We start from the raw sequence: 43,868 nt of genomic DNA, 5'->3' as shown, positions 1-43,868 counted from the left end.
CTATATTCCGTTATATTGTTGTATAATATCTATGAAAGCGCTTATTATTTCAATATACATAATTCGAATCAACTTTTATCAAAACATTCCAATGATTATACTTATATTTACATGTAACAATTCTAGTTTTCAATGTAGGTATACCAAATATATCCACCCCATTTTTCTGTAAAATTACTTTATAAAGTGAAAGATTAACTTGGGTGATAAGTTATTGTGAATGTTTTTTTACAAAACAGATAAGTAATAGTGTTTGGTATTATGTAAATTATTGTAATAACATAAGAGTAAAGAAAACATTTACATTGATTATTGGTTCATCAATTATTGAAAAGAGCAAAATGCACCTTTTGTATGGAAAAGGATTATATGCATTGGGAGGTTTAAACAAATGACGAGGAAGAATACAACGACAAACCCTTGGGCCAAGTTCCACGGTCCGAACCTTGGTTATGTGATTGAACAGTATGATCTTTACGTAACTGGAGCAGGTTCTGTTGATCCGGAATTACAAGAGCTTTTTGAAATTTTTGGAGCTCCTTCGTTTCAAGATGATGTCGTAACAGGGGACAACACAGCAACACATTTTTCTCCTCAAAACACAGGTAACATTGAAAAAATTCTTAAAGTCGTTCAACTTGTTGAGCAGATTCGTTCTTTCGGGCACACGTTGGCTCACATCAACCCGATGGAAGATGCTGCAAATGGACAATCTCTTCTTGAGAAAGCAATGAACGAACTGAGCGATGCTGACTTGAAAGCGATTCCAGCGAAAACAGTATGGCAAGATGCACCAGAAGGTATTCACACTGCACTTGATGTAATTCATAGATTAAAAGACGTTTATACAAAATCTTTAGCTTATGAATTTTCTCATATACAAGATAGTGAAGAACGCACGTGGTTGCATCAAATGGTGGAATCAAATTCATTGCGTCAACCACTATCAAATAAAAAACGAACTGCTCTTTTAAAACGTTTAACAGCTGTTGAAGGTTTCGAGCAATTCTTGCATAAAACATTCGTTGGGCAAAAACGTTTCTCTATCGAGGGCGTTGATATGCTTGTGCCTGTTTTAGATGAAATTGTTCTAGAAGGTGCTAAGAACGGTGTAGAGGATGTCATGATTGGTATGGCTCACCGCGGTCGTCTAAGCGTACTTGCTCACGTATTAGAAAAACCATATAGTCACATGTTTGCTGAGTTCAAACATGCAAAAATAGAAGGCGCAGTAGCCAATTCTGGCTGGACTGGCGACGTAAAATACCACCTAGGTAGAGAACAAGTCGTTAGTAACGAAGAAGTTAGCACTCGCGTGACATTAGCAAATAACCCGAGTCATCTTGAGTTCGTGAATCCTGTAGTAGAAGGTTTCGCACGTGCTGCTCAAGAGAATCGTAAAAAATCTGGTCTTCCAGATCAAGATATTTCAAAATCATTCGTAATTTTAGTTCATGGTGATGCTGCATTCCCTGGTCAAGGTATTGTATCTGAAACGCTCAACTTAAGCAGATTGAACGCGTATCAAACAGGCGGAACGATTCATGTTATCGCAAACAATGCAGTTGGTTTTACAACTGATAGCTATGATTCTCGTTCTACGAAATATTCAAGTGACCTTGCAAAAGGTTTCGATATTCCGATTGTTCACGTGAACGCTGATGATCCAGAAGCTTGTCTTGCAGCTGCTAACCTTGCGATTCAATATCGCATGTTGTTCAAAAAAGACTTCTTAATCGATTTAATCGGTTACCGTCGATATGGTCATAACGAAATGGATGACCCAGCGGTTACGCAACCACAAGTGTACAAAAAAATTAAAAATCACCCAACTGTAAGAGCAATTTATGCAGATCAATTACAAGCTGCTGGTGTTCTAAATGCAGATGAGGTTGAAACAATTACTCAGTTTACGCAAGAACAATTAAAATCCGATTATGCACAAGTACCGCCAGCTGATACGAGCGATGCAACAATTCACGTTAAAGTGCCAGATGTTGTTGCAAAAGGCATTCAACCAATTGATACTGGTGTTGAGATTGACTCACTTCGTGCAATTAATGAAGGTCTACTATCTTGGCCAGAAGGCTTTAACGTATATCCGAAAGTGAAGAAAATTCTTGAGCGCCGTAAAGATGCTTTAGAAGAGAACGGTAAAATTGAATGGGCACTTGCTGAGTCATTAGCATTCGCTTCTATTTTACAAGAAGGTACGCCAATTCGTTTAACTGGTCAAGATTCACAGCGTGGTACATTTGCGCACCGTCATATCGTATTACACGATACTGATACAAATGAAACATATTCACCATTACATCGCTTACCAAACATTAATGCATCATTCTCTGTTCATAACAGTCCGTTATCAGAGGCTGCTGTTGTTGGTTACGAATATGGTTATAACGTATTCGCTCCAGAAACTCTTGTTATGTGGGAAGCGCAATATGGTGACTTTTCAAATACTGCGCAAGCATTATTTGATCAATATGTTTCAGCTGGAAGAGCAAAATGGGGTCAAAAATCTGGTTTAGTTCTTCTATTACCACACGGTTATGAAGGTCAAGGACCAGAGCACTCTAGTGCACGTCCAGAGCGTTTCTTACAGTTAGCTGCTGAGAATAACTGGACAGTTGCAAACTTAACGAGCGCGGCACAGTACTTCCATATCCTGCGTCGTCAAGCATCTATCTTAGGAACAGAAGCTGTTCGACCATTAGTACTGATGACGCCGAAGAGTTTATTACGTCACCCACTTACGCTTTCAACTGCTAGTCAGTTAAGCGAAGGACGTTTCCAACCTGCTTTAGAACAAGAAAACCTTGGCACGAAACCAAATAAAGTAAAACGTCTTGTTTTAAGCACAGGTAAAATGGCGATTGACTTAGCAGCAGAAATCGAGTCTGGTAAACATGAGTACAACTTAGACGAAGTTCATGTCGTTCGTATCGAGCAATTGTACCCATTCCCTGCTGAGAAAGTTCAATCTATTATTAAACGATTTAAAAACTTAGAAGAAATCATTTGGGTTCAAGAAGAACCTCGTAATATGGGCGCATGGCATTACATGGCTCCAATTCTGTTCGAACTTGCTGGAGATAAAGTGAAAACAGGTTACATTGGACGTCCTGATCGCTCTAGTCCATCTGGCGGCGATCCATTCGCTCACAAAGCTGAGCAAGAACTAATTGTTGCACACGCTTTAGATGTGAAGTATAACTTCCGTCAAGATAAACAAGAAATTGAAGTTTTCAGCAACTAAAAAGTAATAATGAAGGTTTCTAGCTTGTTCCCTGGGCAGATATTCTGCCCAAGGCCAGGCTAACAAATGGAGATTACCGAAGACAAAAGAAGAAAAAACACACCGTTAGGCAAATAAGGGGAGGACATTTAAAATGATCGAAATTAAAGTACCTGAGCTTGCAGAATCTATTACCGAAGGAACTATTTCACAATGGCTTATCAACGTAGGCGACAAAGTTGAGAAAGGCGGCAGCGTTGTTGAGCTTGAAACTGATAAAGTCAATGTAGAAATCATTGCAGAAGATTCAGGTATTGTATCGAAGTTACTAGGCGAACCTGGGGATACAGTTGAAGTTGGCGCAACTATCGCAATTTTAGATGCTAATGGAGCACCAGTTGCAGTAAGTACACCTGCACCACCTGCTGAGCAAGCAAAACAAGAAACAGCTGAAGCACCGAAAGCTGCGGCTCCAAATGCTGAACAAACTACGAGTCTACAAGGCTTACCAAATACGAACCGTCCTATCGCATCACCAGCTGCTAGAAAAATGGCTCGTGAATTAGGAATCGACTTAAACGACGTACGTAGCACAGATCCACTTGGACGCGTGAGACCACATGATGTACAAGCTCATGCTGCAGCACCAAAAGAAGCACCAGCTGCTCCAAAGAGCCCAGCTCCTGCTCCAGTTGCAAAAACGGAATTCGAAAAACCAGTTGAGCGCGTGAAAATGTCCCGCCGCCGTCAAACAATTGCAAAACGTCTTGTAGAAGTTCAACAAACATCTGCAATGTTAACAACATTTAACGAAGTTGATATGAGTGCGATCATGGAATTACGTAAAGAGCGTAAAGACGCTTTCGAGAAAAAACATGATGTACGTCTTGGCTTCATGTCATTCTTCACAAAAGCAGTTGTTGCAGCATTAAAACAATTCCCATTATTAAATGCTGAAATTCAAGGTGACGAGCTTATCATCAAAAAATTCTATGATATCGGTATTGCAGTAGCAGCTCCAGATGGATTAGTTGTTCCAGTTGTACGCGATGCTAACCAATTAAACTTCGCTGAAATCGAAAGTGAAATTCGTAATTTAGGTATGAAAGCACGCGATAACAAACTTTCATTAAAAGAACTACAAGGTGGTACATTTACAATTACAAACGGTGGTGTATTCGGTTCTCTAATGTCAACACCAATCCTAAATAGCCCTCAAGTTGGTATTTTAGGAATGCATAAAATCCAAGTACGCCCAGTTGCAATTGATAACGAGCGTATGGAAAACCGCCCAATGATGTACATTGCTTTATCTTACGATCACCGTATTGTTGATGGTAAAGAAGCAGTTAGCTTCCTTGTTGCTGTTAAAGATATGCTTGAAGATCCAAAATCATTATTATTAGAAGGTTGATAGATTAATAATCTAATATATAAAGGCTGTAGAATACATCATTCTACAGCCTTTTTTTGCGTTCATACGGGACAAATTTCATGACATAAGATAATAATGTATGCCTAAACGTAAGGAGGATTAAAATGAATAACCTTCCAATTCATGCAAAACTTAAAGTAAATAAGGATACTTTCTTCCTGCCCGATTCAAACGGGGGTGTCTATTTTCGAAATAACGCCAGTTCATTTCGCATGGACGGTGATGGAATTTATGACTGGATTGAAAAATTAATGCCAATGTTTAACGGTAATCATTCTTTAGCAGAAATAACTGATGGTCTCCCTCTCCCCTATCAAAATCGTGTATTTGAAATTGGAGAGGTTTTATATGAAAATGGTTTCGTTCGCGATGCAAATCAAGATGCACCTCATGAATTAAACAGTACATTACTCGACAGATATGCTTCACAAATTGAATTTTTAGAAGCTGATTCTCATTCAGGTGCTTTAAAATTTGAAACGTACCGCGGAGCAAATGTCCTTGTACTTGGCTCCGGAGATATGCTTACTTCTTTAGTTTCTTCTTTATTAGAATCTGGTTTACCTACATTTCATTACCTCGTTACAGATCGAGATGAAACAAACTATGACAGAATACATGAGCTAATAGAACGTGCATATGAAGTTGATAACGGTGTACTCATTCAAGAAATCGATACTACAATTGACCGTCCCTTGCATGAAGTATTCGAACCTTTTGATTGGATTTTATATGTTTCTCAAAATGGAGACATTGACGGTTTAAAAACAGTTCACACTATTTGTAGAGAAACGAAAAAGAATTTTATACCAGCTATTTGTTTATCAACACTCGGTATAGCTGGACCTGTCGTAACGGAAAATCGTGATGAATGCTGGGAATCCGCATGGCATCGGCTACATGAAACGACTTTGCAAAATGAAAATTCATCAGATTCCTTCTCACCAATTACATCTGCAATGTTAGCAAATGTAATCGTTTTTGAATTGTTTAAACATGTCGCGGATGATTTATATCGTGAAAAAAAATTACAATTCTTTTTATTAAACTATGAAACACTTGAAGGAACGTGGCATCCTTTTATAAAACACCCTCTTGCAACTGATGAAAGTTTTACAATTGATACGATAGAAAATCTTTCTGAAAAACTTGAGCATCGGTCCAACCAACATACTTCAACTGATGTATTCCGCTTTTTCGACTCATTAACTTCTAAAGAAGCCGGTATATTCCATGTATGGGATGAACAAGATTCATATCAATTACCGTTATCACAATGCTATATTCAAGTAGCCAATCCATTATCAGATGGCCCAGCTCCCCTTCTGCCTCTTATGACTCGCAGTGGATTAACTCATAATGAAGCACGCCGAGAAGCTGGTTTAACAGGAATTGAAACATATGTAGCAGAAATCATTCACCGCCTTATTCCTGAACATAACGATATCGGTATTGGCGCTGGAGAAACGATGACAGAAGGATTTTACCGGGCACTACAACAACATTTAAATAATAAATTGTATGAACGGCAGTCACATATGCTAGAAGAACTTACAACGATTGATTTAACTGATATTCACGATAAACATTGTAGATTTTATTACGATGCCCTTGCTACAATTCATGAAACACCTAAAATCGCAATGAGTGAAGAGATTCTCAGTTTTCCAGTCGTTTGGGTTGGTATAAATGATAAATGGTACGGTGCATCTAATATTAATATGACGTTAGCGTTACGGAGCGCACTACAACTATCACTGCTCCACATTCAAAGTGAAGAGACTCCTTACAGAGCTAATATCTTGCCTGAATCATCTATTATTTTATATGACACGGATTCTTTTAGGGTGGAAATACAAGCGGAAGAAGAAATTCCAAGTGTGCAATCTTTACAGCTTGCCTTACAGCATTTAGAAGAACATAATTTTTATCCCTTCGTGTTTGATTTAGCAATCGAACCATTTTTGAAAGAAAACTTAGACGGTGTGTATGGGGTATTAATTGCAAAGGAGGACGGTCTATGACTCAAAATATATTGCTTATAGGGGATGGCCTTCTTGCAGACTATGTACATGATCAATTATGCAAACAATATTCCATCATTCGTCAGCATACCCTTACAGAAGAACTTCCTGAAAATATTTATCTCGCTCTCGTATTACATGATGGATCTCCTTCTACTATTCATCATGATGCTGAGCTAATTTTTCGCTCAAATCATATTCCGTGGCTTCGTGGTTTCACTTCATTTGGCGAAGGTATTATCGGTCCTTACATTCATCCTCTTACGCCCGGATGTTCCCATTGTTCTGATGGACGCCGTTTTATCGCTGGCTTTGATCAAAAAGAAATGTGGGAACTACAGCGGAAATATGCCTTTAAAGCCGAAAATGGAACGAGGCGTGATGTACGTGCCACCCAAAATGGCATGTTACAAATGTGCCATCTTATTTGCGCAGAAACAGAAAAAATATTAACTCATAACCATTCTTCTTTAGAAAATGAACTTATTTTACTAAACTTACAAACATTACAATGTACGCGGCATTCTTTTCTTCCAGATCCTCTCTGTCCTGTATGTAGTAGTTTACCTGATGATACTGCGGATGCGGCGGAAGTTTCTTTACAACCGAATTTAAAAGTAAGCACCGAAACGTATCGCTGCCGTTCCATTCATGAATTAAACACATTTTTAACGAAAGACTATTTAGATTATCGGATCGGTATGTTGAACGGCAAAATGCAGCATTCTTTATTGCCATTCGCTGACGTCATTATAAACATGCCATTAATGTTTGGAAATGAAGGTGTTGCAGGCCGAACTCATTCATTTGCAGTGAGTGAAGCAACTGCTATTTTAGAAGGTTTAGAACGATATTGCGGTATGTCGCCTCGCGGGAAAAAGACAAATGTGCATGGTAGTTTTCATGATTTAGAGGAACATGCACTAAATCCCCTTACACTCGGTGTGCATACAAATGAACACTACAATCGTGATAATTTTCCATTTAAGCCGTTTGATCCTGATTATGAGCAAAACTGGGTATGGGGATATTCTTTATCACAAAACAGACCGCTTTTAGTTCCTGAATCAATTGCTTATTATAGCCTTGGTCATCGAGATGCTTTCGTGTATGAAACATCAAATGGATGTGCAATTGGCGGTAGTTTAGAAGAAGCGATTTTTCACGGCATTTTAGAAATTGTAGAGCGTGATGCCTTCTTACTCACTTGGTATGCCGAATTACCTCTTCCCCGCCTTGATCTTAGTTCAGCAAATGATACAGAATTACAATTAATGATCCAGCGGTTACGTACGATTACTGGATATGAATTACACGCTTTTAACGCGACGATGGAACACGGCATCCCGAGCTTATGGGTAATTGCAAAGAATACACGTGAAAATGGAATGAACGTTGTTTGTGCGGGAGGCGCTCATTTAGATTCTATTCGAGCTTTAAAAAGTGCCATTCAAGAAATAGCAGGCATGTTACTTATAACAGACGATGAGCTCGAGCACAAAAGAGAATACTACGAAAAATGCTTACAAGATCCTTATTTCGTTAATAAAATGGAAGACCATAGTATGCTGTACGGATTGAAAGAAACGGAAGAACGTCTTCACTTCCTTTTACGAGAAGATGCACCGGTGCAAACGTTCCAAGAAATGAATGTATCACAATCATTTGATATGGATTTAACATCCGATCTCCGCCAACTTTTAAATCGTTTGCATCAATCTAATCTTGAAATAATCGTTGTAGATCAAACCGCTCCCCTTATAGAAAAGAACGGACTACACTGTGTAAAAGTTATTATTCCAGGCATGTTACCGATGACTTTCGGACACCATCTTACTCGGATTACAGGACTGGACCGGGTATATACCGTACCGATGACACTTGGATATACAGACGAACCTTTAACGAATGAAAGATTAAATCCACATCCACATCCGTTTCCATAGTAAAGGAGGGATTTCATGCAGCTAGATACTTTTTTACATCATCTCCATTTCTCTATCGATGAAATTATGCCGAATCATGAGGTGGACTGGAAAGACGCACCGCTTCCTTATAAATTATATCGAAATGTACCTACCATCCCGCTCTCCTTAGAAATCCCATTATCTTTACCGAACTCTTCTACTACACCTACTTTAGATGAAATTGGTCACTACCTTTGGTATTCATTTGGTGTAACACAATTATGTCAGCTAAATAGCGAGAGAAATGTATTACGAAGATCTATTCCTTCAGGCGGCGCTTTATATCCGAATGAATTGTATATCTATTTAAAGATTGACGATTATCCAGACGGCATTTACCATTATGACGCCGCGCATCACCGGCTTATTTTACTTCGCGAAGGAAATTTCGATTCTTATTTAGCAGACGCACTCGGTAATCGCTGTAACATACAGTCTTGTTTCGGTGCTGCATTTATATCTACTATGTTTTGGAAAAATTTCTTTAAATACAATAATTTTTCATATCGTCTTCAAGGATTAGATAGCGGGGTCCTTATTGGACAATTACTAGAAAGTGCAAAACAGTTTGGCTACACAAATGGCGTATATTTTCAATTTCTAGACCGGGCAATGAATCACTTAGTCGGATTGTCAGAAGGTGAAGAAAGTGTGTATGCCGTTATTCCTTTAAGTACAGAGCCAGAAACTAATTGGTTTCACAATGATTACCGTGAAAATAAAACAGTTACTTCTCATGAGTTGTTGCAACAAATTCCGCCGTTAGCACATGAACATTTCGTTCGCTCAAAACATGTAGGTGAATATCCGATGATAACAAAAATAAATGAAGCTTCTATGATCGAATCGACAGCACACTTCCAAACACTACATCATGAAGAGCACTATCAACATAATGCGTACGCTGTACAGCTACCAAAAGTAGAACGGTTATCGTATGATTTCCTACAACTTTGTAAAAAACGATATTCTCCTGATGCGGACTTTATTTTAACGAAATGGGATGCAGCCGAGCTCGCTACTTTACTACAAGAAGCGAGCCTCTCCTTCCCCTATTACAACGACCTTGACGGTAAGTATGCAAATGAAAATGCACGCGTCTTCTTATATGGATGTTTTTATAACGTGAAAAATATTGAAAACGGGGCTTACGCTTATAATAGTAAAACACATTCGATACAACCAATTCGGTATGGAGACCTTCGTTACCCTCTTCAATCTAGTATGACGATGGATAACGTTAACCTTTTTCAAGTACCACTTTGCTTACATGTAGTCGGAAAGAAAGATTACTATACACGTGCATTAGGCTATAGAGGATATCGTATTCACCAAATGGAAGCTGGTATCCTCGTTCATAAACTCGTTTTTGCAGCGACCGCGATGGGGATGGGCGGGCATCCATTACTTAGTTTTGATACAAATTCATGTGATCAATTGTACGGTATTGATGCTGGGAATGAAACGTCTCTTATTCAAATTCCTGTTGGGGCGTATCGAGCGCGGAATTGGTTAAAAGGGGTTTTGCATAGTTAAAAGCACGCCGATGGACGGCGTGCTTTTTTACTAGATTAACTTAAAAATACTCTTAATTTGTCTAGCAAATAACCAATTTTTCGTACCGTAGTTATCATTTAAACTATCTAAATTGATAGATTGTCCGTTAGCAAACTTTAATTCTAGCATTGTATTTTTATCATTTGTTTTTAAGTTACTATGTGTAATAGCATCATACTTTAATTTTTCAATCTCAATACATTCGTCTTTTTCTTGTCCAATCACGACATGGTCTTGGAAGAAGAAAAAGACTTCTACTTTTTTACCGAAACAAAATACATTTTTCGTATAGATTAATGTCGCGTTATCAAGTCCGATGCATACTTCTTTCATCTCTTCAACAACGTTTCCAAAGTCTTCTTCATGTCTTGCGTTTGATTCAGCAATCCATTCTTCGATTGTTTTCATGTTAATTGCCATACTGCGCCCCCTGGTTCGTTCATTGCTTTATTTAAAAATAAATACTATATGAAAATATAAGCGATAAGTACTATGTTTTCAAGGGTAAACGGTATATTCGAAATAAAGTTAAATTTCAAAGTAATATACTAGGTGCATCGATTTCATTATATTTCAAACGTTTGAACGAGACATTCTTCATCATCAATTAACTGTGTTTTCTCATCAAATTCGATGTTTATCTCCCCATATACTTTCTTCCAAAAAGAAACTGCTGGTATATTTTTCACAAGTTCGATAACGAAATACTGCCCTCGTTTCTCTTTTAGTACATTCGCAATAACTTGTTTACCGATTCCTTTCCCTTTGTACTGATTCAATATGAAAATGTCATTTATACCAAAGTCGTTTTCCTTCTTCAAAAAAGGACGTTCCAGTAGTAACAAAAATCCTACAATATCATTATCACTTTTAATAAAATACGGAGTGATTCCGTCATTTTCCCAAAACATGTGCAAATCTTCGTATTCGAAAAATCCATTTGCCTCAATCGTTATATTGGGAGTGAATGTAGAGAGGTCATGAAGATATAGTGCATACAAATTACGCAATATTTCTTTTTCTGTTTCTTGAACTATTTGAAGTGTTACAAACATTTTTAAAGATCCCCTTCCCTATATGTAACTGTTTCTTCCTCTTTATTATTCGCTAAAAAAGTTTACCTACCTTTGCAAAAAAAATAGCACTTTAAAAAGTGCTATTCCGCTCTCCTTGCCGCTTGCTGAATTGGGTCCCACACGCTGTTATATGGTGGTGCGTAACTTAAGTCGACATCTTCTAAATCGTGAATGCTCATTTTATTGAAAAGTGCCATTGCGATCACATCAATCCGTTTATCTACGCCTTCTTCTCCAATTACTTGCCCGCCCAACAATTGTTTCGTATCAGAGCGATATAGTATTTTCAAGTAAAGTGGTTTTGCATTTGGATAATAGCCCGCCATATTTGTAGAATCTACTTTGACCGTTTTATACGGGATATGTAGCCCTTTTGCTTCTTTTTCATTTAAGCCTGTTCTTGCGAGCGTCAAATCCATAAATTTAATAATACCTGTGCCTAACGTACCTTTAAATGCTCTTCGTTTATCAAGCATATTCAGTCCAGCAAGTCGCCCTTGTTTATTAGCAGTCGTTCCGAGCGGGATATGATCATGAATTTCCTTTATAACGTGGTAATGTGTTGCGCAATCACCGGCTGCATATACGTCTTGCACATTCGTTTGCATATATGCATTTACTTCGATTGCTCCTTTATGATTTGTACGTATATTTGTCCCTTCAAGAAAATCAGTATTTGGCTTCACACCTACAGATACTAAAACAAGATCTGCTTTATACGTACCTTTATCCGTTTCGACTGCTTCTACTCGTTCCTTCCCTTTAAACGCTTTTACATTTTCATTCGTTAAAATTTCAATATGATGCTTATCTGCTTCTTTATGTATGTACTCTGCCATATCTGCATCATAAATCGTACCGATATGATCATTTCGCTCAATCATTCTTACTTTCTTACCAAGTTCGACGAATGTTTCTGCCATCTCAAGTCCAATGGCACCACCGCCAATAATCGTTACATCTTCAACTTTATTCGTTTCTAGCGTTTTTAATATGCGCTCAGCATCAGGAATTGTTTTTAAAAGGTGAACACCTTGCAAATCTCGACCTTCCCACTCTGGCATAACAGGACGTACGCCAGTTGCAATTAATAAACGATCGTACGGAAATTCAAAAATATCTTTCGTCTTCGTATGCTCTGCGTACACCACTTTCTTTTCCGTATCTACTTTCGTTACTTCATGTCGTACTTTCGCATCAATTCCATATTTATCACGAAACGTCTTCACATTACGCGCAATTAATTTTTCCTTTGAAGCGATAGCACCACTAATGACATATGGTAACCCACACTGCGCGTACGAATAAATTTCACCTTTTTCTAACGTTACAACAGTTGCATTTTCATCGTTTCTAACAATTTGCATAGCTGCACTCATACCAGCTGCATCTCCGCCAATAATGACATAGTTCACTTTACCACTCCTTCTTTTTTACATACTCTTTACGTTTTCCATATTTTATAGAAATAACACCTATTTCCATTGTAAAGAAAGAGAATTCCATCTTCAAATTTGGTGCACAAACCTATGCTTTAATAGGTAGCCGTCGTGTCTTATAAACAACATGTTTAATATGCTATAACAGTTACTATTGAAAGTAGGTGAAATATATGTGCGCCGGCCTTCTCGCCCAGCTTCCAGATGAACCGCAAGAACCAAAAGAACCGAAACCCGCCCTCTCACTTGACCAAGAATTTTCCATTAATGCGACAATATACAGCGCTCGTGCCTGGTTATCTAACGATGATACGTTTGCGCAAGATATTTGGAAAGCTACCCAATTCGCTTCAGCATCACATGCTGGCAAGTCTATCTTTCCAGTCGGTTCAGTTAAAATTCTGAACTTCTCTGACGATACAATAACTGTTACTGCTTCACCAGAATCAGATCATGCGCTCAAAATAGTCGTACCCCCCCATTCCGAGGCAGCCCTAACATCTGGTCCTTTATCACATATACAAGCTAGTACATCAGGAGGATCAAGTAAAGTCACATTTCTCTTTCACATCTTTTTCTCAAGGGATCCTGGTTCAGATAAATAACCATAAAAAAGGTACAGTTATGCACTGTACCTTTTTCACATGTTTATTCTCTTGATTTGATGAGTTCAACATTATAAGTTTCAATATCTGTTAGCTTTCCTGTAAAATATGGATTTTCTCTATACCAAGATTGTTTTGAAAAATACGTTTGCATATCTTTCGTCTGAAAAATATGTCCATGCCTTGCATATATTTCATTTCTAGCAATTTTCAACTGTTCTTTCGATAAATATGCTAAATCTGTACTCGTTAATTTTCGAATATCACTATCTGGGAAAATGAAACCATTATATACATACGGAGTGGTAGATGGCGGAGTAACATTATAAACAACTGTTTTTTCTGTACTTTTCTTTTGAAATGGAAGATTATAAGACGGAAGTGCCGTTACCGTTTCTACCTTCGTCGTTTCCCTTCCATTTTCTCCATTTCGTTCTAAATAAATCGTCGTACTTCCATCAGTCGCTATAGGCCCCCATGTAATTTCTTCTCCTGCCAGTGCTGTAACTGGTTTTTGATTTACGTACAATGTTGCACCAGGCGCGTTCGTTTGAACTGTAATATATTGACCTTGCAACGTTAAATCTATCATTACGTTATTTTGGCTTTGTTTCATAAGTACAACCTTTTCCTCACGCGATAGTTTTACATAATCATTTTTATATTCTGATTGAAACACTTGATTGCCCGGAAGAAACGGCCCATATTGCTTCTCAAACTTTTTGTCATCTGTCTTATCAATTTCTTTTCCGTTCATTTTTAACGATACGCCTTTTTCATTTGTAAGCAAAGTGGTATAGTACGTCTTCACTTTCAATTTATACCGATCAAATATAAAGAAATACTTTCCGTCTTTCGTTAACGAAAAATCAGCTCTTTCTATTCCGTCCCGTTGTTTTTCACCTTGTCTCAAATATTCTTTTAATTCATTCACATACGATGGATTTTCTTTTATATATGAAAATAGAGGCGTTAAACTCTCTTTTGTTATCATAACCGATTGATCATCTGCCGTAATGATCTCAGCTAATTTCTCTCCGTCCCTCTCTTGTAAAATCGTAATCATCCGATCTACTTGTGCCACCTGCGTATAATACGATGATCCGTACAAATATAATCCAATAATCGCTATAACAAATAGTGCTAACAGTGTAATGCCAACCTTTGCACCACCGCTCATGTTCTTCTTTACTACAGGACTTCCCCTCTTCGTCCCGCAGTTTTGACAAAATTGCACACCATCTTCAAACTGAATTCCGCACTTTGTACATACATTCATCCAGTCAACCACCTTTTCATTAGAAGCCAGTTATTCCCTGTGTTAAGGCTTGAATTATCGTGCTAATGTAAGACCAAAGTACAATAAATGTTGCAATTCCAATTAAAACATTTGCAATAATAAGTGTGTACACGAGATCTAATCCGCCATTGTCTAGCTTTAATATGGCTACAGTTATACTAATCCCTATATAAGTTGCAGCTACCGATAATAATATCGGTAAGAAAAAGATTAATAAGAAACTAAAAAGAAAAGAAAGGACTAATATAGCAATAGCCGGCGTCGCTAGCGTTCCCCATATACCGAATACTTCAAGAAACGAAAAAGATGATTTCATCATCTTACCACTTACAAAAATAATAAATCCGACAAATAAAGTTAAAATTAATAAAAAGAAAAAGACCGTTATAGATTCTACAAAAAATGTGGGAGTAGATATATCTGGTGCAAATGTTCTCGTAACTGCTGATGCTGCACTCATCATTCTATAAAAAATACATGCTCCTAAAAAACAAATAAGAACAAGACTTACAATTCCATTTCTTACTTCAATCGTGCCGCTTTTCATAATCGCTGTCGGTGCTTGTAATGCATGTTTAAAAAATTGAAAATAGCCGCTCGCAAACCGCTTCGCTTGCTCTACCGTTTCATTTGGCCGAGTTTCCTTTACTTGTGCCGCGCGTGCTTGTTCCGGCCCTTCTTCTTGACCACTACTTGCCACTACTTCTTCCGTTAACGAATGTCCACAATTCCCGCAAAACTTTGCCTCTGCTGCATTTTCTGTATGACATGACGGACATTTCATTCTCTCATCCCTCCTTAAGCATATACCATATAGGGTGTTACAAATTCAATATATGACTTTGTACATAAAACATGACTACAAGAAAAAGATTCTGAAATCCTTCTTTCAAAAGAAATTATATATGCTAGCAATCTTGAAAAATAATGCTATTATGAAACAGAACAAATAACATTTTTAACAGATTGGATGAAAGACAATGGAATTGGTAAAATCAATTTTTCAAATACTCCTTACAAGCGTAATCCAATTATTTTCCTTAATTGGCGTTATCATTGTAATTGGATTTCTATTAGGTTATTTAGAATCACTAACACGAATGTATTGGTCGAGGGCTTTCGGAAGAAAAGGATTCCTTTTAACGGCGTGGATTGGTGTTCCGATCCACGAACTTGGACATGCCATTATGTGCGTACTGTTCCGTCATAAAATTGTAGCAACGCAGTTTTTCCCAACAGATACAAGTCAAGGAGCATTAGGTTACGTACAACATCAATACAATCAAAAAAGTGTGTATCAACGAATTGGGAATTTCTTCATCGGCATCGGGCCTATTATTTCTGGTATTACTGCATTAATCCTTTTAATGCGCTATTTCGTACCAGAATCATATTTTTTATTTAATACAACTCTCGAAAAAACGATCGCTTCTACTTCTATTAATGTAGAAATGATTCAAAACATGCTCTTGTCGACGTTTGTATTATTGAAAAGCTTATTTACAATCGGCAATTTATTGAATCCTTCCTTTTGGTTATTTTTATTTATCGCCATTTGTATTTCCGCACATATCGCTTTAAGTAAACCAGACATTAAAGGATCAATAGACGGAGTTATCGTCATGTTTATCGTTTTATTTTTATTCAACATCATAGCGGGACTGTTTCAATACGACAGTAACCAGCTAATTGGACAGGTTATGAAATATAATATGTATCTCATTGCGTTTTCTAGTGTAGCACTGCTTTTCTCTTGTCTTTCTACACTCGTTAGTTTTTCGTTTTATAAAATAAGAAGAGGGCGTTCTTTTTGAACGCCCTCTTCTTATTAATTATTCCCCTTATAATCACAATGCTCAACAGGCACACGAGCATGCCCTTCTTCATCGGTACACCATGACTGTGATTGGAATGCAAGAAAGATACCAATCCATTCTTCTTCCTTTTCAAAGTGAATGAGTATCCCTCCGTCTTGCCATATGCCATTATCACCTTTCCATTTCTCTACATTCCCTTGATTCATGTGAATATCATGTATACCGTTTCCTGGTTTGAAATGAAAATAGGAATCTGGTGTGTTTTCTTCTGGTCCCCATCTTTCACCAAACGCGTAAATAATCGCTTTTTCTTCTATCGCTCGCTTTATATAACGTTCTATTTTTTCGTTTAAATCATTATCTGCTCCTGCTTTTTCGGGAGGCAAAGGAATCATTTGTTTTGAATCAAATAGATTTCCTCTTACATAATCTAAAGCCACTTTCGGTTCATTGTTTTTTATTTCTGTAAAACCGAATGGTAATGTCGGTAAAATATGAATCGCTTCTGATTTAATATTGTTACTCGCAAAATATAAAACTTCTGACGGATAACTTTGCGATTTTACGTTAATTGCAATACGATAATCTACTCCTACTTCATCTTGTAAATGAACTTGATAATGAGGTGTTTTCCCTTTTCCAATCTTTGATTGTATAACTGTACCTTTTAACACACCGTAGTTTTTTAGGGGCATACATTTCATCTCCTATTCATTTAGTAGAAGCTATTCATATTTAAATCATTATCCACTCATAAAAAAAATCCTCCTATGTTAGGGGGATTTTTAATTTCTCAACATATACCAAACAATAACCTCTACCACTACAAGTAAAACCGCACCAAAGATCATTAACGTCGTCTTCTTTAATAGTTCATTTTCACGGTAAGGGATATTACATAAGTAAGCACCTAATGTAATCCGTGATGGACAAGCGATTGTCGCTACTGATGATGCGGTGTTTTGAAGTGTTGTGACATATTGCCACGGGAGTGCTACGTTTTGTGCGGTTTGCATTTGTAGTTTTATAAACATTGCATTTGATCCTGCGTTACTACCTGTTAAAAATCCACCAATAGCGCCAATAAACGGAGCAACAAAAACGAAAAAGGTTCCAAATGTTTCACCAGCTGTTTTTGCAAGTAATGAATGCATGCCAGATGCACCCATTAGTTCTGAAATGGCGATAAACATTGTCGTCGTAATAGCAAATGGAATCCATTGTTTGATCGTTTGTGAGAATGATTGTTTAATAATATTAGACGGGATGCGGAAGAAAATAATAGTAAATAAGCAAGTCATACCGAGCCAAAATCCTGGTGAATATAGTAACTCTAGTTTATAAGAGTATGATTTCAAATCAAGAACCGCATATGATCTGAACAAATCATGTAATGCTGGAACGAGGCGAGAAAGTAAAATACAAACTGTTAGAAATATATAAGGGCTAATAATTTTTATAATGGATACTTCTCTCTCCGTTGCAGCGGCATGTTCTGCTATAAGATTTTGCCCACTTTTTCCTTTTAATTTAATGATAAGAAAGCCAAATGTAATCGTAACGATAGAACTTAATATCCCGGCTAGTTCAACACTTACGTACGCATTAGAAAGATATATTCCGAGAGAAAATAATAGAAAGAACCCTACTCCTTCTTTCCACTTTTCTATAACCGCTTGCCAGCCACCAACAACGTGTAAAGAAAGAATAACGAAGTAAGCAAACATCGGAATACTTAATAACGCTGTATTTGTACCAAGTGTTGTAAGAGGCATATTTATTAGCTGCGAACCGATAATCGTACCCGTTGCCATTGCGCCCCATGAACTAGCTAGTAAGCCGATGAATGAGAGCAGTACAGCTTGAAATGGTTTATAGCCTAGCGAAAGAAAAATAGGTGCTGCAACCATGAATCCAATACCAAATCCACTTACTGATTCAATAAGCGGACAAATGCCAAAACACATAAGCAGCATTTGTAATAAGCGATCATGTGTGATTTCTTCTAAAAAACGTGCTACTTGATCGATGTATCCCATTTTGTTCATGAGGTGAAATAAAAAAATACCGAAAAATAAAACGTACCCGACAATAAAACAAATTAACCATCCTTTAATCGTTGCGTGCACAGTTTCACTTATCCCTAATCGAAACGTTGGCGAGAGTAAAACGATTCCGACAGACACTGCATAAGAAATTAACGAGGACCTTAATGACGTTTGTTTAAATAAAAATAAACAAATGAAAATCATCATAATTGGGATAAGTGCCAACAATATGGCCATGTTATCATCTCATTTCGTTTAAAATACAATTTTTAACTATTATATAACAGATGACATAATTTTCAATTGTTTTTACAACAGATTCAAAAAAGGGGCCAAACGGCTCCTTTTCATTCACCCCATTTTCTATTATTCTGAAAAACTGTCTGCTGCCCAATTATTTTTTCTAACACAACAAACACAATGTAAGTACATATTGCTTGCAATACAATATTCCCAAATTTCATTAATGTAAATGAATGAATCCGTAGAAATAATTCGTTTAATAATACAATCGAAACGATACTAAATAATTCTATACTAATCGAAAATAGACATATTTCTAAAATAGACTGTTCTTGAATACGATTTAAGTTGGAAAAGATAAATACATATCCTAAAAATAGAGCCATCAACTCTATTTTCGCCATGCTAATGAGCCAAGCGTATAGTGGTATAGTTAAAAGAAGATATAGTAATTTGCGTCTTAGCATGCCTTCTCACCTCTGAATTAAATGTATTTTCTGTATATTTTAACATTTATTACGCAAAACAAAAAGAAGAGACTTACGCCTCTTCTTTTTGTTTTGTTGCATATATTAATTCACATATTTCTTCTCGTTTTTCATTTTCTAAAAGCTCAATGATCTTACTTCCAACAACAACTCCGTCACATATTGTAACCATTTCTTCTACATGTTCTTTTGTTGAAATACCGAATCCTGCGACTACTGGTAAGTTGACGTGTGATTTTACTTTTTCTAAGTAACTACGAATCTCCTCTTTAAAGTTTTGACGTACTCCCGTTACGCCCGCTACTGTAACAGCGTAGACGAATCCTTCTGATTCACTCGTAATTTTTTCGATTCGCTCAATTGGGCTCGTTACGGTAACGAGTGGAATTAGCGCAATGTTTGCCTCTCGAAGTAACGGCGCAATAATATTTTGTTCTTCATATGGTAAGTCTGGAATGATGATGCCGTCTACACCTGCTTCTATGCAGTTTTCGATGAATCGTTCTTTTCCAAATGCGAGTACTGGATTTAAATATGTCATGAGTACAAACGGAATTTGCACTTCTTCCCTTACCTCTATTAATGCTTGAAAAATTCCTTTTACTGTTATACCGCTATCTAGCGCTCGCTTCCCTGCTCTTTGAATCGTTGGGCCATCTGCAACTGGATCTGAAAACGGGATACCAATTTCAACGATGCTTGCTCCTGCTTCGTCTAGAAAACGAATTCTTTCTTTTAATTTCTCAAGTCCACCATCTCCGCCCATTACGTACGGAATAAATGCTTTCTTACCATTTTCAAACGCTGCTTTAATTTTTTCTACTCCCATTTTTCACACCTCTTCCATATAACGTTTTATACTCTCTACATCTTTATCACCGCGGCCTGATAAGCAAATGACAAGTCCTTCGTCTTTCTTCATTTGCGGCGCTAATTTTAATGCATATGCGACAGCATGTGAGCTTTCTAAAGCCGGAATAATTCCTTCTTTTTTCGTTAATAATTGAAATGCTTCTAACGCTTCATCATCAGTAATTGAATGATAAGAAACGCGGCCAATATCTTTTAGCAAGCTATGTTCTGGACCAACACCTGGATAATCGAGTCCTGCTGAAATAGAGTGCGCTTCTTGAATTTGCCCTTCTTCGTTTTGCAGAAGATACATCATTGATCCGTGTAAAACACCGACGCTTCCTTTCGTTAAAGTTGCTGCATGCTTTTCTGTATGAACGCCTTTCCCTGCTGCTTCTACGCCGTAAAGAGCGACCTCTTCATCGTGTACGAACGGATAAAACATGCCCATCGCATTACTACCACCGCCAATACAAGCAACGACTGCTTCTGGTAACTTTCCTTCTAACGCCTCATATTGTTTTTTCGTTTCATTTCCAATTACACTTTGGAAATCACGGACAATTTGCGGGAATGGATGTGGCCCGAGAACGGATCCCATAATGTAGTGTGTATCGTGCACGTGTGAAACCCAGTAGCGAAGCGCCTCGTTCACTGCATCTTTTAATGTGCCGCTACCTGCCGCTACACTTTCTACTTTCGCTCCGAGTAATTCCATTCGGAACACATTTAATTTTTGACGTCTCACATCTTCCTCTCCCATAAAGATGACGCATTCTAATCCGAGTAGGGCACATACAGTAGCAGTTGCCACTCCGTGTTGTCCTGCTCCTGTTTCAGCGACAACTTTTTTCTTGCCCATTCGTACTGCAAGTAGTGCCTGACCGATTGTATTGTTAATTTTATGAGCTCCTGTATGGTTCAAATCTTCACGTTTTAAATAAATCTTTGCACCACCGCAATACTTCGTCATATTTTCAGCGAAATAAAGCGGTGTTTCCCTTCCAACGTACGTTTTTAAATAATGATTTAATTCCTTTTGAAACGCTTCATCTTGCATCGCTTCTTTATATGCTTCTTCTAGTTCTAATACAGATTGCATTAACGTTTCTGGAACGTATCGTCCTCCGTATATACCGTAGTGACCTTTTTCATCTGGATATGCGTAGTTCATTTGGAACACTCCTTCGATTTTATAATAAATTGTTTTATTTTCTTTAGATCTTTCTTTCCTTCTGTCTCTACTCCGCTACTTACATCGACCATATATGGCCGAACAGTTCGAATTGCTTCTTCTATGTTAAGGATGTTTAATCCACCAGCTAATATCGTTTTCTTTCGCAACTCTTTTGGCATATGCTCAAGTAATTCCCATGAAAATGTCTTTCCATTTCCTCCATGAAACTTTTCTTTCGGGCTATCAAACAATATATAATCCGTTTCATATGCTTGAGCGCTTTTCATATCACTCTCTGAAGTTACTCCTAGCGATTTTATAGACGGAATATTCAATCTTCTAATTTGATGATTCTCTTCATCCCCATGTAGTTGCACATGCGTTAACCCGCACTCATCTGCAATCTTCTGAATCACTTCAACTGATTCATTTACGAAAACCCCGATTTTTAATACGTGTGCTGGAAGCTCCCCAATAATTTCTTTCGCTAGCCCCAGAGTAATTTTCCGCTTACTTTCTGCAAAAACAAATCCGATTGCATCTGCTCCGTATTCGCAAGCACATTTTGCTGTTTCAACATCAGTAATACCACAAATTTTCACTTTCATATATTCACCTTACAATCTTCAAAAAAGCTACTAATAGAAGATGATGTCATAAGTGCCTCTCCAACTAATACACCTTTTGCTCCAGCTCTTTTAACGCGGGTAATATCTTCTTTTGAATGAATGCCACTTTCACTAATCCAAAGTAATTTCTCCTCATTCAATCGTTTTCCTAACTTTTCAGTTTGGCTTAAATCTACTTCGAACGTTTTTAAATTACGATTATTAATGCCAATAACATGTGGATTTAGTTGGATCGCAGTTTCTAATTCCTGTTCATCATGAACTTCAACAATCGCTTCCAATCCTTTTTTTAACACGTAGCTATACAACTCTTTTAACTTTTCTTTCGTTAACGCTGCTACGATTAGTAAAATAATATCTGCTCCCGTTTCATACGCTCTATCGATTTGAATCTTATCGATTATGAAATCTTTACATAAAAGCGGAATGTTACTTTCTTCTCTTGCTGTTTGTAAATCGTGAAACGATCCTTTAAAAAATTGACCATCTGTTAAAACAGATACTGCTCCTGCCCCGCAGTCTTCATATGTTCCCACTTGTTTTCGTACGTCAACGTGTAAATTGATATCTCCTTTTGATGGTGATGCTCGCTTTACTTCTGCAATGACAGTAAACTGCTGTAACGCTTCTACAAGTGAATGTGTCTTTCTTTTTGTTTTGACTGGTGTATACGTTTCATATAACTCCGCAACTTCCTTTTTCTTCTGTTCTACAATTTTATCTAAAATCGTCCCCACTTTAGTTCACCCTTTCTAATTTTTCGTTGCTTGCTGCAATTAATAAGTTTAATTTGGTTAATGCTTTTCCAGAGTCAATGCTATGTGTTGCTAGTTTAATTCCTTCTTCAATCGTTTCTGTTTTTCCATTTGCAAAAAGGGCTAGACCTGCATTTAATAACACTGTATCGCGGTAAACACTCTTTTCTCCACTCAATACGCCGACTGTAATCTTTGCATTTTCTTGTGAATTCCCCCCTCTAATTTCTTCATTTTTCACTCTTGAAAAACCATAATTTTCTGGATCAATATTCATTTCTACTATTTCATTATCTTTTAAAAGGACTACTTGATTTTCCCCTTGTAATGACGCTTCATCTAAAAAACCACTTCCATTTACGACAAGCGCTTGTTTCCGGCCTAACTTTTGTAATACTTGTGCAACTGGTAATAACATATCTCGTTTATAAATACCGACAAATTGTGTTTCTAAATTCACTGGATTTGTTAAAGGGCCAATTAAATTAAAGATCGTCGGCACGTTTAACTCTTTTCTTATTTTCATAATGCGCCTTAGTGCTGGATGCATCGCTGGTGCAAATAAGAAGGCAATGCCCACATGCTCTAGTAAATAATCAATCTCGTTTGGCGTACTACTAATATTTACACCTAGTTCTTCTAATAAGTCTGCACTTCCTGTTTTACTAGAAACGGCACGATTACCATGTTTTGCAACCTTTACACCTGCTCCTGCCAGTACGAATGCTGATGTTGTGCTAATATTAAACGTTTGAGCACCGTCACCACCCGTCCCGCAATTGTCCATTGCTCCTTGTATATGGTTCGAAAACGGCAATGCCTTTTCGCGAAGAGCTCGAACGAGACCGTATATTTCTTCTGCAGTTTCACCTTTCGCTTTCAGTAAGACTAAGAAAGCTGCAATTTCACTTTCTAATATGTTTTCACTTAATAAAAGTAGTCCTGCTTTATACATTTCCTCTTCTGTTAAATGTTGACCCTCCACTAATTTACGAAGATAGTTATTCATACTCTTTCCTCCTCTTTTACTTCTGTTAAAAAGGCACGTATTAACTTTCCGCCTTCTTCTGTTGCGATTGATTCCGGATGAAACTGTAATCCGAAGAGCGGATAATAATTGTGACGGACTGCCATTATTTCTCCGTCGTCCATCGCTGTCGCTAATATGTCAAAACAATCTGGCAAGCTCGTTTGCTCTGCAACAAGGGAATGATAGCGCATCGCCGTCAGCGGCTGTGTAACGTATGAAAAGATTGACGTTCCGTTATGTTTCACACGCGATGTTTTTCCGTGTTTAATACGTTCTGCTCTAACAATGTCTCCTCCAAATGCGGCTATGATCGCTTGGTGGCCAAGACAAATCCCTAATATGGGAACGTTCTTATAAAAATGACGAATCACTTCGATACAAATACCAGCATCCTCTGGTTTTCCTGGTCCTGGTGAAAGCACAATTCCTGTTGGATTCATCTCTTCTAGCTGTTCTATCGTTATTTGATCATTTCTTACGACTACAATATCTTCTTCGTATTCACCTAACAGTTGATACAAGTTATAAGTAAATGAATCATAATTATCAATTAGTACAATCATTTCATTACCTCCAATAGCGCTCTCGCTTTATTTAATGTTTCTTCATATTCAGCTACTGGATCTGAATCGTAAACGACTCCTGCTCCGGCCTGAACGTATGCTTTTTCATCCTTTACGACCATCGTTCGAATGGCAAGTGCCATATCAAGATTCCCTGAAAAACTAACGTATCCAACTGCTCCGGCGTATACGTTTCTTTTTTCATTCTCTAGCTCATTTATAATTTCCATCGCTCTAATTTTCGGAGCTCCAGAAACTGTCCCTGCTGGTAAGCAATACGCTAACGCATCAAATCCGCTCGTTTGTTTTCGCAATGTTCCGTAAACTTCAGATACAATGTGCATAACGTGAGAATATTTTTCTACTTTCATATATTTATCTATCGTCACGGATCCAATTTCACTCACTCTGCCAATATCATTTCGCCCAAGATCTACAAGCATCATATGCTCCGCTCGTTCTTTCTCATCTTCCAACAGTTCTTTTTCGATTTCCTCATCTTCCCTCTTCGTTTTCCCCCTCGGCCTCGTACCAGCAATTGGATTCGTCATCACTTTATTCTCCCTTACTGATAGCAAACTTTCCGGTGAAGAACCAAGTACAACATAATCTTGAAAATCGATATAGAACATATATGGTGATGGATTTGCAATTCGAAGTTTTCGGTATAACGCGAATGGATCACCAATACATTCACTTTGCAAACGCTGTGACAGTACGACTTGGAATATGTCCCCAGCTCTTATATGTTCTTTCGCCATTTCTACCATCTCACAAAACTCTTTTTCCGTTATAGAAGAAGTGAATGATAATGTGGATTGTATTGCATTTACTTCAGCTTCTTCTCCTTGTAGCACTTCCTCTTTGTATACTCGTAGCCTTTCGTATACTTCCTCATAATCTGCTGAATCATCTTCCCTGCATACATATACAAACGACAACTTTTGGCGTAAATGATCGTAAACGATAAACTCACGATATAGTAAAAGGTGTACTTCCGGAATATTTAATGGGTCGTGTAAATCCGCTCCAATGTTTTCATACTGCCGAATGACATCATATCCAATATAACCAACTGCTCCTCCGCAAAATGGAAATGGGCTATCTACTTGTGATGATGCGATTACTTCTTCTAACACTTGTAGTACGTTACCTTTTAACTTTTCTGTTTGCCCATATATCATTCTTTCTACTTCCGTACCAACGCTTGTCACCTCTCCATAAGGATTACATCCTAAGTAAGAATAACGCCCTTTATCTTGATGAAGCTGTGAACTTTCTAATAAAAATTTCTTCTTCCCTTTCATACGTCTATATAAAGAAATTGGCGTAATGCTATCTCCTTCTTCTTCAGTGATTACTAAAAATGTCTTTCTCTCTCTTTTTTGTTTTATAAATTCTTCTTTCGTCATCATGTCCTTCACCTCACTCTGAAAAATAAAAAAGTCCCCTACATATCGAAAATATGTAGAGGACGATAAATATACCGCGGTACCACCTCGTGTTGGATGCAAAAGCATCCCGCTTTGTTCAGGTACAAAATTTATACCTTATCCTTGTAACGGCGGAACCCGGGTTGCCTACTGAAAATAATTGTTCAGCATACCTCTCGTAAGCCCATTCCGTATATGGCACCGTACCGGGCTCCCACCTATTCCCGGCTCTCTGTAACGTCTCCAATATACGTACTCTTCTTACTTAGACGATTTCATTTATTTAATTTTTTATACACAAAAAGGGAGTACTCATCCTATAGAAAGGACGGGTACTCCCGTGGTGCCACCTTAATTCGTTACAAATGTAACGCACTTTACCGTATCAAAAACAATACGTGTCTCTTGTATCGATGAGATCATGTCGCCAAAGCCTACTTCTTTCGTTTCGGTTTGGAAGCTCCGAAGCCCATTCCACATCAATTCCATACTGATTCGCACCAACCATCAGCTCTCTGACATGTTCATCATGTGTACTCTTCTTCATCAACGCTTGCATTTTTTTAAGTTGCACTCATTATAGACCTGACTTTTTTCACAAGTCAATACTTTTTTAAAAATTTTATTTTTCTTTCCTTTCAATATTATATTGACAAAACAACCTCTTTTTATGTAAATATAATAAATACTCTATTAAAAATAAGGTTTTTTGTATGAATATTATATATTAAAAAAGTAAAATCACATCAAAAAACGCTTACATTTCTGAAAATTCATATTTCTATATGGATTTTTCAGAATAATCATGATAGATTATAAAGTGAAACTTTAATAAGTGGGGGTTTTGTTCATCCCCCACTTATTATTAGTTGAACTAATCGGGCATTTACGGGCAGTTGATCTCCCACCTAACTTCCTTGCCCATCCAATTTTAAGGTGGGAGTTTTACTGCCCGTTCATGCGGGATAAATATGCATAACGCATCAAAAGACCTGACAAAAGAAAGGGGAACTACATGAGTACGCAGATGTTAATTTTAACTTCTATCTCTATTTACATGCTCGGGATGCTAATTATCGGCTATTTCGCTTATAAGCAAACATCCAACTTAACAGATTATATGCTTGGCGGGCGTACACTAGGCCCCGCAGTAACAGCATTAAGTGCTGGAGCAGCTGATATGAGTGGTTGGCTTTTAATGGGCTTACCCGGTGCAATGTTTAGCGTTGGATTAAGTAGTAGCTGGATTGCGATTGGCCTAACATTAGGCGCATATGCAAACTGGCTTTATGTCGCTCCTCGCTTACGTACCTACTCTGAAATTGCAAATAACTCTATTACTATCCCAGAATTTTTGGAACACCGTTTCCACGACAAATCCCATATGCTACGTTTAGTATCTGGACTTGTTATTATGATATTTTTCACGTTTTATGTAGCTTCAGGATTTGTCTCTGGTGCTGTATTATTCGAAAATTCATTTGGACTCAATTACCATGTTGGTCTTCTTATCGTTGGTGGAGTTGTCGTAGCTTACACATTATTTGGTGGATTTTTAGCTGTAAGTTGGACAGACTTCGTGCAAGGAATCATTATGGTAGTCGCTCTTATTCTTGTTCCAGTCGTAACAATTATGCACGTAAATGGACTTGGTCCAGCATTTGAAACAATTAAATCTATCGATCCGGCATTATTAGATATTTTTAAAGGTACTTCTGTATTAGGAATTATTTCATTATTCGCATGGGGCCTTGGTTATGTTGGACAACCACATATTATTGTACGCTTTATGGCGATTTCTTCTGTAAAAGAAATTAAAAGTGCACGACGTATTGGTATGAGCTGGATGATTTTCTCTGTTGCTGGAGCTATGTTTACTGGCCTTATCGGTATTGCATACTATTCAAAAGCAGGTTTAAAACTTTCTGATCCAGAAACGATTTTCGTTGAACTTGGCACTATTTTATTCCATCCACTTATTACTGGATTTTTATTAGCAGCTATTTTAGCAGCTATTATGAGTACAATTTCTTCTCAACTTCTCGTTACTTCGAGTGCAGTAACAGAAGACTTATATAGAACATTCTTTAAGCGTGATGCTTCTGATAAAGAACTTGTATTTGTCGGTCGTATGGCTGTTCTTGTTATTGCTTTAATTGGATGTGCATTAGCACTTAAACAAAATGATACGATTTTAGCTCTTGTTGGATATGCTTGGGCTGGGTTCGGTTCTTCATTCGGACCTGCTATTTTATTAAGCTTATATTGGAAACGTATGACGAAATGGGGCGCGCTTGCTGGTATGGTTTCTGGTGCCGCTACTGTTATTATATGGACTCAATTCAAATTCTTAAAAGATTTCTTATATGAAATGATTCCAGGTTTCGCTATTAGTTTACTAGCTATCGTAATTGTTAGTTTACTAACACAACCTTCAAAAGAAGTTGAAGAGCAATTTGAGAATTTCGAAAAACAACATAGTCATAATCTATAAAGGGAAAGCTCTGCTGTTATCGTATCAGCAGAGCTTTCTTTATATCAAAGTTCGACGATCTTCTGCTCGAATTTAACAATTTCTTTATGTTTCGTTAAATTAAACGTAACACTACTCCTTTATAGTATTACTATCAGCACTTATACAGAAAGGGGACTCCAATATGTTAGCAGCTTTCCAGCAACAACAAACACGAAAATTTTCACCTATCACCAATACTTCTGCGTCTTGTTTGAACATACAACCTAATCCACCTAAAATTACAATTGCTCCTTCTGTTATTTCAGTCATCGGTGTTCATATGGAAAAAAATAAGTTAAAAGTAAGAACTGGCCAAAGCACTGAGTTATCAGCTTCCGTTTTGCCAATGCAGGCAACAAATAAAGAACTTCTTTGGACGAATATGAATGCTGATGTTATCACACTGTATCCAAAGGGGGACACGGTAACGATTACTGGAAAAAGTGCAGGTAGAGCAGTCGTAATTGTCACAACTGCTGAAGGAAAGTTCCGTGACCTATGTATCATTCACGTACAACCTTATATGACAAATCCAAAGTAAAAGAGTGGCTACGAAGCCACTCTTTTACTTTATTTCAATGTGTGGATTTTTACTTTTAACAAGATTGATGAATTGCTCTTTATCTTTAGGAGAAATAATTTCTGTTTGATGTGCACCATAAACAATTTCAAGTCGATCAAATGACAATGCATGGGCTGCTATTGGATTTTTTGTATTTAAAACTTGTTTTATATCTCGTATAAATATGCGCTTTTTAACGAAACCTGATCTAATTGTAATTGTTTCTTCTCCGACGATGTATTTTGTCGAAAACCAACTCCAAATAAATAATATCGCTAATGAAATTGTAAAAAATAAAAGAAAATATTCTCTACCTGCAAATAGGGGAGCAAAACACGCTCCAATGACAACGAAAAAAATCGGATATAGCCATACATCTTTTTTTGATGGGAATTCCATTTCCTTCCCCCTTCCACACCCGTATTTATATAAAACAAAAAGAGAAGTATCACAACTTCTCTTTTCTCCTCTAACATTATAATTCCTGTGTATACGCCGGCTCGTTTACTACATTTTTTGCTGTTCGTTTTTGTTGCTGTAGTAAGAAAACAGATACACCAAATAATACGAGCATGCTACCGATAATTTGCATGGCATTTAGTCTTTCACCGAGTAAGAAGAACGCTAGTATAGATGCTCCAACGGGTTCTCCTAAAATACTCATTGAAATTGTTGTTGCATTTACGTAGTTTAATAACCAATTATTAATGACGTGTGACACTGTCGGGACAACCGCAAGTAAAAGAAAAACGGTCCAATCCCACTTCGTATAACCTGTAAAAGGCACTTGCAATACTATATTATAAATTCCCATAAAAATACCTGCGAATGCAAAAACTGTAAAGCTGTAAATCCAGTGTGATACTTTCTTTACTGTCGTTTGCCCGATAAATAAATAACCGACAACCGCTATTACACTTAAAAAGGATAATATATCTCCATAAATTGCTTGTTCACTTAGCCCTAAATCTCCCCAACCAATACACATTACGCCTAATATCGCAATTCCCATCGTTGCAATAGCTGAGTATGTTGTTCTTTCTTTAAATAAGAAAAAACCTCCAATTAAAGATACGATTGGTTGAAGCGCTAAAATAATCGTCGAACTCGCAACTGTCGTATGCTTTAAAGATTCAAACCATAATAGAAAATGAAGTGCTAAAAAGAAACCAGATCCAATTAAAAATCCCCAATCTTTTATTTGAATCTTACTAAACTCTTCCCGTTTTTTCCATACGATAGGCAGCATAATAAGTACGATAATCCATAAGCGGTACATACTTAAAATAGAAGATGGTGCTGAGGACATCTTTACAAAAACTGCTGCAAAAGAAATGGCAATTATAGAAATAGCTAATGGTAGTGCGATTGACTTTTCTTGTTTCAAATCCTGTCTCCCCTCTCACCTGTCAAAAATCCCACTTCATTATATCCGTTTTCTTTCGTGACTTAAATACTAATTTTTTAGATTCTTCGTACCATTATGGTAAAATAGAAATTAAGGCACCAATTAGTGAATATTTATTTCCTTTTTCACTACAAGCGTCGCTCTTACAATCGTTACAGTAAATTTTTATTTAGGGGGATCTACATGAGTCAAACAATAGGGAGAATTGAAGAAATTTCATTTTATAGCGCATCACTTCAAGAAGACGTTACACTTCTCGTTTATTTACCAGTAAATTACACACCACTGCACAAACATACAGTTGTAATTGCACAAGATGGTAGAGATTATTTTCAGCTCGGTAAAGCGCATCGTGTAATTGAGCGCCTTCGTGAAACTGAAGAAATTGACCGTACAATTATTGTCGGTATTCCATATAAAAATGTACATGATCGTAAAGAAAAATATTTCCCAAATGAAGTAAAAAATGCTGCATATATACGTTTCCTTGCTCATGAACTTGCACCATATATTGATGAAAATTATCCAACGTACCAAATGGGAAAAGGTCGTGTTTTAATTGGTGATTCTCTTGGCGGAACAGTTTCCTTTATGACTGCACTTATGTATCCGCATACATTCGGTAAAGTCGTTATGCAATCACCATTTGTGGATGAGACAGTAATGAACTTAGCAAAAGACTTCAAAGATCCACAAGCATTAGAACTGTATCACGTCATCGGCACAGAAGAAACGGCTGTAAAGCGTACTGATGGACAAGTATCTGATTTCGTAGAACCGAACCGTGAGTTAAATACACTTCTTACAGATAGAAATTTCATTACGCATTACGAAGAGTTTGAAGGTAATCATACTTGGAAATATTGGCAAACTGATTTACCAAAAGCCTTCTCTCATATTCTATCAATGAAATAATAGAGAGCAGTATTCAGAATAATTTGATATAATAGACGAAGAGATCTATTTATCTCAAAATCTAACTAGACTTACAAAGGGAGGAATTGGAACATGAAATTAGGCATTGTAATTTTTCCATCTAAAATGATTCAAGATAAAGCGAACGGATTGCGTAAGCGTTATGACCCACACTACGCATTAGTTCCGCCACATATTACATTGAAAACACCCTTTGAGACGCAAGATGAACAATTAGAATCGATTGTAAACGAGCTACATACAATCGCAGGTAAAACGAACCCTTTCACCCTTCATGTTGGGAAAGTCGGTTCATTCGCACCTGTTAATAACGTCCTTTATTTTAAAGTAGAAAAAACACCTGAACTTACTTTCTTAAATGAAGAAATGCATGGCGGGTTATTCACGCAAGAACGCGAATATGCTTTCGTACCTCACTTAACAATCGGACAAGGCTTATCAGATGCAGAGCATGCTGATGTATTGGGGCGATTACGTATGAAAGATTTCTATTATGAACAACCAATTGATCGTTTCCATCTTCTATATCAATTAGAAAATGGAACATGGACTGTACACGAAACATTCCATCTTGGAAAGGGGAACAACTAATTTGCACGCACAGATTGTACAAACGGACGAACAACTAAGAGATGCATTCTCTGTACGTAAACAAGTGTTTGTAAATGAACAACGTGTCTCTGCTGAAGAAGAGTACGATGAGTTTGAAGAAACTTCAACACACGTTGTTATATATGACAATGATGTTCCAGTTGGTGCTGGACGTTTTCGCACCCTTGATGGTATAGGAAAAGTGGAACGCATTTGCGTGCTAGGTTCCCATCGAAAAAAAGGCATCGGAAAAATTGTTATGGATGCGCTTGAAGCGTATGCAAAGGAAAATTCGCTACCAAAATTGAAACTTCATGCTCAAACACATGCTGAAGATTTCTATAAAAAACTTGGATATGTAACGAGTTCTGATGTATTTATGGAAGCAAATATCCCGCACGTCGTAATGATAAAAGAATTGTGATTTGAAAGCAGGAGGTGGCCCCTCCTGTTTTTTTACATTGCTATTTTCTTTTTCTTCCGCTAAAGTTAAATGTTGATGCTATAGTTTTGAAGGTGAATATATGACACAAGAAAAATTTTCACAAAAATCGTTAACACACGCTGATATTCCGCGTGCGACATATCATACTCCGAAAACATCTACCCATTTAATTATGGAAGAAGATGTAGATGCGGCTTATTTCCGCGCTCTCGAACAACAAAATGTTTTTTTAAACGAAAAACAATTAGAAGCCGTGCGCACAACAGAAGGTCCTGTTCTTACACTAGCTGGTGCTGGAAGCGGGAAAACATCTGTTTTAACAACTCGCGTTGGTTATTTAGTAAATGTAAAACAAGTTCATCCAAGAAATATTTTATTACTTACATTTACACAAAAAGCAGCTGAAGAAATCCGAAGTCGTGTTGCAAAGTTACCAGGTATGAATCATGCAGCAAGTAGCTACGTTGTTGCTGGTACATTCCACTCTGTTTTCTTAAAATTGCTTCGTAGTCAAGGGTATAATCAGCAAATTTTAGCAAATGAAAAACATAAACAAATTATGATAAAGAAAATCTTAAAAGAATTGCGTTTAAAAGACGATTATGATTCGGAAACGATCCTCGCGATGATTTCACTTGAGAAAAACAAATTAAATCGTCCGAAAGATGTAAAGGCGAAAACGCCAGTCGAACAAGAATTTAAAGAAGTATATGAACGTTTTGAAGAGGTAAAACAACGATACAATTATATTGATTTCGATGACATCTTATTGGAAACATATTATATGTTAGAAAATAATGCTCCTTTACTAACTCAATTACAACAACGTTTTCACTACATTGAAGTAGATGAGTTTCAAGATACATCCTATGCACAATATGAAATTGTAAAATTGTTAGCCACGCCAAGAAATAATTTGTTCATCGCAGGTGATGATGATCAAGCAATTTATGGCTGGCGAGGGGCAAGTCACCAAATTATTTTATCTTTTCCAAAAGAATTTGATAACACAACAATCATTGCACTAAATACGAATTATCGATCCAATCCCTTTATCGTCGGGCTTGGAAATGAAGTTATAAAATTAAATCAAGAACGTTTTGATAAAGAGCTATACTCCGTTCGTGAGGAAGGTGTACAACCTTTTTATGCAAGACCTGCTACAACTCTTGATGAAGCAAATCAAATTTTGCAGCTCATTCAAGAAAAAGTAGATAGCGGTGACCGAAACTATAAAGATTTTTGTTTACTGTATCGCACACATTCTGTAAGCCGTTCGTTACTTGATCAGCTTACCATTCATAAAATTCCGTTTATTAAACACGGGGCGAGCCAATCATTTTATGAACATTCTTTAATTAAGCCTGTATTAGATCATTTAAGACTCGTGATTGAGCCGTTTCGACTAGAATCACTTTCAAACATATTGCCGACGATGTATATCGGACGTGATGATTGTATTTCATTTATTGAACGTGAACAATGGAAATATGGTGAAGGCCGTTTTCCTTCTCTTCTTCATTTCTTATTATTAAATCCGAGCTTAAAACCTTTTCAAGTGAAAAAGGTAAATGAGCGCATCGATTTTATTAAATTTATTAAAGAATTAGAACCGAAAAAAGCATTAAAAGAAATCATACATGGTAAAGGAAAATATTTAGAGTACTTACAAAGTAACGATCGTTCTTCCTTTACGATGCATAAAGACATACAAGAAGAAATGTTGGAAGAATTAATGGAGTCTGCAACTCGTTTCACCGATATTCCAGCTTATTTACAATTTATCGACGAGGCGATTCAAGGTCAAAAGGAAATGGAAGCATTAAAAACAATGCCGCAAAAAGATGCCGTTTCACTTATGTCAATTCATAACGCAAAAGGCCTTGAATTTCCATGTGTCTTTTTACTTGGAGCGAGTGATGGAATCCTGCCCCATACTTCTTCTTTAAAAGATGCAAATGATCGTATTACGGAAACTTCTGAAGCGTTAGAAGAAGAACGCCGATTACTGTATGTCGCCATTACACGTGCGAAAGAAGAGCTTTACATTTCTTCTCCGCAATTTTTCAGAGGAAAGAAATTAGATATATCTCGTTTTTTATATACTGTGCGAAAAGATTTACCTGAAAAGACATCCACTAAATAAGGATGTCTTTTTTTATATCACATTATGTACATCCCTCCTATATAAATTCCTTGTTTTTATCGTGAGAATTAACGTAATATCAGCCATATCCCACTCATATTGTAATAGTGTATGTCAGAACTCACGATAAGGAGTGAACATAATGAGCTGCAATTGTAACGAAGACCATCATGAACATGATTGTGATTTCAACTGTGTATCGAATGTCGTTCGCTTTATACATGAACTGCAAGACTGTGCAACAACAACATGTGGATCTGGTTGCGAAGTTCCATTTTTAGGTGCACATAACACTGCATCAGTAGCTAATACACGTCCTTTTATTTTATACACAAAAGCCGGAGCACCTTTTGAAGCATTTGCACCATCAGCAAGTCTTACTAGCTGCCGATCTCCAATTTTCCGCGTAGAAAGTATAGATGATGATGATTGTGCTGTATTACGTGTATTAACTGTAGTATTAGGTGATAACTCCCCTGTACCACCTACTGACGATCCCATCTGTACGTTTTTAGCTGTACCAAATGCAAGATTAGTATCAACCTCTACTTGCATTACTGTTGATTTAAGTTGCTTCTGTGCGATTCAATGCTTACGCGATGTTACAATTTAAAACTAAATAATGCGTTAAGTATGGATTGGGTGGCAGATAATTCTGCCACCCAATCCATGCTTAACGAGTATTATTATGTAAATTTCTTAAAATTGGGAACTTGTCTAGAACATAGAACCTGTCCTTTTCATTAACTGAAAGTAGAAACAGATAAAGGAGTGAAAAACATGTTCTCTTCTGATTGCGAATTTACTAAAATTGATTGCGAGGCAAAACCAGCTAGTACACTACCTGCCTTCGGTTTTGCTTTCAACGCGTCTGCACCTCAGTTCGCTTCACTATTTACACCACTACTATTACCTAGTGTAAGTCCAAACCCAAATATTACTGTTCCTGTAATAAATGATACAGTAAGTGTTGGAGATGGTATTCGAATTCTACGAGCTGGTATTTATCAAATCAGTTATACATTAACAATTAGTCTTGATAATGCACCTGTTGCACCAGAAGCTGGTCGTTTCTTCTTATCATTAGGTACGCCAGCTAACATTATTCCTGGATCAGGTACAGCGGTTCGTTCTAACGTTATTGGTACTGGTGAAGTAGACGTATCCAGCGGTGTTATTCTTATTAACTTAAATCCTGGTGACTTAATTCAAATTGTACCAGTTGAGTTAATTGGAACTGTAGACATCCGTGCAGCAGCATTAACAGTTGCACAAATTAGCTAGTAAAAAGCGGTATTTCTAATACAGAAATACCGCTTTTTATATGTATAATAAAAAACACTCACAGTAACATGAGTGTTTCATTCTTCATAGTGTTTTATTGTGTTCTTCTTTTTCCCACAATTGCATCCCTTTTTCTTCACAAATCCTTGTTGTTGTAATTGTTCTTGATATGCCTGTTGTTGTGCATGGTGCTGTTGCTGTATTTGATACCACTGCTGCAGGTCATATGAATTTTGCCTAGGATTATTGCTCACAGCAAACATCTCCTCTACTGTCAATTCTGTCTATTTACTATATGAACAACTCTTTATTTCCGTTCCCTCATTCTTTTAAACTCCGCTTTTTCTCTTATTATGAAAATATATTATTCTCCCATAAAATATCCTGTAATCGTTTCAATGATTGCTGCTGCTCCTGCAATAGCTAATAATGCAAGTAACGGCTCCGCAACGATAGGAATCCAATTATATAAAACTAATAAAAAAGCACTAACCCATACACCTGTACACCAATAACAGCTTAATAATTCGCCAATCCACTTTCTTAATCCTTTACCTTTCACTTTTGTAAACGTTGATACACTTCCATCTGGCTCCGTAATCTCTAATTCATCAATAAATGGTCTTCGCAAAAAGGCTGTAATTTTATCATAAACAATTAAACGAGTGAGCCTAAAGGCTGCTAACGCGAAAATAAAAAATAAAAGCCAGCTTGTAAACAGCATAATTCCACCTTCCCTTATCTTCTTTCGCCTATTTAAAAAAAAAGGTCTTGAGATTGTGACCAAATCTCCTCGACTCCAATATCTTATTAATGTAAATACAAACAAGAAGATAAGGAGTGACATTAATGAGTTGTAACGAAAATAAACACCATGGCTCTTCTCATTGTGTAGTTGACGTTGTAAAATTCATCAATGAATTACAAGATTGTTCTACAACAACGTGTGGATCTGGTTGTGAAATTCCATTTTTAGGTGCACACAATACTGCATCAGTAGCAAATACACGTCCTTTTATTTTATACACAAAAGCTGGAGCACCATTTGAAGCATTTGCACCATCTGCAAGCCTTACTAGCTGCCGTTCTCCAATTTTCCGTGTGGAAAGTGTAGATGATGATAGCTGTGCTGTACTACGTGTATTAAGTGTAGTATTAGGTGATAGTTCTCCTGTACCACCTACTGATGACCCAATTTGTACGTTTTTAGCTGTACCAAATGCAAGACTAGTATCGACATCTACTTGCATTACTGTTGATTTAAGCTGTTTCTGTGCGATTCAATGCTTACGCGACGTTACTATCTAATAAGTGAAGTAAACTAAAAAACTATTGGGGTGGTAGAAGCTTTCTACCACCTTTACATATTTAAAAGCCGGCCATACTAATTGATTGGATATCATCTATAGACAACCTAATATCTCTCATGCTATTTTGCGGCATAATAGATACAATGCCATTACGATACGATATGATCGATCCAACATAAGAAACTGTAGCTGTTTTTATTCTGCACCTTACTTTCGGAATGTAATGAGGGCGGTTTAATAAAAAATGAATTTTTTCATCATTATTCATATCCTTAAATGATTTATTATACGGAACAGTTCTTACTGGTTCTTTCTGTTCTTGTTGTTCTTGTTGTTCTTGTTGTTCTTGTTGTTCTTGTTGTTCTTGTTGTTCTTGTTGTTCTTGTTCTGCGTGTGCTTCTTTTTTCTCTTCTTCTATTTTTTCTTCCACTTGCTGCTCTTCTTGTTGTTCTTGTTCTGTTACCTCTTCCACAGCACTACTTACAATATTTTCATTTCTATTACTTTGCTCTTTTTGATCTTCATTTCCAAAGTTTGTCAGGATAATCCTTTTTATTTTCGGTGCAGTAAGTTCTAAACTTACTTGCGCAATATATAACAACGGTTTTCCAACTGTTGAACTTTTATTTTTATTCTTCACACTCGTCCCTCCCACTTCCATACGTAGCTGAATAAATTGTGTACTATTATAGTTATATTCATCACGTGGTAAGAACTTTCGTTAAAAATCGTTCTTTCTCAGAACAAATAAAAAGGACAATCTCAGCATTTAGAGATTGTCCTTTAAAAATTAATATTATATTTATCCTAGGATATGATACCCTGAATCAACATGAATGTTTTCTCCTGTTACACCGCGAGCTAAATCACTGAATAGGAATACTGCTGTATCGCCAACTTCTTCTGGAGTTGTTGTACGACGAAGTGGTGCGCGCTCCTCAATTTCTCTTAAGATTGAGTTGAAATCGCCTACACCTTTTGCAGATAACGTACGAATTGGTCCTGCAGAAATAGCGTTGACACGAATACCATGTTGACCTAAATCGTTTGCTAAATATTTCACGCTCGCTTCTAATGAAGCTTTCGCAACACCCATAACGTTATAATTTTTCACAACACGCTCGCCGCCAAGGTATGTTAACGTTAAAATATTTCCGCCTTCTGTCATAACTTTCTTCGCTTCTCTTGCTACAGCTGTTAAAGAGAATGCACTAATATTTTGTGCAAGTAAAAATCCATCGCGAGAAGTATCTACAAATTCGCCTTTTAAGTCATCGCGATTCGCAAAAGCAATACAATGTGCTACACCGTGAATAGTACCTACTTCTTGTTTAATTGTTTCAAAGCAAGCTGTAAGTTCCTCATCATTTGTTACATCACAAGGTAATACAAGTGATTCTTGTCCTTCTAATGTATCCGCTAATTCACGAACATTTCTTTCTAAACGTTCTCCTGCATATGTGAAGATTAATTTTGCACCTGCATTATGCAAAGAGCGAGCAATTCCCCACGCAATACTTCTTTGGTTCGCAACGCCCATAACAACAAATGTTTTCCCTTGTAATAGTTCCATGATATATCCTCCCAGAAATACTTATACTTGTTATTAGTACCTGATACTATAATTATAGTACCATAAAACCGCTTAAAGGCAAACAAAAAAGTCATTAACAGAAATTTGTTAATGACTTTTGGTTTCTATAAAAAAGCGCTCTAATCCTTCTTCCCAAGACGGCATTTGTAAAAAACCATTTAATCGTAGCATGTTATGTTGAAAGATAGAATATTTGGGCCTCGCAGCCGCAGCCCCGAATTCTTCCGTTGAAACAGGTAACACATTCACTTTCATATTTGTATACGAAAATATCTTTTGTGCAAATTCAAACCAAGAGCATGAGCCTCTGTTTGATACGTGGTATGTACCGTATAAAGAAGTATGAATGAGCTTATTAATAACTATATTTAAATCCGCCACATACGTAGGAGAGCCAACTTGATCCGCTACAACAGATATTTCATCTCTTTCTTTTCCTAATCGCATCATCGTTTTCACAAAATTATTTCCATATTTACCATATAGCCACGATGTGCGAACGATAAAATATTTATTATGTAACTCTTTGACGAACTGCTCCCCCGCATACTTAGAGGCTCCATATATATTTATCGGCGCTGGACTATGAAATTCATCGTATCCCTCTGGTCTGGCGCCTTGAAATACATAATCAGTACTAATATAAACTAGTTTCGCTCCTACTAATTGTGAAGCGACCGCTACATTTCGAGCTCCGATTGCATTTATTCTATATGCAAGATCCTGTTCTTTCTCCGCATGATCTACTTTCGTATAGGCAGCACAATGAATAATTATATGTGGTTTTATTTCTTGTACCACTTGTTGTATTCGGGATATATTTGTCACATCTAATAACTTTTTATCAAATGGATATATATCATATTCTTCAGAGTTTAACTCTTCAAATAGTTGCTTTCCTAATTGGCCGTTTGCTCCTGTTATGATAACCCTCTCTTTCATTTAACATGCCCCTTACTGGTCTTTTAGTAGTTTCCACCATTCCTTATTCTTTTCATACCATTTCACCGTCTCTTGTAATCCTTGTTCAAACGTATATTTCGGTTCCCAATCAAATTCATTCTTCATTTTCTCTGCATCAATCGCATAACGACGATCGTGCCCTAAACGATCTGTAACATATTCGATATCTTTTTTTGTTTTTCCTAAAAGAGTAATAATTTGTTCCACAACTTCTACATTTGTTTTTTCATTATTTCCACCTATATTATATACTTCTCCTACACGTCCCTTATGCAGAACAACGTCAATCGCACTACAATGATCCGTTACATGTAACCAATCTCTTACATTTAAACCATCACCATATAACGGTAGTTTTTTTCCTTCCAGTGCATTCGTAACCATTAACGGAATTAATTTCTCGGGATACTGGTACGGCCCATAATTGTTAGAACAACGCGTTACTATAACCGGTAAGTGATATGTTTTATAGTAAGATAGAGCTATCAGGTCCGCGCTCGCCTTACTTGAAGAATATGGACTATTTGGAGCTAACGGCGTTTTCTCTGTGAATTTCCCTATTTTCCCTAAAGAGCCATACACTTCATCCGTTGATACTTGCACAAGTTTTATATGCGAATATTTTTTAACTAGTTCTAATAAAGTGACCGTCCCAATTACATTTGTATCATAAAAAGGAATCGGATTTTCAATACTACGGTCCACATGTGATTCAGCTGCAAAATTTACAATCACTTGTACGTCTCGCTCTTTTATAATATGTTCTAATAGCTCTCCATTTTGAATTTCTCCTTTTGCAAAAGAGTAATTCGGGTGATTCTGAAGAGATTTTACGTTATTTAAATTCCCGCTATATGTTAATGCATCGTAATTAATAATTTTATATGTTTCATAACTTTGTAGCATATAATGAACGAAATTACTTCCAATAAATCCAGCCCCACCTGTTACTAATATATTCATAAACAACGCTCCTACTTAAAAACTATCTTCATATTCCTCTAGTAATGGTAATATCTGATCCTTATCGGACAATATAGGATCGGTTACTGGCCAAGGAATTGCTAAATCTTTATCTTCCCAAAGTAATCCTGAGTCATGCTCTGCGCTATAATATTCATCTACTTTATACATAACGATAGTATGCGGAACAAGGGTGCAAAATCCATGCGCAAACCCTTTTGGCACTAGTAATTGTCGATGGTTATCTGCACTTAAAATATACCCTTTCCATTGTTTAAATGTTGGTGATTTTTTTCGTAAATCAACGATAACATCATAAATTGCCCCTTGCATAACTTGAATGAGTTTCGTTTGTGCTTTCGGTTTTTTTTGAAAGTGTAGTCCCCGAATCGTTCCTGCCTTAGCCGAATAAGATACGTTATCCTGTACAAATGAATACGTAATCCCTAATGTTTCTAGCACCTGCTTATTATAGCTTTCTGAAAAAAAGCCACGCTCGTCTCCAAACAACCTCGGTTCTAACAATTTTGCATCGATAAAATTTGTTTCTACGACTTTCATATTCTCACCTATTCTCCGTTAAACTGTTTCCCAAAATCAATATCCCGTGCTAACGTATTCGCCTTTTGAAGAGAAGCATGAGTTCCCGCATCAGTCCACCAGCCGCTCATTTCATTATAAGTAAGTACCCCTCGTTTTAAATACCAATTATTTATATCTGTAATTTCAAGTTCTCCCCGTGCAGAAGGTTTTAATTCTTTAATATAAGAAAAAACTTTCGAATCATACAAATAAATTCCCGTAACAGCATAAGAACTTTTCGGCTCTTTCGGCTTTTCTTCAATTTCAACTATTTTTCGGTTTTGAATATGTGCTACGCCAAATCTTTCGGGATCTTCTACAGATTGCAAGAGCACTTTCGCACCTTCTTTTTGATTTGCAAACTCTTCAACATACGGAAGAATATCATCTGAAAAAATATTATCCCCCAATATAACTACCATACGATCATTCCCGACGAAATCTTCACAAAGCCCTAACGCCTGTGCGATACCGCCCGCTTTATCTTGCACACGATACGTAAAGGACACGCCAAATTCATGACCACTCCCTAAGAAGCTAACAACATCCCCCATATGCTCTTTACCTGTAATAATCATAATGTCTGTAATATCGCATTGTTTTAGCTTATATACCGCATGATAAATCATCGGATACCGACCAACAGGAAGTAAATGTTTATTCGTTACTTTCGTTATTGGATATAATCTCGATCCAGTACCACCTGCTAAAATAATTCCTTTCACTCTGCATCTCTCCTTTATGATGGAGATAATATATCTTTGTAATGTTCTATAAACACTTGCCGGTACTTCTCATATGTATCCGCATCAAACTCATCCCCGTTGTAATGAATACACCATAAATTTGCTTGATTTGGGATACCGATTAAATAACCAGCCCTTTGAAACTCTAAAGACTGTGACACATCATAAAAGTGAAACCCTTGAAACAAATCTTCTCGCCACGGAATATCATACTGCGTTGCCATGAATAAACCATCAATTGCCTGAACTGACAAAAATGGTTGATTACCATAAAAAACCTGATCTAAATTTAATAATTGATAATTCTGTCTTCTGTATTCAATCACTTTCCCTACTAAATTTTTTCCTTCCCACCATATCCCGTTATTCGGTAAAAACTGAGCCCCAGCGACTCCTATTAAACCAAGCTTTTCATTTTCTTTAAAAAGAGATATAAGTGTAGAAAACATGTCTCGATTAATAAGATATGTATCTTGATGTATATACACTTTGTATTTCGCTGGATATGAAAGGGCTCGGTTGTATGCACTTGCCATACTTTGTGCATCTCGTATCGGAAAAATTTGTACGACATAGCCAGGGGGAACAAAAATGTTTCTGATTTGGCTCTCACATTGTTTGAAAAGCTCTTCATTATTTACACAAACAACAACTAATATTGTATGATCTTTCATTTTTGTCCCCCCTTTTATTCTTCCTTATTTACCTCTGACATATAGTGTTCCACAAATATTTCCCGATACTTCTCATAGTTCGTCATATTCACATCAAAATGATAATGGATACACCAAGCATCGCGCTGTACAGGTACACCGACTGTATATCCTGCTTTTTTAAATTCAAATGATTGAGATACATCATAAAAGTCAAATCCGTCAAATAAGTCTTCTCGCCACGGAACATCATATTGTGTCGCCATTAATAAACCGTCAATACATTCTACAGGAATAAATGTTTTTGATTCGTGATACGGTTGTTCTAAACTTGCCATATAAAACAAATCATTCATATAACCAATGACCTTTCCTACAATTCCACGCCCTTCGTTCCATACACCAGTTGGAGGAACATATTGCGCTCCAACCATCCCAATCATACCAAGGTGTTCATGTTCCTCAAATAATTGAAGTAATCCGTATAAAAAAGCTCTATTTATAATAAAAACATCTTGATGTAAATACACTTTATACTTCGCTGGATGCGAAATGGCTTGATTGTATCCACTCGTCATACTTTTCGCATTTCGAATCGGCATAAATTGGACAATATACCCTGGTGGTACTAACAATTGCAATATATGTCGCACGCAGTTTGCATACAATTTCCGATCATTTATACATGTAACAAATAATATTGTTTTGTCTGCAGCACTCATAATTGTGATTTTTCAGCTTCAATAATATACTGAAATACAACTGTCTCAGCCATGAAGCCACTTCCAAGACGATATTTTTTACAAATTCCATATAACTCCTCAATAAGTGGTTCATACATTTTATGATCAACATATACACGATCTACTTTACTAATAACATATCCTGCTTTTAAAAACATTCTTAGCATTTCATTAAATGTAAAGAAACGAATATGTGTTTTATCTAATAAACCATATTCTGTATACGTCCAATTTCCGGCAAGTAAGGGAGCTAATACTGAAATATGAGCAACGTTTGGTATACTTGCTAAAATCACACCATTTTGCTTTATATATGGCTTAACCTTTTCAATCACAGCCCACGGATCAAATAAATGCTCTAATACATCTCCAAATAGGATGCAATCAAATTGCTCCTCCTCATAAGGAAGATCTATTTTTTCTATATCCCCTAAAATAACATGATCTAGTCTTTCTTTCGCTTTTTCTGCAGCCTCTGGAAATGCCTCGATTCCTGATACACGTGTACCATTTTCTTTAATCGCTGCTCCCAATGTACCGCTCGAGCAACCAATATCAAGAACTTCTTTCCATTCCTTTTTTATATGCTTTAATAAATTCGGATTCGCTGCATTATAATAATGCTCGGATTTTTCTTCATATAAAGAACTTTTTTCGCGATTCATTTCACACACTCCTTATGCAAATTGAATTAGAAATATAAATCTCATATGAATTCTATAAAGTGCAGATTTTGTTCATCCCCCACTGA

Annotated in this window: 44 protein-coding genes and 2 other annotated features; of the genes, 16 read left to right on the top strand and 28 right to left on the bottom strand. The window is 36.8% G+C overall.

The features are described from left to right. Nucleotides 1–391: 391 nt before the first annotated feature. From odhA to DN403_RS20415, 5 genes are all read left to right on the top strand, one after another. Entirely contained in the window at nt 392–3,259 is a 2,868-nt protein-coding gene (gene odhA / locus DN403_RS20435) for a 2-oxoglutarate dehydrogenase E1 component (RefSeq protein ID WP_000197142.1), read from the top strand. 133 nt (nt 3,260–3,392) lie between these two features. Further along, nucleotides 3,393–4,652, top strand: coding sequence for a 2-oxoglutarate dehydrogenase complex dihydrolipoyllysine-residue succinyltransferase (gene odhB / locus DN403_RS20430; protein ID WP_000569919.1), 1,260 nt, complete (start codon nt 3,393–3,395; stop codon nt 4,650–4,652). Nucleotides 4,653–4,777: 125 nt separating this feature from the next. Next, nucleotides 4,778–6,697 (top strand): putative thiazole-containing bacteriocin maturation protein, encoded by a 1,920-nt coding sequence (locus tag DN403_RS20425; RefSeq protein ID WP_016077959.1) that lies wholly within the window; start codon nt 4,778–4,780, stop codon nt 6,695–6,697. Further along, nucleotides 6,694–8,643 (top strand): TOMM precursor leader peptide-binding protein, encoded by a 1,950-nt coding sequence (locus DN403_RS20420; protein ID WP_149185696.1) that lies wholly within the window; start codon nt 6,694–6,696, stop codon nt 8,641–8,643. Before DN403_RS20425 ends, DN403_RS20420 begins: the two co-directional genes overlap by 4 nt. A gap of 15 nt (nt 8,644–8,658) precedes the next feature. Continuing rightward, the gene (locus DN403_RS20415) at nt 8,659–10,200 is read left to right on the top strand and encodes a SagB family peptide dehydrogenase (protein WP_016077961.1); all 1,542 of its coding nucleotides are present in this window, start codon (nt 8,659–8,661) and stop codon (nt 10,198–10,200) included. A gap of 30 nt (nt 10,201–10,230) precedes the next feature. Here DN403_RS20415 and DN403_RS20410 read toward each other — a convergent pair whose 3' ends face one another. The 3 genes from DN403_RS20410 to DN403_RS20400 all read right to left on the bottom strand — a co-directional run bounded on the left by DN403_RS20410 (nt 10,231) and on the right by DN403_RS20400 (nt 12,712). Further along, the gene (locus tag DN403_RS20410; RefSeq protein WP_000996785.1) at nt 10,231–10,641 is read right to left on the bottom strand and encodes a DUF3908 family protein; all 411 of its coding nucleotides are present in this window, start codon (nt 10,639–10,641) and stop codon (nt 10,231–10,233) included. A gap of 146 nt (nt 10,642–10,787) precedes the next feature. After that, nucleotides 10,788–11,276, bottom strand: a complete 489-nt coding sequence (locus tag DN403_RS20405; protein ID WP_137073204.1) for a GNAT family N-acetyltransferase — start codon at nt 11,274–11,276, stop codon at nt 10,788–10,790. Between the two features lie 101 nt (nt 11,277–11,377). Further along, nucleotides 11,378–12,712: an FAD-dependent oxidoreductase gene (locus DN403_RS20400; RefSeq protein WP_137073205.1), complete on the bottom strand. Its 1,335-nt coding sequence runs from the start codon at nt 12,710–12,712 to the stop codon at nt 11,378–11,380. Between the two features lie 197 nt (nt 12,713–12,909). Between DN403_RS20400 and DN403_RS20395 the strand changes: the two genes are divergently transcribed. Beyond that, on the top strand, nt 12,910–13,341 hold the full coding sequence (locus DN403_RS20395; protein ID WP_000332402.1) for a hypothetical protein: 432 nt from the start codon (nt 12,910–12,912) through the stop codon (nt 13,339–13,341). A 43-nt stretch (nt 13,342–13,384) separates the two neighbouring features. Here the strand turns inward: DN403_RS20395 and DN403_RS20390 are convergent, their stop codons facing one another. Beyond that, entirely contained in the window at nt 13,385–14,620 is a 1,236-nt protein-coding gene (locus tag DN403_RS20390; RefSeq protein WP_001099914.1) for a TcaA 3rd/4th domain-containing protein, read from the bottom strand. A gap of 19 nt (nt 14,621–14,639) precedes the next feature. Next, a complete protein-coding gene (locus DN403_RS20385) occupies nt 14,640–15,425 on the bottom strand; it encodes a zinc ribbon domain-containing protein (protein ID WP_000650096.1) in 786 nt (261 codons plus the stop codon). 196 nt (nt 15,426–15,621) lie between these two features. Between DN403_RS20385 and DN403_RS20380 the strand changes: the two genes are divergently transcribed. Beyond that, a complete protein-coding gene (locus DN403_RS20380; protein WP_137073206.1) occupies nt 15,622–16,455 on the top strand; it encodes a hypothetical protein in 834 nt (277 codons plus the stop codon). Nucleotides 16,456–16,469: 14 nt separating this feature from the next. Here DN403_RS20380 and DN403_RS20375 read toward each other — a convergent pair whose 3' ends face one another. The 10 genes from DN403_RS20375 to trpE all read right to left on the bottom strand — a co-directional run bounded on the left by DN403_RS20375 (nt 16,470) and on the right by trpE (nt 25,658). Further along, a complete protein-coding gene (locus tag DN403_RS20375; RefSeq protein WP_001128581.1) occupies nt 16,470–17,153 on the bottom strand; it encodes a DUF2278 family protein in 684 nt (227 codons plus the stop codon). 90 nt (nt 17,154–17,243) lie between these two features. Then, nucleotides 17,244–18,743, bottom strand: a complete 1,500-nt coding sequence (locus DN403_RS20370; protein WP_016097961.1) for an L-lactate permease — start codon at nt 18,741–18,743, stop codon at nt 17,244–17,246. A 110-nt stretch (nt 18,744–18,853) separates the two neighbouring features. Beyond that, the gene (locus tag DN403_RS20365; protein ID WP_000946134.1) at nt 18,854–19,216 is read right to left on the bottom strand and encodes a DUF4029 domain-containing protein; all 363 of its coding nucleotides are present in this window, start codon (nt 19,214–19,216) and stop codon (nt 18,854–18,856) included. 73 nt (nt 19,217–19,289) lie between these two features. Next, on the bottom strand, nt 19,290–20,066 hold the full coding sequence (trpA, locus tag DN403_RS20360) for a tryptophan synthase subunit alpha (protein WP_000537822.1): 777 nt from the start codon (nt 20,064–20,066) through the stop codon (nt 19,290–19,292). A 3-nt stretch (nt 20,067–20,069) separates the two neighbouring features. Beyond that, nucleotides 20,070–21,263 (bottom strand): tryptophan synthase subunit beta, encoded by a 1,194-nt coding sequence (gene trpB, locus DN403_RS20355; RefSeq protein WP_001105026.1) that lies wholly within the window; start codon nt 21,261–21,263, stop codon nt 20,070–20,072. Continuing rightward, nucleotides 21,260–21,874, bottom strand: coding sequence for a phosphoribosylanthranilate isomerase (locus DN403_RS20350; protein WP_000865127.1), 615 nt, complete (start codon nt 21,872–21,874; stop codon nt 21,260–21,262). Before DN403_RS20350 ends, trpB begins: the two co-directional genes overlap by 4 nt. Beyond that, nucleotides 21,871–22,632 (bottom strand): indole-3-glycerol phosphate synthase TrpC, encoded by a 762-nt coding sequence (trpC, locus tag DN403_RS20345; protein WP_137073208.1) that lies wholly within the window; start codon nt 22,630–22,632, stop codon nt 21,871–21,873. Before trpC ends, DN403_RS20350 begins: the two co-directional genes overlap by 4 nt. 1 nt (nt 22,633) lies before the next feature. Further along, complete coding sequence (gene trpD, locus DN403_RS20340; RefSeq protein WP_001067363.1) at nt 22,634–23,659, bottom strand: anthranilate phosphoribosyltransferase; 1,026 nt, start codon at nt 23,657–23,659, stop codon at nt 22,634–22,636. Then, nucleotides 23,656–24,243 (bottom strand): aminodeoxychorismate/anthranilate synthase component II, encoded by a 588-nt coding sequence (locus DN403_RS20335; RefSeq protein WP_000636336.1) that lies wholly within the window; start codon nt 24,241–24,243, stop codon nt 23,656–23,658. Before DN403_RS20335 ends, trpD begins: the two co-directional genes overlap by 4 nt. Continuing rightward, nucleotides 24,240–25,658: an anthranilate synthase component I gene (gene trpE, locus DN403_RS20330; RefSeq protein ID WP_002083083.1), complete on the bottom strand. Its 1,419-nt coding sequence runs from the start codon at nt 25,656–25,658 to the stop codon at nt 24,240–24,242. Before trpE ends, DN403_RS20335 begins: the two co-directional genes overlap by 4 nt. A 52-nt stretch (nt 25,659–25,710) precedes the next feature. Beyond that, nucleotides 25,711–25,955: a binding site (T-box leader), on the bottom strand. A gap of 42 nt (nt 25,956–25,997) precedes the next feature. Beyond that, nucleotides 25,998–26,235: a binding site (T-box leader), on the bottom strand. A gap of 456 nt (nt 26,236–26,691) precedes the next feature. Here trpE and putP point away from each other — a divergent pair. Together putP and DN403_RS20320 are read left to right on the top strand one after the other, a co-directional pair. Next, the gene (gene putP / locus DN403_RS20325) at nt 26,692–28,170 is read left to right on the top strand and encodes a sodium/proline symporter PutP (protein WP_000107191.1); all 1,479 of its coding nucleotides are present in this window, start codon (nt 26,692–26,694) and stop codon (nt 28,168–28,170) included. 163 nt (nt 28,171–28,333) lie between these two features. Further along, complete coding sequence (locus DN403_RS20320) at nt 28,334–28,732, top strand: Ig-like domain-containing protein (RefSeq protein WP_000878727.1); 399 nt, start codon at nt 28,334–28,336, stop codon at nt 28,730–28,732. 24 nt (nt 28,733–28,756) lie between these two features. Here the strand turns inward: DN403_RS20320 and DN403_RS20315 are convergent, their stop codons facing one another. After that, nucleotides 28,757–29,152 carry a PH domain-containing protein gene (locus DN403_RS20315; protein ID WP_000395656.1) on the bottom strand — a complete coding sequence of 132 codons (396 nt, stop codon included), beginning with the start codon at nt 29,150–29,152 and terminating at the stop codon, nt 28,757–28,759. A gap of 76 nt (nt 29,153–29,228) precedes the next feature. Continuing rightward, complete coding sequence (locus tag DN403_RS20310; protein ID WP_000806947.1) at nt 29,229–30,140, bottom strand: DMT family transporter; 912 nt, start codon at nt 30,138–30,140, stop codon at nt 29,229–29,231. A 204-nt stretch (nt 30,141–30,344) separates the two neighbouring features. Here DN403_RS20310 and DN403_RS20305 point away from each other — a divergent pair, with 204 nt between their 5' ends. The 6 genes from DN403_RS20305 (at nt 30,345) to exsF (ending at nt 35,563) form a co-directional block, all read left to right on the top strand. After that, nucleotides 30,345–31,076 carry an alpha/beta hydrolase gene (locus DN403_RS20305; RefSeq protein ID WP_000084010.1) on the top strand — a complete coding sequence of 244 codons (732 nt, stop codon included), beginning with the start codon at nt 30,345–30,347 and terminating at the stop codon, nt 31,074–31,076. 93 nt (nt 31,077–31,169) lie between these two features. Then, entirely contained in the window at nt 31,170–31,688 is a 519-nt protein-coding gene (locus DN403_RS20300; protein ID WP_000765871.1) for a YjcG family protein, read from the top strand. 1 nt (nt 31,689) lies between these two features. Next, nucleotides 31,690–32,112 carry a GNAT family N-acetyltransferase gene (locus tag DN403_RS20295; protein ID WP_000543309.1) on the top strand — a complete coding sequence of 141 codons (423 nt, stop codon included), beginning with the start codon at nt 31,690–31,692 and terminating at the stop codon, nt 32,110–32,112. A gap of 100 nt (nt 32,113–32,212) precedes the next feature. Continuing rightward, nucleotides 32,213–34,279, top strand: coding sequence for an ATP-dependent helicase (locus DN403_RS20290; protein ID WP_000191211.1), 2,067 nt, complete (start codon nt 32,213–32,215; stop codon nt 34,277–34,279). A 142-nt stretch (nt 34,280–34,421) separates the two neighbouring features. Then, nucleotides 34,422–34,892 (top strand): spore coat protein CotY, encoded by a 471-nt coding sequence (cotY, locus tag DN403_RS20285; RefSeq protein WP_001277697.1) that lies wholly within the window; start codon nt 34,422–34,424, stop codon nt 34,890–34,892. Between the two features lie 167 nt (nt 34,893–35,059). After that, nucleotides 35,060–35,563 carry an exosporium protein ExsF gene (exsF, locus tag DN403_RS20280; RefSeq protein ID WP_000492933.1) on the top strand — a complete coding sequence of 168 codons (504 nt, stop codon included), beginning with the start codon at nt 35,060–35,062 and terminating at the stop codon, nt 35,561–35,563. Between the two features lie 77 nt (nt 35,564–35,640). Here exsF and DN403_RS20275 read toward each other — a convergent pair whose 3' ends face one another. Both DN403_RS20275 and DN403_RS20270 read right to left on the bottom strand, forming a co-directional pair. Further along, a complete protein-coding gene (locus tag DN403_RS20275) occupies nt 35,641–35,826 on the bottom strand; it encodes a hypothetical protein (protein WP_014894818.1) in 186 nt (61 codons plus the stop codon). Between the two features lie 101 nt (nt 35,827–35,927). Then, nucleotides 35,928–36,287 carry a DUF1360 domain-containing protein gene (locus DN403_RS20270; RefSeq protein WP_000899662.1) on the bottom strand — a complete coding sequence of 120 codons (360 nt, stop codon included), beginning with the start codon at nt 36,285–36,287 and terminating at the stop codon, nt 35,928–35,930. Between the two features lie 125 nt (nt 36,288–36,412). Here DN403_RS20270 and exsY point away from each other — a divergent pair, with 125 nt between their 5' ends. Next, entirely contained in the window at nt 36,413–36,871 is a 459-nt protein-coding gene (gene exsY / locus DN403_RS20265) for an exosporium assembly protein ExsY (RefSeq protein WP_001277734.1), read from the top strand. Between the two features lie 60 nt (nt 36,872–36,931). On the opposite strand, the gene DN403_RS20260 is transcribed toward exsY, so the two are convergent. The 9 genes from DN403_RS20260 to DN403_RS20220 all read right to left on the bottom strand — a co-directional run bounded on the left by DN403_RS20260 (nt 36,932) and on the right by DN403_RS20220 (nt 43,782). Next, the gene (locus tag DN403_RS20260) at nt 36,932–37,534 is read right to left on the bottom strand and encodes a spore coat CotO family protein (protein WP_149185695.1); all 603 of its coding nucleotides are present in this window, start codon (nt 37,532–37,534) and stop codon (nt 36,932–36,934) included. Between the two features lie 141 nt (nt 37,535–37,675). Further along, nucleotides 37,676–38,446 carry an enoyl-ACP reductase FabI gene (gene fabI / locus DN403_RS20255; RefSeq protein WP_000421885.1) on the bottom strand — a complete coding sequence of 257 codons (771 nt, stop codon included), beginning with the start codon at nt 38,444–38,446 and terminating at the stop codon, nt 37,676–37,678. 108 nt (nt 38,447–38,554) lie between these two features. After that, entirely contained in the window at nt 38,555–39,409 is an 855-nt protein-coding gene (gene rfbD / locus DN403_RS20250) for a dTDP-4-dehydrorhamnose reductase (protein ID WP_000664662.1), read from the bottom strand. 12 nt (nt 39,410–39,421) lie between these two features. Then, the gene (gene rfbB, locus DN403_RS20245) at nt 39,422–40,393 is read right to left on the bottom strand and encodes a dTDP-glucose 4,6-dehydratase (RefSeq protein ID WP_001024178.1); all 972 of its coding nucleotides are present in this window, start codon (nt 40,391–40,393) and stop codon (nt 39,422–39,424) included. Between the two features lie 15 nt (nt 40,394–40,408). After that, nucleotides 40,409–40,954, bottom strand: a complete 546-nt coding sequence (gene rfbC / locus DN403_RS20240) for a dTDP-4-dehydrorhamnose 3,5-epimerase (RefSeq protein WP_000869412.1) — start codon at nt 40,952–40,954, stop codon at nt 40,409–40,411. 8 nt (nt 40,955–40,962) lie between these two features. Next, on the bottom strand, nt 40,963–41,700 hold the full coding sequence (locus DN403_RS20235) for a sugar phosphate nucleotidyltransferase (RefSeq protein WP_000676159.1): 738 nt from the start codon (nt 41,698–41,700) through the stop codon (nt 40,963–40,965). Nucleotides 41,701–41,714: 14 nt separating this feature from the next. Beyond that, nucleotides 41,715–42,395: a glycosyltransferase family protein gene (locus DN403_RS20230; protein WP_000651525.1), complete on the bottom strand. Its 681-nt coding sequence runs from the start codon at nt 42,393–42,395 to the stop codon at nt 41,715–41,717. A 14-nt stretch (nt 42,396–42,409) separates the two neighbouring features. Next, complete coding sequence (locus DN403_RS20225) at nt 42,410–43,096, bottom strand: glycosyltransferase family protein (protein WP_001271181.1); 687 nt, start codon at nt 43,094–43,096, stop codon at nt 42,410–42,412. Next, nucleotides 43,093–43,782, bottom strand: coding sequence for a class I SAM-dependent methyltransferase (locus tag DN403_RS20220; protein ID WP_001078435.1), 690 nt, complete (start codon nt 43,780–43,782; stop codon nt 43,093–43,095). Before DN403_RS20220 ends, DN403_RS20225 begins: the two co-directional genes overlap by 4 nt. Nucleotides 43,783–43,868 lie beyond the last annotated feature (86 nt).

This window comes from Bacillus sp. AY2-1 (assembly GCF_008368965.1).
GTDB lineage: Bacteria > Bacillota > Bacilli > Bacillales > Bacillaceae_G > Bacillus_A > Bacillus_A thuringiensis_S.
The sequence above is the reverse complement of the archived record's forward strand: the minus strand, read 5'-3'. Positions and strand labels throughout refer to the sequence as shown.

What these genes read in the sequence shown, in the direction of transcription:
- odhA (WP_000197142.1), top strand. Translation starts at nt 392, where the DNA reads ATGACGAGGAAGAATACAACGACAAACCCTTGGGCCAAGTTCCACGGT.
- odhB (WP_000569919.1), top strand. Translation starts at nt 3,393, where the DNA reads ATGATCGAAATTAAAGTACCTGAGCTTGCAGAATCTATTACCGAAGGA.
- DN403_RS20425 (WP_016077959.1), top strand. Translation starts at nt 4,778, where the DNA reads ATGAATAACCTTCCAATTCATGCAAAACTTAAAGTAAATAAGGATACT.
- DN403_RS20420 (WP_149185696.1), top strand. Translation starts at nt 6,694, where the DNA reads ATGACTCAAAATATATTGCTTATAGGGGATGGCCTTCTTGCAGACTAT.
- DN403_RS20415 (WP_016077961.1), top strand. Translation starts at nt 8,659, where the DNA reads ATGCAGCTAGATACTTTTTTACATCATCTCCATTTCTCTATCGATGAA.
- DN403_RS20410 (WP_000996785.1), bottom strand. Translation starts at nt 10,641, where the DNA reads ATGGCAATTAACATGAAAACAATCGAAGAATGGATTGCTGAATCAAAC.
- DN403_RS20405 (WP_137073204.1), bottom strand. Translation starts at nt 11,276, where the DNA reads ATGTTTGTAACACTTCAAATAGTTCAAGAAACAGAAAAAGAAATATTG.
- DN403_RS20395 (WP_000332402.1), top strand. Translation starts at nt 12,910, where the DNA reads ATGTGCGCCGGCCTTCTCGCCCAGCTTCCAGATGAACCGCAAGAACCA.
- DN403_RS20390 (WP_001099914.1), bottom strand. Translation starts at nt 14,620, where the DNA reads ATGAATGTATGTACAAAGTGCGGAATTCAGTTTGAAGATGGTGTGCAA.
- DN403_RS20385 (WP_000650096.1), bottom strand. Translation starts at nt 15,425, where the DNA reads ATGAAATGTCCGTCATGTCATACAGAAAATGCAGCAGAGGCAAAGTTT.
- DN403_RS20380 (WP_137073206.1), top strand. Translation starts at nt 15,622, where the DNA reads ATGGAATTGGTAAAATCAATTTTTCAAATACTCCTTACAAGCGTAATC.
- DN403_RS20375 (WP_001128581.1), bottom strand. Translation starts at nt 17,153, where the DNA reads ATGCCCCTAAAAAACTACGGTGTGTTAAAAGGTACAGTTATACAATCA.
- DN403_RS20370 (WP_016097961.1), bottom strand. Translation starts at nt 18,743, where the DNA reads ATGGCCATATTGTTGGCACTTATCCCAATTATGATGATTTTCATTTGT.
- DN403_RS20365 (WP_000946134.1), bottom strand. Translation starts at nt 19,216, where the DNA reads ATGCTAAGACGCAAATTACTATATCTTCTTTTAACTATACCACTATAC.
- trpA (WP_000537822.1), bottom strand. Translation starts at nt 20,066, where the DNA reads ATGGGAGTAGAAAAAATTAAAGCAGCGTTTGAAAATGGTAAGAAAGCA.
- trpB (WP_001105026.1), bottom strand. Translation starts at nt 21,263, where the DNA reads ATGAACTACGCATATCCAGATGAAAAAGGTCACTACGGTATATACGGA.
- DN403_RS20350 (WP_000865127.1), bottom strand. Translation starts at nt 21,874, where the DNA reads ATGAAAGTGAAAATTTGTGGTATTACTGATGTTGAAACAGCAAAATGT.
- trpD (WP_001067363.1), bottom strand. Translation starts at nt 23,659, where the DNA reads ATGAATAACTATCTTCGTAAATTAGTGGAGGGTCAACATTTAACAGAA.
- DN403_RS20335 (WP_000636336.1), bottom strand. Translation starts at nt 24,243, where the DNA reads ATGATTGTACTAATTGATAATTATGATTCATTTACTTATAACTTGTAT.
- trpE (WP_002083083.1), bottom strand. Translation starts at nt 25,658, where the DNA reads ATGATGACGAAAGAAGAATTTATAAAACAAAAAAGAGAGAGAAAGACA.
- putP (WP_000107191.1), top strand. Translation starts at nt 26,692, where the DNA reads ATGAGTACGCAGATGTTAATTTTAACTTCTATCTCTATTTACATGCTC.
- DN403_RS20320 (WP_000878727.1), top strand. Translation starts at nt 28,334, where the DNA reads ATGTTAGCAGCTTTCCAGCAACAACAAACACGAAAATTTTCACCTATC.
- DN403_RS20315 (WP_000395656.1), bottom strand. Translation starts at nt 29,152, where the DNA reads ATGGAATTCCCATCAAAAAAAGATGTATGGCTATATCCGATTTTTTTC.
- DN403_RS20305 (WP_000084010.1), top strand. Translation starts at nt 30,345, where the DNA reads ATGAGTCAAACAATAGGGAGAATTGAAGAAATTTCATTTTATAGCGCA.
- DN403_RS20300 (WP_000765871.1), top strand. Translation starts at nt 31,170, where the DNA reads ATGAAATTAGGCATTGTAATTTTTCCATCTAAAATGATTCAAGATAAA.
- DN403_RS20290 (WP_000191211.1), top strand. Translation starts at nt 32,213, where the DNA reads ATGACACAAGAAAAATTTTCACAAAAATCGTTAACACACGCTGATATT.
- cotY (WP_001277697.1), top strand. Translation starts at nt 34,422, where the DNA reads ATGAGCTGCAATTGTAACGAAGACCATCATGAACATGATTGTGATTTC.
- exsF (WP_000492933.1), top strand. Translation starts at nt 35,060, where the DNA reads ATGTTCTCTTCTGATTGCGAATTTACTAAAATTGATTGCGAGGCAAAA.
- DN403_RS20275 (WP_014894818.1), bottom strand. Translation starts at nt 35,826, where the DNA reads ATGTTTGCTGTGAGCAATAATCCTAGGCAAAATTCATATGACCTGCAG.
- DN403_RS20270 (WP_000899662.1), bottom strand. Translation starts at nt 36,287, where the DNA reads ATGCTGTTTACAAGCTGGCTTTTATTTTTTATTTTCGCGTTAGCAGCC.
- exsY (WP_001277734.1), top strand. Translation starts at nt 36,413, where the DNA reads ATGAGTTGTAACGAAAATAAACACCATGGCTCTTCTCATTGTGTAGTT.
- DN403_RS20260 (WP_149185695.1), bottom strand. Translation starts at nt 37,534, where the DNA reads ATGGAAGTGGGAGGGACGAGTGTGAAGAATAAAAATAAAAGTTCAACA.
- fabI (WP_000421885.1), bottom strand. Translation starts at nt 38,446, where the DNA reads ATGGAACTATTACAAGGGAAAACATTTGTTGTTATGGGCGTTGCGAAC.
- rfbD (WP_000664662.1), bottom strand. Translation starts at nt 39,409, where the DNA reads ATGAAAGAGAGGGTTATCATAACAGGAGCAAACGGCCAATTAGGAAAG.
- rfbB (WP_001024178.1), bottom strand. Translation starts at nt 40,393, where the DNA reads ATGAATATATTAGTAACAGGTGGGGCTGGATTTATTGGAAGTAATTTC.
- rfbC (WP_000869412.1), bottom strand. Translation starts at nt 40,954, where the DNA reads ATGAAAGTCGTAGAAACAAATTTTATCGATGCAAAATTGTTAGAACCG.
- DN403_RS20230 (WP_000651525.1), bottom strand. Translation starts at nt 42,395, where the DNA reads ATGAAAGATCATACAATATTAGTTGTTGTTTGTGTAAATAATGAAGAG.
- DN403_RS20225 (WP_001271181.1), bottom strand. Translation starts at nt 43,096, where the DNA reads ATGAGTGCTGCAGACAAAACAATATTATTTGTTACATGTATAAATGAT.
- DN403_RS20220 (WP_001078435.1), bottom strand. Translation starts at nt 43,782, where the DNA reads ATGAATCGCGAAAAAAGTTCTTTATATGAAGAAAAATCCGAGCATTAT.